Source organism: Mameliella sp. CS4 (assembly GCF_019392335.1).
Classification (GTDB): domain Bacteria; phylum Pseudomonadota; class Alphaproteobacteria; order Rhodobacterales; family Rhodobacteraceae; genus Antarctobacter.
In genome coordinates this window covers 1-55,303 of the sequence record NZ_JAHXRQ010000018.1, presented here as the reverse complement: position 1 = coordinate 55,303, position 55,303 = coordinate 1, and the positions used below count along the sequence as shown (strand labels likewise).

Below are 55,303 nucleotides of genomic sequence, written 5' to 3'. Positions count from 1 at the left end.
GGCCTGCGCGGCGCCCTATTGCGCCGCCGCCTTACCCCCGCACTGACCGCAATCCGGGCCGAGGACCCGGCGCGCCTGACCCCGGTCCAGCGCGCCCTGGTCCAGGGCGGCGCCAGCGCCCGCCCCGCAGAGATCCACCAGGCATTTGCCCTGGCCGATGGCGCCGGTGCCGTGATCGGCGGCCCGGACCTTGCAACCGACGCCCCCTCTGTCATGGCTCTGCACATCGCGGATGCGGATTTCTGTGGTGCCCTGCGGGGGCATTTCGCCGATTGCTGGGCCGCGGCGCTGGACAGTGGCGCCGCCCTCGCCGCACCGGGCAGCGCCCTGGACAACCCGACCCGCCCGCAAAGCCGCGATGACCTGCGCCTGTTGCGAACACAATCACGCCCCCGCACAGGCCTGGCGCCCCGGACGCTTGCCAACGATGTCGAACCGGCGCTGGTCCGTCTGTTCAGCACCGCCCGCCGACGCATCCTGATCCGCACCAGCGCCCTGCGCCACGATGGCCTGACACAGGCACTGGCACAGGCCGCGCAGACCCCGGACCTGCACCTGATCCTGTTGCTGCCGCCCGAGACGCGAGGCACATGGGATGACACCCGCGCCGCCGCGCTGCAGGGCGCCGCACTGGCCCGCCTGCAAGCGGCCTATGGCGACCGGCTGGCGCTGGTCTCCGATCCGCAGTCCGAGGGCATGCTGTGCCTGGTGGACGGGATCACCGTGATCGGCTCCGCCTCGCTGACCCGCCGCGCCTGCCGTTGGAACAGCGAGGCGGCGGCATTGATCCGCGACGAGCGCCTGACCGAAACCCTGCTGGCCCATCTGGGCACCGGCCTCTCCGGCGACCCGGACCGCGCCGCGACCTGGACCGCGCATGGCCCCGCCCTGCCCCTGTCCGGGGACAGGCCCCGCCGCAGCCTGCTACCCGACGACCTGTTCTGAACGGCTACCGGCGCCGGATACGTTCCAGCACCCGCGCCACGCCGCCGGGCGCCAGCAGAACGGTCAGCGCGAATCCGGTGACAAAGCCCACCACGTCGGCAATCCAGTCGCTGCCGCCCCCGAACAACACGCCAAAGACCAGCTGCACCGCCAGAAGCATCCCGATCAGGGTAAAAGCGCGCACCTGCGGCGCCCCCTCGTTGCCCAACCGCACCCAGAGCAGGAAGGTAAAGCCGCCAATCAGCCCGTAGACCCCGGGAAAGGCGCCCACCAACCAGGGATCGTCGCTGAATAGGCCAAAGCCAATCGCCCCGAAAATCCCCGAGACAAAGAACACCGCGACAAAAACCAGCGACCCAACCGATTCCGCCACGATCTTGCCCATCGCCAGCAGGATCACCATGCTGAACAGCCCGTGGCTGAAACTCGGGTGCAAAAACAGGTAGGCCACAAACCGCAGCAGGTGTTCCGGCGGATACTGCCCCGTCTCCAGCATCCAGTCGAAGGCCCGGCCCGAAAAGGCATAGGTCTCGATCGCCGAGGTCCGCCAGCCGACCGCGCCGGGGCCGCCCACGATCCCCTGTCCGCCCAGCCAGATCACCAGCTCGATCCCGGCCAGCACAAGGAACAAGGCCGCCACCACGGGCGGCAGCGGGTTGACCGGGGCCTCGTTATGCGGGTGCGTCATGGGGACCTCTTTCTTGACGGTGTCCGGCGGCATGGGTAAGCCAGCCGCGCAGGAATATCCACAGGGGATCACCAATGTCCGAGTCTCAGCCCAATGCCGCCTTCACGCCGCGCGTCTTTTCGGGCATCCAGCCTTCGGGCAACCTGCACCTGGGCAACTACCTGGGCGCGCTGAAACGCTTTGCGGACAGCCAGACGGCGGGGATCCAGTCTATCTTTTGCATGGTCGACATGCATGCAATCACCGTCTGGCAGGACCCCGAAGCGCTGCGCCGCCAGACACGCGAACTGACCGCAGGCTTCATCGCCTCCGGCGTCGATCCGGAACAATCCATCCTCTTCAACCAGAGCCAGGTCACCGAACATGCCCAACTGGCCTGGATCTTCAACTGTGTCGCCCGAATGGGCTGGATGCAGCGCATGACGCAATGGAAGGACAAGGCCGGCAAGAACCAACAGAACGCCTCGCTGGGACTCCTCGCCTATCCCGCGCTGATGGCGGCGGACATCCTTGTCTACCACGCCACCCATGTGCCGGTGGGCGAGGACCAGAAACAGCACCTGGAACTGACCCGCGACATCGCCATCAAGTTCAACAACGACTTCGGCGTCGATTTCTTCCCGATCACCGAACCGGTGATCGAAGGCACCGCCACCCGCGTCATGAGCCTGCGCGACGGCACCAAGAAGATGTCAAAATCCGATCCCTCGGACATGAGCCGGATCAACCTGACCGATGACGCCGATGCCATCGCGCAGAAGATCCGCAAGGCCAAGACCGACCCCGAGCCGCTGCCTGAAAGCGTCGAGGGGCTGGAAGACCGCCCCGAGGCGCGCAACTTGGTGAACATCTACGCCGCCCTCGCCGATCTCTCGGTCGAACAGGTCATCGCCGAACACGGCGGCCAGCAGTTCGGCACGTTCAAACCCTCGCTGGCGGACCTGGCGGTGGCCAAGCTGGAGCCGATCTCGTCCGAGATGAAGCGCCTGACCGCCGACCCGGCCCAGATCGACACGATCCTGCGGCGCGGCTCGGAGCGCGCCCGCGAGATCGCCGCCCCGATCATGGAGAAGACCTACGAAATCGTGGGCATGGTGCGTTAAGTCTTTCGCCGCGCATCGGTGGGTCCACCCTGCCCGATGCGCAGCGACACCGTCGGGTTAACGCCACCTTACCCGTTTGTACAAAATGCCGGTTTCCACGTACGTTTTGTACAAAATGTACGGATCGTCCGGTGACGCGGGCCGAGTCAGTTCGATCCGGCCCGCGCCGGATCGGCGCTGCGCACCCAGTCCCTCGCGGCCTCAAGGTCTTCCATCCCGAAGGTCCGTATCTTGGTCGAGATCAGCGCCCCCGCGGCCTTCACCACCGGGCTGATCCAGCCCATGTCCGACACCACCGCGACATGGGTGATGTAGCGGATATTGCGAATGTCGAACTTGAGCCCCGGCACCAGGATTGACGGATCGAAGGTCGGGAAATGTTCGACAACTTCGATCATGCGCACCGTGCCGTTGCGGTCTATGAAGTCCTGAAGCTTGTGCACCAGCGGCTCATAAACCTCGCGGCTGATGTGCCCTTTTACATGAAATTCAACGACTTTTGTCGCGTCGTCCTCGTGGTAGTCGATGGTCATCTCTCGACCCTCCCCGGACTCAGGATGATCCCCGAAGAGACGCTCGGCAATGCCTCATGTCAGCATGGGGACAGAGCCGCCGAATCTTGCCGAATGGCGACATCATCGAGGCAGCCGTCGATTTCTCTGACGCGTTGGTCCGTCCCCCTGGGCGCCCCTATTGCTGCCCCTGCCCCGCCGCGATCCGTGCCGCCAGTCGCAGTGCATGGCTGGGATCCGTCGCCGCGACGGGCAGCACCGGGTCATAGGCCGCGCGGATCACCTGGGCCAGGTCGGGCCGCAGGATCACCCGACCGCCCTCGACCTGCGCCAGCGGAGAGCGGTCGGCAAAGGCCCGATCCGACCACAGCAGGATCGTCTGCACCACCTGGCTCAGCGCCAGCGTCTCTGCCGGGACCTTGGTCAATTCGCCATCCATCCGCAGGAAGACAAAACAGGCTTTGATGCCGCCATCGGCATCAAAGCGGAACACGCGATACTGGTTCGCCTCCGCAGCCTGCAGGCGGTCGACCAGCGGGGCCAGTCCTTCGATCAGGCGATCAAGGTCCGGCACCTCCAGCAATTCGGCCCAGTCGCGGAAGAAAAAGACCATGACATTGGCCCCAAGCTCGGGGTCCGTCTCTGCCATCTGGTGCCCGGCCAGGGTGCAGACCGCCTCGAAGGCGCCCTTGACCACCTGCAGCGTATCATCCTCGACTCCAAAGACGATCGGCGCCAGGGGACGCCCCCAGCGCGCGCAGAGATAGCTGCCGTCAGACCGCGTAAAGAGCGAGGCGATCTCTTCGGGGGTCATTTCCTGGGTCATGCCGGCTGTCCTCTTCACGTCCTGGAATAGCACTGCGCCGCGACCTGCCTCAAAACGGCCCGAAAGGCAAACCACCGCTGCAAGGTCGGGTTTACCCGACCCCCGCGCAGCTTGGCCGCCTATGCCCGCGCCCCCATGTCGGAAGGACAGCAGAGGAGAGACCCCATGCACAGTCGACGCACCATGCTCAGCCTGGTAAGCGCCTTCGTCTTTGCCGCCGCCACGCCCGCGCTTGCCGCCTGCAACGGCAACGACGCGGGCCGCATAGCCCTTGCGTCGGGCGACCGGACGGAAACCGTCGCCCTTGCCGATGCCAGCCCCTCTTTCACGCAAAGCGGCCAACCGACAATCAACCTGGCGCTCTGCGCGGACAGCGCGCCCGTCCTGGCCAGCATGACCAAAGAGGCCGTCGGCCAGCAGATCGCACTGACACTGGACGGAGAGCCGGTCTGGAACGCGGTGGTGGCACAACCGATCCTTGGCGGCGCCTTGCAGGTCACTGGCGGCTTTACCGCGGACGAGGTCCAGGACCTGGCCACCCGCCTGCGCGCGGCGGCGGGTCTGGTGGACTGATATCAGCCTTCGAAAAGATCGCTCTGCCCCGGCGGCACCGGGGCTGCGAGGCCCAGGTGTTTCCACGCCTTCTGTGCCAGCATCCGCCCGCGTGGCGTCCGGCTGATGAGCCCTTGTTGCAGAAGATAGGGTTCCACCACTTCCTCCAGCGCGTCCCGGCTTTCCGACAGCGCGGCAGAGAGCGTCTCGATCCCCACCGGGCCGCCGCTATAGTTCTCGGCCATCAGCAGCAGGTAACGCCGGTCCGCCCCGTCCAGGCCCAGGCTGTCGACCCCCAGCCGGGTCAGCGCATTGTCCGCCAAGGCGCGGCTGACCACGCCACCGCCCTCGACCACGGCGAAATCCACCACCCGCCGCAACAGCCGTCCGGCGATCCGGGGTGTGCCGCGTGACCGGCGCGCGATTTCCAGCGCGCCATCGCCCTCCATCCGCACGCCCAGCTTGCGCGCGTTGCCCGTGACGATGGTTTCAAGCTCGGGGATGGTGTAGAAATTCAGCCGCGTCGGGATGCCGAACCGGTCGCGCAGGGGCGTTGTCAACAGGCCCAGCCGCGTCGTCGCGCCGACGAGCGTAAAGGGCTGCAACTCGATCCGCACGGTGCGCGCTGCCGGTCCCTCGCCGATGACGAGGTCCAGCTCGTAGTCTTCCATCGCCGGATAGAGCACCTCTTCGACGGCGGCATTCATCCGGTGGATCTCGTCGATGAACAGCACGTCGTTGCGTTCGAGGTTGGTCAGGATCGCCGCAAGGTCGCCCGCCTTGGCCAGAACCGGGCCGGAGGTCATACGGAACCCGACCCCCAGTTCCCGCGCCATGATCTGTGCCAGTGTCGTCTTGCCGAGGCCCGGAGGACCGTGGAACAGCGTGTGGTCCATCGCCTCGCCACGGCTGCGCGCGCTCTGGATGAAGACGCGCAGGTTGGCGCGCGCCTCGGCCTGGCCGATGAAATCCTCCAGCATCTGAGGACGAAGCGCGCGGTCGCGGTCCTCGGGCAAGGGATCGGGGCGCAGGGTGGGGTCGGGGTCGCTCATGTATTCAACCCAAATTGTCGCGTATGGAGTCGTGCCATCCATGTATGTTCAAGCGCGATGACGTCTTCTGGGGGCATGTCCGGGGAAACCCTCTCAAGAATGGAGAACCGGAAATCGGACGTGTCGCGTCGAGCCAATTCGACGGTGACTCCCACCTCGCTGGCACAATGTTGCTGCCAGCGCCCAAGGATGTTCTCCGCTCCGTATGCGCAGCCGACATACCGCTCACCGTCGCTTTCGTCGACGATCAGATAGACACCGCGCCACTCGCGCAAGCGCGCGGCCCAGTCGCCCGGCAGGAACCGGACGTCCGAGGATGTCAGGCACAGGCTTCGCCAACCCGGAAACGGGGGGGCGTATCGCGAAACGCGCTCAATCGCGATGACTTCTGCATCCAACCTGTCGGCCAACCTCATGTAGGTCCGTCCAGCAGGGGTTTCGATGCGCAACCGCCCGGCCAGATCCGCCAGATCCGGCAAGGGTTGCAGATCGAACCAAGGGTGCGTTTCGTTTTCATCATCCCACCACAGATCCATGCCGAAATCCCGGTGAAGCTCCTGAATGTTCGGATCGGCGCCAATCTCGGCATAGGGGCGCGCACCACGAAACACCGCGTTGTAACACCCCACAAAGACCATCTCTCCGGGTTCCATTTCCGCGAAGGAAAGCAGCCTAGGTCGCCTGTGGAGAGTCGCAGTGGCGGTTCTGTTGTGAAACGATTGATAGGTTTCAAAGAGTTCACGGCGGTTGCTGACCAGATGGGCCAATGCTCGTCGCAACCGGAGTTCTGCGGGTCGGTGCAGAACCACAGACATCTCATTCGCCGAAATGTCGCGCGCCTTTAATATCTCGGCCAAGCGCATCCCCTACCCCTTCGGCGCCAGCAGCTTCAACGCCGCGCGGATCAGGCCGGCGGTCTCCGCCTCCGGCTCGGCTCCGGCGGCCTCGGCCACGGCACCTGCGGCCTCGGAGGGGCCGTAACCCAGGTTGCCCAGCGCCGAAAGCGCCTCGGCCTGTGCGCTGGACCGGCGCGGGGGGGCCTTGCGGGGGGCATCGGGGGCCACAGACGTCTCGATCACCTCGGCAGGGGCTGCATGCGGCTCGGCGCTGGTGGGTTCGCTGACGCCCATCGCCATGATGGCAGGCGCCTTGTCCTTCAGCTCGTTCACGACGCGCTGCGCCGTCTTGGGGCCGATCCCCCTGGCCGCCTTGATCGCCGTCCAGTCGCCCAGCGCCAGCGCACGGCTGACCCCGTCCGGACCAAGCGCGCCCAGGATCGCCAGCGCCGCCTTGGCGCCCACGCCCTGCACCGACAGCAACAGGCGGAACCATTCCTTTTCCACCAGCGTCGGAAAGCCGAACAGCTGTAACAGGTCCTCGCGCACCAGAAGATCGGTATAAAGCGCCGCGGCCTCGCCCGCGCCGGGCAGGCCCGCGCGCACGCGGTCGCTGCAATAGACAACATAACCGACGCCCTGGACGTCGATCAGCACATGATCCTCGCCGTGGTAGACGATCCGTCCCGCGATGCGCCCGATCATGCGCGCACCTTCATGCGCCGGGCGCCCATGTGATGCGCATGGCAGATCGCCACCGCCAAGGCATCCGCCGCGTCCGGTCCCGCCGGATTGGCGCCGGGGAGTTGCAGGTTCACCATGTGCTCCACCTGGTGTTTCTCGGCATGGCCGACACCGACCACCGTCTTCTTGACCGAGTTCGGCGCGTACTCCCCGATCGGCAGGCCGAACTGCGCCGGAACCAACAGGGCGATCGCCCGCGCCTGCCCCAGTTTCAGCGTGCCGGCCCCGTCGCGGTTGACGAAGGTGTGTTCCACAGCCGCCTCGTCGGGCAACATCCGATTGAAAACATCGGTCAGCAATTCGTGCAGGGCGAGCAGGCGTTCGGCCAATTCCTTGCCTCCGGGCTTGCACAACCCGTTCGCGACATGCCTGAGTCGGCTGCCCTCGACCTCGATCACACCCCATCCAAGGGTCCGAAGCCCCGGATCAATGCCCAAAATTCGCATGGATGCCCGCCCGTGTTGTTTTTCAGACACGGCTAGCACGAAAGGCGAACAAAAGCCAAGGTTAATGCGGCGAGGGCCATTTGCGACACCGGCTGTCCCAACCCCGACACGTTGCGTTTGATTGCGGCAGAGAGCTGCCGGAAAACGACCTCGGATAGAGCGGATTTTTGCTTGTTTTTCAGTAGGGTTAACCGCGGCATATGCCATGCAGAAATCGCATGTGACCCATGCAGAAAATGCGCCTTGTTGCAGCAGATTGCCCAAACTATGTGCGGTTTCAGAACGAACACACACCCCCCTTCCCAAGGAGACCAGCGATGGCCGCATTCGACACAAACCGCCCCTTCGCCGCGTCGGGCTCCGCAGCCCAGATCGGCAACATCTTCACTTCGGCATTCGGTGCGACCCGCGCCCAACGTCCGTCGGATTCCGCCGCAGGAATCGGCAGCTTCATCACCGCTGTCTTTAACGCGTTCTCCGCATGGAACGACGCACGCTTGACCCGCAACAGCCTGTCGGCCCTGACCGACCGCGAGCTGGAAGATATCGGTCTGCACCGCGGCGACATCGACAACGTTGCACGCCGTTTCTGAAGACCACGCGCGCTGACGGCCGACCGGGATGATCGGCCTGACGGGCAACGCCACTCACGGCATAGGGGAAACCCGCGCTTCATCGGAAGCGCGGGTTTTTTCTTGTCTCTCGATACCTTGGGTTGTTCAGCCCATGACCGGCGTGAGGAAACCAGACAGCACGCGGGTCACGGGATCGACCTGCAGGATCCACGCCCCGGCCTTTTCATAGAAAACGCCCTGTGACAGCCGTTCGACGTGTCCGGTGTAAATCGGGTCGCCCAGCCAGGCCAGGGCGACCACCTTGAACAGCATCACCGCCACCACCAGGCGCAGGAACAGGTGCAGGCCGAAACCGCTCATCCTGCTCTGGGGGACCTGTTCGATCACGCCGTTGCGGTTCATCCGGGTCATATACCCCTGTGACATCCGGATGTGCTTGCGCCGCAGCGCTTGTTCACGCTTGTGAAAGCTCCTCTGAGCGTCGTCCATGGCAGCCTCATTTCAACCGGCCCCCACCGGATAAGGCAATTTTTAGCCAAACTTTATGGCAAGATTGGGGCAATTGGATTCAATTTAGCCTCGATTGCCCCAGTTAACCCTTTGTTTACTGGTTTTTCCGAAGCGTCAGCGTCACCCACTCACCGATCACATCGCGGCGCAATTGCGGCATCCCGTGGGCAGTGTAGACCTCGACGACCTCGTCGGCCTGCCAGGTCAGAATACCCGAAAGGATAGCATACCCGCCCGGGGCCAGATGCTTTTCCATGTCGGGCGCCAGGTCGATCAGCGGCTGTTTCAGGATGTTCGCAAAGACAAGGTCATAGGGCGCACGGTCGTGCAACTCGCGGCTGTCAAATCCGGCGGCCACGACACAGGTGACCTTGTTGGCCAGATCGTTGGCCCGCACGTTGGCCTCTGCCACTTCCACGGCAACCTCGTCGATGTCCGAGGCGATCACCGGATCGGGCCAGATTCGCGCAGCCCCCATCGCCAGAACGGCGGTACCACAGCCGATATCGGCAACGTTGCGCCCCTGGAATCCTTCTGTCGCCAGCCGGTCCAGCGCCTCGAGACAGCCCTGTGTGGTGCCGTGGTGCCCGGTGCCAAAGGCCATCGCCGCCTCGATCAGCAGCGGCTCTGCACCGTCGGGGATCTTGTCCGCGTCATGGCTGCCATAGACGAAAAAGCGCCCGGCCTCGACCGGCGTCAATTCGCGCCGGACCTTGTCGACCCAGTCGGTGTCCGGCACCTCGGAAATGACAAAGCTATTGGCGTCATAGGCCGCGGCCAGCAGGGCAAGCTCGATCTCGTTCGGGGCCTCGGTGAAATAGCCGCCCACCTCCCAGGTGCCAGTGCCGTCCTCGATCTCGAAGACGCCGATGCCCGTGGGCTCGGGGTCAAGCTCCTCGAGCGCGAGGCCCAGGGCCTCGGCCTTGTCCTTGTCGGCAAGCTTGGTGAAGGCGGTCCAGGTCTTGGGCATGTGGGTGATCCATTGATGGAAAAAAGCGCATTCGCTGTGGCACGAAAGCCCGACCGCCGCAAGCCGCGCCGCGTTTGACGTGCTTCCGTCACGCAGCCGTGCTAGGGGCGGTTGACCCAAGGCCAAAACACCATGCCCGCCGCAATTCTCGTCCTTTTCTACCTTGCCCTGACCTGCGCACCGCTGGCGCTGTCCGCGTTGCAGGGACTTCCCCCGCGCCCCTTGCGGGACGAACTGGCCTCTGGCGTGGCCCTGGCCGGGCTTGCGATCCTGCTGGTGGAATTCGCCCTGTCCGGGCGGTTCCGCGTGATCTCGGGGCGGATCGGCATGGATGTGACCATGCGCCTGCACCAGTTGCTGGCCCGCGCCGCCTCGGCCCTGATCCTGCTGCACCCGTTTCTTTATTCCGGACCGCAAAGCCTGCGGCCCGGCCTGACACCGCCCGGCTCCGCCCCGTTGAACTTCGACTGGCCCGGACTTTGGCCCGGGATCGTCGCCTGGCTGTTGCTGGGCGCCGTGATGGTCATGGCGCTGGGGCGTGACGCGTTATACCGGCACGAGGTCTGGCGCGCATTGCACGGGATCATGGCGCTGGTCATGGCGGGGCTTGGCGTCCTGCATGCCACCCGCGCCGGACGGTACAGCGGTGACCCTGTCCTCTGGGGTTTTTGGTGGGTCCTGTTTGCCATTGCCGTGCTCTCTCTGGCCTGGGTCTACGCGGTCAAGCCGCTGATGAAGGCGCGGCGCCCCTGGCGGGTCAGCAGCGTGACCCGGCTGGCAGACCGGACATGGGAGCTGTGCCTTGACCCCGAGGGCCACAAGGGCCTGCGATATCGCCCCGGGCATTTCGCCTGGATCAGCATCGGCGAGCCCGCCGTCTCGCTGGACGAAAACCCGTTTTCCATCGCTTCCGCCCCGGCCGAAGGCGGCAGGCTGCGCTTTGTCATCAAGGAACTGGGCGACTTCACCAACCGGCTGGGTCAGGTCACACCCGGCACCCGAGCCTGGGTCGATGCCCCCTTTGGCTCACTGACCTTGCAGCGGCATGACAAGGCCGGCGGCGTCGCATTGATTGCCGGCGGTGTGGGCATCGCCCCGATGCTGTCCCACCTGCGTCAGCTGGATGCCGACAAGGACCCGCGCCCGCGCGTGCTGTTCTATGCCAACCGGGCCGAAGACCAGATCGCCTGCCGCGAGGAACTGGACCAGCGCACGCAAACCGGTCCGCTGCGCGTGGTCCACCTGCTGTCCGACCCGCCAAAGGGCTGGACCGGTGAAACCGGATTTCTGACGCCCGACGTGCTGACCCGGCATCTGGATGCGGAGGCCCTGAAAACCTGGGTCTTTGTCCTCTGCGGTCCGCCCCCCATGCTGCATGCGGTCGAGAACGCGCTACTGGCGCTTGGCGTGTCCCCCCGCAACATCCTGCTGGAGCAGTTCAGCTATGACTAGCCGTGGACGCATTGCGCGCGCCTTCTGGGTGCTGACCCTCGTGATCGTGCTGGCGGTCCTGGCCTTCGCCCTGCGCGGCCAGTTCTAGCGGCGGCGCCAGCGGTTCGGGTCACGCAGGGCGCGGCGCTCGCGCAGGTTCACCCGCGGCAAGGGTCCCTCACCGATCCCCGCAACGTAGCGCCAGCCGAGGACCCCCGCCACAACACCCATGAACGCGCCCACCAGCGCCTGCGCATAGATCACGCCCTGCGCGGCGTATATGCCCGACAGCCAGAGCGCCACGGGCCACATCAGAACGGCCTCGCGCAGCCAGCTGAGCACCGAGGCCCAGAGCGGCCGCGCCAGAGTGTTGAACGCCGCGTTCGAGACGAACAGCATTCCGCCGAGCGTGAAGGACAGCGCCCCGAAATGGGTAAAGGCCCATAAGACCTCGGCGGCGTCCCCCTCCAGCCCAAAACCCCGTGCGATAATTCCGGTCAGCGCCATCAGGATCAGCCAGACGCCCGCCGCGTAGGCCAGGCAGAACAGCGCCGCGTCGCGGTAGGTCTGGCGCAGGCGGTCGAACTGCCGTGCACCAAAGTTCTGTCCAAAAATGCCCCCGATGGCGCCGGCCAGCGAAAACAACCCGCCAAAGGCCACCACCGTCAGCCGGTTGATGACAGCCCAGGCCGCCACGGCGGTATCGCCATACACGGCGATGAACCCGGTCAGCAGGAAGTTTCCGAAGGGTGTGGCCATCTGGGTGATGATCGCGGGCAGCGCCACGCGCAGCAGGCCCGGCCCATGCCGGAACATCAGGGCGGGCCGGGGCACAGCCAGCAACCGATGCCGATGCGCCGCGAACCAGAGCGCCAGCCCGGCCATGATGCCGCGAAAGATCCAGACGCTCAGCGCCGCGCCATCCAGCCCCCAGCCAAGGACGTAGATCAGCAGCGGGTCCAGCCCCAGCATGATGATGCCGCCCCCCATCGTGACCATCATCGCCGGCCGCGCCAGCCCATCGGCCCGCAGCACCGCGCTGCCGCAGAGCCCCACGGCCATCACCGCCAGTGAGGGCATGGACAGCGCGACATAGCGCGCCGCCAGCTCCAATGCCTGACCTTCGGCCCCCGCACTGCTCAGCAGATCATGCCGGAACAGAACCACGGCCCCGGCTGTCACGGCCTGCACCAGGAAACACAGCAGCATTCCCGCTGCCCCCTGTTCGCGCGCGATGGCCCGCTCGCCCCGCCCGATGCTGCGGGACACCAGCGCCGTGGTGGCGATCATCAGGCCGACGCCGATGGAGACGGTAAAGAACTGGACGGCAAAGGCATAGCCGATGGCCGCCATCAGGATCGGTTCGCCCAGTTGCGACAACCAAAAGAGGTTGGCCGCGTCGACGACAAAGACAAAGGTGATGCCCGCCGCGCCGGTCAGCGTCATCCGGACGACGTGGCCCAGGGTCGACCCTGTGAGGAAACGTCCCCCGGTCCCGGTTGCCTCTTCGGCCACGCCTATTCCGCCGGGGCCGCGACAACCCCGCTAAAGACGGTCTCATTGCCCGGTTCGGGGTGGCGCGGGATCATCAGTGCCAGCGCCAGGCTGGTCAGTGCCATGCCCGCCGCGAGGCCAAAGACGGACCCCGGCGAGGTATCCCAGAGATAGCCCAGCGTCGCCGGCAGAAAGACCGCCGCGATATGGTTGATGGTAAAGGCCACGGCGGCGGTGGGCGCCATGTCCCCCGGGTCGGCGATTTTCTGGAAATAGGTCTTCAGCGCGAAGGCAAAGCCGAAAAAGATGTGATCGATCACATAGAGCGTCGCGGCCAGAACCACGCCCCAGCCGAACCAGAACAGCCCGCCGTAGGCCAGGAACACCAGCGTCAGCCCGATGTATTCAAAGGTCAGCGCGTTGCGTTCGCCGAACCGCGCCACCACCTGGCCAAAGATCGGCGTCGCCACCATGCTCAGGACCAGCGTCACGAGGTAGAGCGAGGTGATCTCGTGCACATCATAGCCAAAGCGTTCGACCATCATGAAGGCCGCGAAGACGACAAAGATCTGCCGCCGCGCGCCCGACATGAACTGCAGCGCATAGTACAGCCAGTAGCGGCGGCGCAGGACGAATGTCTTGACCTGTGGGTTGGGGCTTTCGAATTGCGGAAAGGCAAAGGCGCACCAGGCGGTGATCCCCAGCGTCAGCACCCCGGCGACGACATAAACAACGCTGTACGGCAGATCATAGGTCCGCCACGTCACGACGATGCAGGCATAGGCGACAAAGGTCGCGGCCGACCCCACGGCCACCAGCCAGCCCAGCATCTGCGGCGCCCGGTCCTTGGGCAGCCACTGTAATTGCAGGCTCTGGTTCACCGTCTCGTAATAGTGAAAGCCGATGGAACTCAGCAAGGTCACGAAAAGCAGCCCGCCGAGGCTGGGAAACATCGCCGTGATCGCCGTTGCCACGCCCAACAGCGCCAGCGACACCAGCGCCAGCACCTGTTCCCGCACCACCAGCAGAACAAGGATCACCCCGATGGCGAGAAAGCCGGGGATCTCGCGCACCGTGTGCAGCCAGCCGATGTGCTTGCCTTCGAAATTAGCCACCTCGATGACGAAATTGTTGAGCAGGGCCGACCAGGTGGCAAAGGACAGCGGCATGGCAATCGCCATGAGCGCCAGCAGGGCAATCGGGCGCCGCCAGACCGGAAGGTGGCGCGCTTCTGAAAGAGGAACCGGGGTCATGGTTTTGCTTTACGCCGCCACTCTTGGCTTGGCGAGTCCCGGTTCGGTGCACAAATGCACATTCCAGCCGCCGCCTCGGGCGCAGGTCCCGAAAGCAGCGGCCGGGGCGCGGGTCTCAGAGCGCCTGCGCCTCTGAAAACCGGTATTCCACCTCCGCGAAACGATCCTTGGCAAAGACATAGAGGAACCGCAGCCCCTCTGCCCCGGCCACGGTGTCATGTTCCGCATCCTCGGGGATATACAGCGCGGTGCCCGGCGTCAGTTCATGCGGCACGCCGTCGATGGTCACGATGCCCGAGCCTTCGAGGCCGAAATAGATCTCGGCGGGGCTGTGGCGATGCGGCAGCAGGGTTCCGGAGGGGCCGAACTCCGCCACACCCATCACCATGCCGGAGGTCGAGGTCTTGTCGGCCGAAAACAGCGTCCGCCAGCGCACCGTGCCAAAGGCCGGATCCTCGCCGCCTTCCAGCGGTGCGTGGTCGGCGTTCGCGATAACCGGCAGCTTGGCCACCGCCATCATCATCTCGTTGGCGAATTCCATGTCGAAGTCCATGACGCCTCTCCTTTTGCGCACGGGGTGTTCCAAAGAGCATGCCCGAATCGCCCCCTGCGCCTCTGTCCCGGCTGCGACTGGGTTTTGTCGCCACGGGGAGGCCGGTTTGCGACAGGGCTGTCGCCTGTGGACAACTTGCCCCATCGGCACCTCCGCTGCGCGACATGCAATCTTCATGATCTGTATCAAGGCAACTCCGGCCCGTTCCGGTGCATCACACGGCCCAGCACGCGCGAGGAGGCACCGACATGGATATCGTTCCCCTGATCGACCGGATCGGAGAAAACCCGACGGCGGCGCTCTTTGGCCTGATCACTGGCGTGATCTTCGGCGTGGCGGCGCAGCGGTCCCGGTTCTGCCTGCGGGCCGCCACGGTCGAATTCGCCCGTGGCATGATGCAGGACAAGGTGGCGGTCTGGCTGCTGACCTTTTCCACCGCCGTGGTCTGGGTACAGGGCGCGCAGATCCTGGGCCTGCTCGACACGTCAGAGGCGCGCATGATGGCGGTGCCGGGCAGCTGGTCCGGCGCGGTCATCGGTGGCCTGCTCTTTGGGGCGGGCATGGTGCTGGCGCGGGGCTGTTCCGGCAGGTTGCTGGTTCTGGCCGCGACGGGCAACCTGCGGTCCGTGGTGTCCGGGCTGATCTTTGCCGTGGTGGCGCAGATGTCCCTGACCGGCTGGCTCGCCCCCCTGCGCGACCGGTTGGCCGCGCTATGGGTCACCTCCGGAGGGCGGAACATGGACCTGCTGGCCGCGTTGCACCTGCCGCGCGAGGCCGGGCTTGTGATCGGGCTTGCCATCGCGCTCTTGGCGCTGGAGCTCAGCCGCCGCAACCGGATCGGCTTTTCCCGACTGGTCTTCGCCTCCGGCGTGGGGTTTGCCGCCGCCGTGGGCTATGGGCTGACTCATGCGTTGAGCCAGGTCGCCTTCGAGCCGGTCCAGATCGAAAGCCTGACCTTCACCGGGCCTTCCGCCAACACGCTGATGTTCTTCCTCGACCACAATTCGGTGCTGGAATTCGACATCGGGCTGGTGCCCGGGGTCGTTCTGGGCTCCTTCCTCGCCGCCCTTGTCAGCAAGGAGCTGAAGTTCCAGGGGTTCGAAGGTCCGTCGCCGATGCGCAACGCGATGATCGGCGCGGTGATGATGGGGTTCGGCGGAATGCTGGCGGGCGGCTGCGCCATCGGCGCGGGCGTCTCGGGCGGGTCGATCTTTGCCGGGACCGCCTGGCTGGCGCTGTTCTGCATGTGGGTCGGCGGGATGAGCATGGACGTCATCCTGGGCGGGCGCGGCCAACCGGCGCATGTGTGAGACCGCACCCGGCGTCCCGGCGTCGTCGGGACGCAATATCGACGACACGCCAACAGCAGGGTTCTGGAGCAGCTGAGTAACGCCGCGCATCGACGATGCGCGCGGCGGCCTTCGGCCTCGTTCAACGCAACCACTTCGCACCAACATGCCTTCCTTCCGAAAGAAGGCTCGTCAGTCACAGCCCGACCGAACGCATCAGGTCGTTTACATCGCCCGAACCGTATCGATCATAAGCTGTACGTTCTCCGGGTCCGCATCCGGCGTGATCCCGTGGCCCAGATTGAAGATATGCGGCCCCTTGCGGAAGGCTTCGACCACGCGCCGCGTCTCATCCACCAGCGCCTGGCCGCCCGTCACCATGTGCGACGAGGCAAGGTTGCCCTGCACGCAGCCCGAAACCTGCACATGCTCCGCCGCCCATTCCGGCGTCACACTGTCATCGATGGCCACGCAGTCCGCGCCTGTCGCCTTATGGAAACCCACGTATTTGTCCCCCGCCTGGCGTGGAAAGGCGATGACGGGCAGCCCCGGGAAACGGCTTTTCAGCTCTTGCGTGATGGTCCGCGCGGGCGCGGTGCAGTAGCGGTCGAAATCCTCTCCCTGCAAAGACCCGGCCCAACTGTCGAAGATCTTGACCACTTCGGCCCCGGCTTTCACCTGCTCCGAGAGGTAGTCGATGGTGGCCTCGGTCAACCGGTCGATGATCTTCTCGAACAGCGCGCGGTTCTCGGCCTTCAGCGCATGGGCTGGTCCCTGGTCCTTGGTGCCCTTCCCGGCGATCATGTAGGTCGCGACGGTCCAGGGCGCGCCCGCGAAACCGATCAGCGTGGTGTCCGAGGGCAGCGCGGTCGAGAGGTTGCGCACCGTCTGGTAGATCGGGTGCAACGTGTCGTGGATCATCTCGCCCCGGCCCAGCGCGTCGAACTCAGGCTCGCTGGTGATGGTCGACAGGCGCGGCCCCTCGCCGGTGACGAACCACAGGTCCATGCCCAGCGCCTGCGGCAACAGCAGGATGTCCGCGAAAAGGATTGCCGCGTCGAACCCGTAGCGCCGGATCGGCTGCAGCGTCACCTCTGTCGCAAGATCGGGATTGTAGCAGAGCGACAGGAAATCCCCGGCCTCGGCCCGCGTCGCCTTGTATTCCGGCAGGTAACGCCCGGCCTGCCGCATCATCCAGATCGGCGGCGTCGGCAGGGTCTCGCCCGCAAGGGCACGCAGGATCGTCTTGGTCATCGCTCTCGCTCCTCCAGGTCCGGGGGCCTTGGTCCGACGCAGGCCCGCCGGTGTCAAGCCGCCTTGACGGACCGGGCGCGCGTGACGCATCCCCGCAGCCGCAAATCCCGTTTCCTTTCTTGCCGCACCGCGCTAACCCTTGACCCATGACCGATCTGCCCACGCCCCAATCCCCGCTGAAACTCGGCACCCGCGGTTCGCCGCTCGCGCTGGCCCAGGCGCATGAGACGCAGCGTCGTCTGGCCGCCGCCTTCGACCTGCCGCAGGACGCCTTTGAAATCGTTGTCATCAAGACCACCGGCGACGACCGCAGCCTGATCGACGCCGACCGCCCGCTGAAAGAGATCGGCAACAAGGGCCTTTTCACCAAGGAAATCGAAGAGGCGATGCTGGCGGGCACCATCGACCTGGCCGTGCATTCGATGAAGGACATGCCCACCGAACAGCCCGAGGGGCTGGTGCTGGACTGTTACCTGCCGCGCGAGGACGTGCGCGACGCCTTCATCTGCCCCGAGTTCGCCTCGATCCACGATCTGCCGGAGGGCGCGGTCGTCGGCACCTCGTCGCTGCGGCGCCGGGCGCAGTTGCTGCACCGCCGCCCCGACCTGGCCGTGGTCGAGTTCCGCGGCAACCTGCAGACACGTCTGAAAAAGCTGCATGACGGTGTGGCCCGGGCCACGTTCCTGGCCTGCGCAGGGCTGAATCGCCTAGGCATGGCCGAGGTGCCCCAGACCGCCGTCGCGCCCGAAGACATGCTGCCCGCGGTGGCGCAGGGCGCCATCGGCATCGAACGGCGCAGCGACGACACCCGCGCGCGCGACATGCTGGCCGCCATCCACGACGCGACAACGGCCCTGCGGCTGAACGCCGAACGCGCCTTCCTGGCCGCGCTCGACGGGTCCTGCGAGACGCCCATCGCCGCGCTGGCGGAACTGGACGGCGATACCCTGCGCCTGCGCGGTGAAATCCTGAAAACCGACGGGTCCGAGTCCCATGCAGGCGAGATCACCGGCCCTATTGCCCAAGGGGCCGAACTTGGCCGCAGCCTGGCGGCGGACCTGCTGTCGCGGGCCGGCGAGGGGTTCTTCGACCACAAGGCCTGAAAGGCGGTCAGAACGTCTCCCTCAGGCGAGTGTAGTCCTCCTGCAAGGCAGAGGAAACCGGCACGTCCAGCGGGTTGAACTCGATTATGGAAATCAACGCCTGAACCGCGGTTCCGGCTTTCGGGTTCAGGTTCCAGCAGTGCAGGTGAAACCTGTCATTGCGAATGTCCGACCCGTCCAACACCATGACATCGCGCATCTCGGCGCAGGCAAGGAACCCGTCCGGCACCTCGGCGGGCGATAAAAAGCCGTAGCGCAGACGATCATGATCGCCGCCGGACTCGGCGGCCTCCGCGCGGCGGGCATCGATCTTCTCGATCTCGGATTCCATGATCAGGCGAAGCGACGTCCGGTCCAGTTCCCGCAAACCGGCAACGACCGATTGTTCCAGCCTGACCTCCTGGTAACTGACCAGAAACCGCCGCGACCTTCCCTCTGCCGTCCGGTAGTCGCAGGACCAGCTTCCCTCGCCGTCTTCATCCAGAACACAGCCCGCCGGGGTCGTCAGGCCAAGCGGCATATCCCCTGCCTCGACAGGCACGCCCAATGACAGACCCAACAGGATACCGAAAGCCAGCTTCCCAAGGCCGTCCAACATGTCACGCCCCTCCCCGATCCGCTCATGTCCGACAACCCTACCCCGGTTTCGGTGCCCGCGTGTTGAGCCGGATCAAACCCCTTTCGGTCTGTTGACCCCGGGCCCCTCTCATCACCGTGATGGGGCTCACCCCAAAACTGTGCTACAATTTGACGCATCAACGCGTTCGACCGGCCTGCCCGTCGCCGCGCGGCGGGGCCTCCGGTTGGCGTGACAATCGCCAAGAGGAGAGGACTCATGCCTCAGACCATCGGAAATCCCGGAACCTGGCTGGCCAGTGCCTTCGGGCTGGCCGGGCGACACGCGGCGGACTCCGCGCAGACCCTCGGCAGCGAAGACAGCACTCCGCCCCGCACCCGGCACCTGACCAATCAGGACCTGCGAGACGCCTTGTCGGTCGGTTGGCGCGATTTCCAGCAATGCCGAACCGATGTGATGTTCCTTGTGCTGCTCTACCCGGTCATCGGCATCGTACTGGCGCTTGCCGCGCTCAACATGGACCTCGTCCCGCTGATCTTTCCCCTGATCGCCGGGTTTGCCCTGCTGGGGCCGGTTACCGCGGTGGGCGTCTATGAAATCAGCCGCCGCCGCGAACAGGGCGAAGAGATCGGCTGGCTCGGCGCACTCAAGGTGGTGGAAAGCCCGCGCTTCGCCTCGATCCTGGTGATGGGGATCTACCTTGCGGTGATCTTCTGCCTCTGGCTGGTGGTGGCCGGACACCTCTACGGCGCGACACTCGGACCGGAGGCACCGGTCTCCATCGGCGCCTTCCTCGGCGACCTCGCCAGCGGTCCGGGGCTGGTGATGATCGTGCTGGGTTGCGCGATCGGCGGGGTCTTTGCCCTGGCCGTCCTGGCCACCAGCGTGGTGTCCTTCCCGCTCCTGTTGGACCGGGCGGTGGGCCTGCCGGTGGCGGTGCTGACCTCGGTGCGTGTCACGCGGGAAAACCCCCGCGTGATCCTGACCTGGGGCGCCATCGTCACGGTGGGCCTGGTTCTGGGCAGCATTCCCGCCCTCATCGGACTGGTCATCGTCCTGCCCGTGCTGGGACACGCGACCTGGCATCTCTATCGCCGCGCCGTCGCCTGAACGCACCGGGGCGCGAACCAGCGCCGCGCCCCAGTTTCTTTGGGCCCAAAATACCTCCGGGGGTGAATTGGCCAGCGGCCAAGAGGGGGCAGCGCCCCCTTACCCGGCCACCTTCAACACGATCTTGCCGATGTGGCCCGAGCTTTCCATGCGCGCATGCGCTTGGGCGGCCTGGTCCATCGGGAACTCGCTGTCCATCACCGGAGCGACCTTGCCCGCGTCCAGCAGCGGCCAGACCTTTTCCCGCAAGCTGTCGGCGATTCGCGCCTTGGCCAGGTCGCTTTGCGGGCGCAGGGTGCTGCCGGTGATCGTCAGGCGCCGCACCATGACCAGCGCAAAGTTCAGCTCGACCTTGGGACCTTGCAGAAAGGCGATCTGCACCAGCCGCCCGTCCTCGGCCAGCGCCTTGACGTCGCGCGGCAGGTAGTCGCCCCCCACCATGTCGAGGATCAGGTTCGCGCCGCCCTCTTCCTTCATCACCGCCACGAAATCCTCGTCGCGGTAGTTGATCGCCCGGTCCGCGCCCAGATCGGTACAGGCCTTGCACTTGGCGTCAGAGCCTGCCGTGGCAAAGACCCGCGCGCCAAAGTGATGGGCCAACTGGATCGCCGTCGTGCCGATGCCGCTGGACCCGCCGTGGACCAGAAAACGCTCACCGGCCTGCAATCCGCCACGTTGAAAGACGTTGGACCAGACGGTGAAGAAGGTTTCCGGCAGGCAGGCCGCTTCTTTCATCCCCATGCCCTGCGGCACCGGCAGACAATGGGCGGCGGGCGTGGCGACATATTCCGCGTAACCGCCCCCGGGCAGCAGCGCGCAAACCTTGTCGCCGAGCGAGACGGAATCAACCCCTGCGCCCAGTGCCACCACCTCGCCAGAGGCTTCCAGCCCCGGCAGGTCCGAGGCGCCGGGAGGCGGCGCGTAGCTGCCCGCACGCTGCAGCGCATCGGGGCGGTTGACCCCGGCATAGGCAACCTTGATGACCACCTGCCCTGCCGCCGGTTGCGGCATCGGGCGTGTCGTCGGTTTCAGCACCTCTGGCCCGCCCGGCTCTGTGATCTCGATCGCGCGCATGGTTTCGGTCATGGTTCAACCTCCCTGTTTGCGGATTTGGTAGCAAGCAGGGCCGGGGCGGCAAAGCGGTTTCCCGGGCCACCCCCTGCGCCGATTGCGCGCGGCAGGCCCTCGGGTCAGCGGGGAACGGTATGCCCCCCCGGCACGTCGGAGCCTTCCCCGGAAGGCGCCTGCACCCGGTCCAGGATCTTTGCCGGGCCAGCCATCAACCCGCTCAGGAACCGGTTGCCGCGCACCTGCGCCTTGGCCTTTTCAAAGCGCATCACGTCCTCGATCCGGCGATCCAGGAAGGCCCATGTCGCCTCGCTGCCCAGCGAATCGTCGCCCAGCCAGTAAAGCACGGTCGAGGAATAGACCCCCGAAAGCGTCGCGCGCTTGGTGTACCAGTTGAAATCGCGCGAGGTGTCCCCCAGCGCCGTCCAGATCGCGTCCGCGGTGCCCCAGATCAGCCGGGCGCCATCGGGCGCATAGATCGGCAAGGCGAACAGGGTCGTTCCGCGCCGCACCGCCTCGCGGTCCTCGGCGGCCTCGATCCGGGCGCGCACGGCAAAGGCGACCCGGTCGCGAAAGCGCATCTCGTCCAGGTCGGCCTCTTCGATCCGGCGCAGCATTTCGGCATCGCCGCACTTGTGATAAGCGACGGCCAGGTCCACCGCGCCGCGCGGAAACAGGCCGCGGCCCACCACCGGGTCCACCCCGGCGTCGGAAACCGCCGCGCGAAAGCTCGTTTCGGACCAGCCGTCGAAGGGCACGTGCATCAAGGCGGCGTCCAGAATCTTGTCTGCTGTGTCGGGCATGGAACGGGTTCCTCTCGTTGCGGCATCACTCTAGACAACTAGGCCAGTGGTTGCTATACGGCCACCTCCTGCAATTCTCCTTGCAACTCAAATCTAGAAAGGTGGTGACAACCACATGCAGGTCAGTGTTCGCGACAACAATGTCGATCAGGCGCTCCGCGCCCTGAAGAAAAAGCTGCAGCGCGAAGGCGTTTTCCGCGAAATGAAGCTTCGGCAGCATTTCGAGAAACCCTCCGAGAAGAAAGCCCGTGAAAAGGCCGAGGCGATTCGCCGCGCCCGCAAGCTGGCGCGCAAAAAGGCCCAGCGCGAAGGGCTGCTGTAAGCGACCGAACGCAATTTGAGACACGAACCCCTGCGGCCCGCTCGCGGGGGTTTTTCTTTTTGGCGCGGTGTCATGCTTGCCTTGGACAAGCGCGGGTATTCCCCACCTTGTTCACGCCCCCCAAGCCATCATAATCATCGCAAGATGGACTCTCTATGCCCGTGAGGGGACGATGACACAGCTTACCCGTTTCGTATTCCTGGCTTTTCTTGCAAGCCTGACAGCCGTCCCGGCGCCGGGCCGGGCGCAGGACATCAGCCGGGTGATCGCACTGGACGCGCTGGCCGGAACCGATCCGTTCCAGGCCCTGCAACAGGTCGATATCGCGCTGAGAGATCCGCTTGTCCTGGGCACGCCGCCCAAGATGCGTATCCTGGTCGACCTGATGCAGCTTCGGGCCGACCTGCTGGACGGGCTGGGCTATGTTCAGGCCGCCGATGCCTGGGCCGATCTGGCCCGCACCCGTGCCTTTGCCCGGACCGAACTGGGCGAGGACCCGGTGCCCGCCTTCCTCAAGGCCGCCGACATTTATGAGTCGCAGGGCGCCATCGGCTCGGCCCGCACAATGATCGAAGCCGCGATTACCGCCGAGGAAGAAACCGGCCGCGGCGATGCGGTGCTGCGCGACCTTTATGCCGAACTCATCCGCCTGGCCGAACTGATGGGAGATGACGCCGCCGCCGACCGGGCCCGCGCCGCATTCGAAGCGCTGGCCTCGCCGTCGCTCGAGACATCTTTTGCCGGCGACGACGACGGGTTCCACGCGGTCGATGTCTACTATGCCACCGACCGCGCCCGCAGCGGCGATTCGCATCCCGCCCGCTTTTACGGTGGTGAACGCGGCGACCGACTGGAACTTGGCATCGCCACGGTCACGATCCCCAGTATCCACGTCGCCGGACAGGTCGAGAAACCCTCGATCTGGCGGCTGGAATTCCGCGCAAACCCGTCCAAGCACATCCTGCTGAAATCGGTCGAGCCAGTCGATCCCGACAGCTTTTACGGACGTCTGCAGGACGAATTTCAGGAAGACGGCCAGCGCGACCTTCTGGTCTTTATCCACGGCTACAACACCAGTTTCGAATATGCCGCCCAGCGCACCGCCCAGATGGTGCATGACATGGGCGACGGCACCGTTCCGGTGCTCTTCTCCTGGCCGTCGCGCGACACGACCATCGGCTACAACGCCGATGCCGCCGTTGTGCGCCTGTCGGGTCGACGCCTGGCGCGGTTCCTCGAGGACCTCGTGCTGCGCTCCGGCGCTCGCTCGATCAACGTGGTCGCGCATTCGATGGGCAACCGCGCCCTGACCGATGCGCTGGAGATCATGGCCCTGCGCCGCGATGCGCGTCCCGGTGATCAGCCGATCCTCGACCAGGTGATGTTTGCCGCGCCCGACGTGGATGCCGAACTGTTCGGCGCGATGGCGGGCACCTTTGCGCCGCTGGCGCAGCGCATGACGCTTTATGCCTCGTCCACGGACTGGGCGCTGGTGTCCTCGGGCAAGCTGCACGGCTCCGCCCCGCGCGCGGGGCTGGGCGGGGACGTGATCCTCGCGCATCCGGCCTTTGACAGCATCGACATGACCTCGCTGGGCGACGACATGCTGGCGCACAACTATTTTTCGAACGACAGCTCGGCACTGGTCGACATCATGACTCTGTTCTGGCGCGACGTGCCGCCGGAACGCCGCTGCGGGCTGCAGGCGCGCCCCGCGCGCGATGGCACCGTCTGGGAGTACAGAGAAGGGGTCTGTCCCTCGAACGACCTGATCGGCGTGATCTCTTACGCCCAGTCGCGGCACCTGCGCACCAGCAACGAGCTGCGCACCCTCGTCGCCGATCTCCTGTCCGAGGAAAGCCGCGTTGAACGGGTGATGAGCGTGCTTGACCAGATCCTCGACGCGGTTCGCTGATCCGGCAGACATGACAAAAGAAAGGCGGCTGCACCTTCCGGTACAGCCGCCTTTCTTTTTCCGGTTCGGGTGACGCCCCGGAGGCTCAGCTTGGTCCCACCATAAAGCAGGTCATCTGCCGCGCCTGAAGCCTGCGGCAGGCCAGTTCGGCCCCGTCCCGCGTCATCCCCATGAACATCGCGTCGAAGCCGGTCTTGCCACGCACCACCTTGCGCAGCGCATCGTCCAGCGTTGCGGTTTCCGTGAGCCCGGTCTTCAACAGCATCTTCTGCGCCAGGTATTCGTTCGGGAAACGACCTACGTTGATGCCCCAGTGCCGCCCGCCGGAGGTCGACAGGCGGGTGACGACCTCGGCCTTGCGCGCCGGTGTCGGCGTGTCCTTGAAGCTCAGCGTGGCGGCGGCCGCCGCAACCGACTTGGGCCGCTGCACCGGTTTCTTCGATTCCGCCGGGGCCGAGACATCGGCGACATCGGCCACGACAACCACACCCGGATCGTCAGGCGCGGGATCCGGCGCGGTGTCAGAGGCCAGCACGATCTCCTGCAATTCGCGTTCGATATCCTTGCCGACCGAGGCCACCAGTGGCGCCACCAGGTTTGGGTCCACCGTGCTGCCGGGCCGTGCCTTTGGCCGAAGGCTACGAGTGACGGCGGCAGAAGCGACGCGGATCGACTTGGCCCGTGTCCCCGGCGCGGGATCGGACGTGTTTGCGACCACGATACCGCCCGCTCCGGCCCCTTTGCCCAGGTAGGGCGGACGGTCCGGCTTGTGCAATTTTGCCCAGGTCGGGGATTTCTTGAACCCAAGGTCCAGCAGCTCGGCCACCCGCGCATTGCGCGAGGCGGTCGACCGGCCACCAAAGACGGTGGCGATCACCCGTTCGCTGCCGCGTTCCGCCGAAGCCACGAGGTTAAATCCAGCGGCCCGGGTGTACCCCGTCTTGATCCCGTCTGCGCCCCGATAGGAACTCAGCAGCCGCGAGTTGGTGTGGCGGACCTTGCGCACGCCGGCATCTGCGGTCTTGCGCGAGAACAGGTTATAATACTGCGGGTAATCGTAGATCACATGCTGGCCCAGGATCGTCATGTCACGCGCCGTCGACAGGTGCCCGCTTTCGGTCAGGCCGTGCGCGTTCTTGAACGTGGTGCGTGTCATGCCCATCGCCTTGGCCGTGCGGTTCATACGGCGGGCAAAGGCGGCCTCCGATCCCTCGATCGCCTCGGCGATGGCGGTGGCGGCGTCATTGGCGGATTTCACCGCCGCTGCGCGCACCAGATACCGCAGCTTGATCTGCTGACCGGGCCGCAGGCCCAGCTTCGACGGCTCTTCGGCGGCGGCCTTGCGCGACACGGTGATCAGCGTGTCCATCGTCAGTTCGCCGTTCTGCACCGCCTCGAAGGCGATATAGAGCGTCATCATCTTGGTCAGAGAGGCGGGATGCAGGCGGGTATCGGCGTTCTGCGCATGCAAAACCTTGCCGTTGCGTGCGTCTATCACCAAGGCTGCATAGGGTGCAGCCGCTACGCTGAGCGGCAACAGAATTATGAGCCACACGAACATGAAGAAATACAGGCCCCAATGGCCTGACTGCCTGCGACGTCCCGTCACGATACACTGCCTTTCTGCCTCGTCCCCCCGATTTTTCGGTTGGGGTTTTTTGCTTTTGCCCCGACCGCATTTTGCGCGGCCGTGGTTAATACAATGCTAACACGAAACGCACTTCAAGAGAAGCGGGCAATGCCCTGATATTCATAGGTTTTTATCATTGTGAAGACGCTAGATGTAGCGGGTCAATACGCATTCAGCCCCTAGACCGTCCATTGGGGCGGGATTGTGGCGAAATATGGCCGAATTGTGGCGACTCGGCGCGCCGCGCTTTCAGCCGATCTCTTCGACAAGGTCGGGCAGGTCGCCCAGATCGGTCAGGGTGCGGAATCGCGGCGCCTCGGGCGGCTCGGCATGTTCCAGCGCCCAGGCCAGGTCATGCGGCACATGCACGCCCCAGGCCCCGGCCTCGATGGCGGGGACGACGTCCGATTTCATCGAGTTGCCCACCATCATGGCCGCCCCGGTACCGCCCGGCAGCGCACCGAAGATGCGCGCATAAGTGTCGGGCTGCTTGTCCGACACGATCTCGACCCCGTCAAAGAGGTCTCCCAGCCCCGACTGTGCCAGCTTGCGTTCCTGGTGCAGCAGATCGCCCTTGGTGATCAGAACCACGCGATGCGTATCGGCCACCGCTTCGACCGCGTCCTGCGCGTGGGGCAAGAGCTCGATCGGGTGGGCCAGCATGTCACGCCCCGCCGCCATCAGGTCCGAGATGACAGAGGCCGGCACCCGCCCCTCCGTCACCTCGATGGCGGTTTCGATCATCGAGAGGACAAAGCCCTTCACCCCGAATCCGTAGTGCCCGATGTTGCGCCGCTCTGCCGCGACCAGACGTTCGGCCAGGTGATCCTTTTCTGCGTAGTCGCGCAGCAGGTCGGCGAATCGTTCCTGAGTCAGCACGAAAAAGCGTTCGTTGTGCCACAGGGTATCGTCCGCATCGAAACCGATTGTTTGCAGTTTTTTCGGCATCCTGTATGCAGCCGCGAACGGCCCCCTTTTCGCCAACGTCCCCTACCCTATATACAGGGGCCGTAGACGGAAACCCAAAGCGCGATTGCCCTGATGACAGACGCCCACTTCACACGGACGTTCATGATGACCGGCACCCCGCCCGATGACGGCGAGGGTGACGCCGATATCGCCGTGAAGACCAAGCCCAGGACCAAGCGCCCTCCTCTCTACAAGGTGCTGCTCCTGAATGATGACTACACGCCGATGGAATTCGTCGTGCATGTGCTGGAGCGGTTCTTCGGCATGACGCATGCGCAGGCTTTCGAGGTCATGTTGACCGTCCACAAGAAAGGTGTCGCCGTGGTCGGCGTCTTCAGCCACGAGATCGCGGAAACCAAGGTGGGACAGGTGATGGACTTTGCCCGTCGCCACCAGCATCCCCTGCAGTGCACCATGGAGAAGGAATAGGCGCCCGCGCCCGTCCGTCCCATGTCCACCGATCGCCTCTCCTTCGCCCTCGCCTCCGGCGGCCTTTCCCTGCCTGACGACGGGCGCATCGCCCTTGTCGGTGCACCGGGCGATACCGCACTCGACGGGCTGGACCCGGCCCGCGTCGAGGTCATCCAGACCTTCTTTCCCGATCACGCCGCCTGGCAGCAGCGGGGCATCACCGTCCGGACCACGGCTGACGGCCCTTATGCCGCAGTCGTTGTCACCCTGCCCCGCGCCCGCGACCTGGCCGAGGACCGGATCGCCCGGGCCAGCGCGCTGGCGCCCGGCGGGCTGGTGGTGGTGAACGGCGCCAAGACCGACGGGATCGAGGCTGTGGCCAAGGCCCTGCGCGGCCGCGTGACGCTGCAAGGCCAGGTGTCCAAGGCGCATGGCAAATGCCTCTGGCTCGAGGGCGGCGCCGATCTTTCTGACTGGCGGCACGACCCGGCCCGCCTGCCCTCGGGCGACCTGACCGCGCCGGGCGTCTTTTCCGCCGATGGTCCCGATCCCGCCAGCGAGGCATTGGCAAAGGCCCTGCCCGCGACGCTCAAGGGACGCTTTGCCGATCTTGGCGCCGGCTGGGGCTGGCTCTCGCGCCAGATCCTGACCCATGAAGCCATCACGGAGCTGCATCTGGTCGAGGCCGAGAAGACCGCCCTCGACTGCGCGCGCGAAAACGTCACCGATCCGCGTGCGCAATTCCACTGGGCCGATGCAACGGACTGGACGCCCCCCAGCGCGCTGGACGGCGTCATCATGAACCCGCCCTTTCACCAGGGCCGCAAGGCGGACCCGGACATCGGCCGCGCCTTCATCACCTCCGCCGCACGCATCCTTGCCCCGCACGGACGGCTCTGGCTGGTGGCCAACCGCCACCTACCCTACGAGGCCACATTGGCCGAGACCTTCCGTGAGACCACGGAAATTGGCGGCGACAATCGGTTCAAGATCCTTCAGGCCGCCCGCCCCTCTCGTCATCGGCGCTGAACCCGGCTAGCTTGACCGGACAATCCTCACGAGGCCCCCATGAGTTTCTCCATCGAAGGCAAGACCGCGATCGTGACCGGCGCCGCCAATGGCGTGGGCCTGGCCATCGCACGGCATTTTGCCAACAAGGGCGCCAACGTCATGCTCGCCGACATGGACGAGCCGCAGCTGGCCAAGGAATGCAAGGGATCCGACGACGACAGCGCGATCCGCTATTTCGCGGGCGACCTGCGCGAGCGCCTGACGATGGCGAATCTGCTCTCTGCCACGCTGGACGCCTTTGACCGGGTGGATATCCTGATCAACGGCTCACGCCAGTTGCTGACCTCCGATCCGCTGGACCTGGAGGATGACACGATGGAAACGCTGCTGTCGCAGAACCTGACCACGGCCTACCGCATGACCCAGCTGGTCGCCCGGCGCATGATAAAGCAGGCGGCGGGACAGGAAGAAGGACAGGTGGGCGCTATCGTCAACCTCTCGTCCATCGCCGCGCGCCGCACCCATCCCGAACTGTTGGGCTATTCCGTGTCCTGCGCCGCGCTGGACCAGATGACCCGGTCCATGGCGGTGGCGCTGGCACCGCACCGTATCCGCGTGAATGCCGTGGCCTTTGGCTCTGTCATGTCCTCCAGCCTCAAGGACACCCTGCGCGAGCACAAGAGCTATCGCTCTGACATCGAGGACCACACGCCGCTTGGCCGCATCGCCGCCCCGCGAGAGCTGGCGGAGTCGGTCCAGTTCCTGTCCTGCGAGGGCGCGGGCTTTGTCACCGGCCAGATCATGACGGTCGACGGCGGACGCACCCTGCTGGACCCGGTGGCTGCCCCCGCGCACTGACGCTTGTCGCACGCGCGCCTCTGACCTAGACATCCCTGAAAAGGGAGAGCACCGCATGATGGACACCGAAAAGGACCGCGCCAGCAGCTGGTTCCGCCAGTTGCGCGACAAGATCGTTGCCGCTTTCGAAGGGCTGGAGGACAGCCATGCCACAGGCCCTTTCTCCGACGCCCTCCCGGGACGGTTCGAGGTGACAGAAACAAAGCGCGCTTCCGACGACGGCTCTGACGCGGGCGGCGGGCTGATGAGCGTCATGCGCGGCGGTCGTGTCTTTGAAAAGGTCGGCGTGAACGTTTCGACCGTCTACGGCACCCTTGGCGAGGCCGCGCAAAAGGCGATGGCGGCGCGCGGCGTGCCGGGCATGGACACGGACCCGCGTTTCTGGGCTTCGGGCATCTCCCTTGTCGCCCACATGCAGAACCCGCATTGTCCCGCGGTTCACATGAATACCCGGATGTTCTGGACGCCGGGCGCCTGGTGGTTCGGCGGTGGATCGGACCTGAACCCCTGTATCGAATACGACGAGGATACAGCCCATTTCCACGCCACGCAGAAGGCGCATCTGGATCCGCATGGCGATACGCTCTACCCCGAGCTGAAGGCCTGGGCGGACGAGTATTTCTACATCCCCCACCGCCACCGCGCGCGGGGTGTCGGCGGCATCTTCATGGACGACCGCAACACCGGCGATTGGGAGGCGGATTTCGCCCTGACGCAGGACATCGGCCGCGCCTTCCTGCCCGCCTACCTGCCGCTGGTCGAAAAGCGGCGCGTGCAGGATTGCACCGAGGATGACAAGGACACCCAGTTGATCCATCGCGGTCTCTATGCCGAATACAACCTGGTCTACGACCGGGGCACCAAATTCGGACTGGCCACCGGCCATGATGCCAACGCGGTGCTGATGAGTCTGCCACCACTGGCAAAGTGGGTCTGAGCGCGGGACGGCGGTGAGCGGTTTCGACCTCGATCTTTACTTGGACCGGTTGGGGATCGACCCCGTGCCGGTCACTGCGCAGGGTCTGGCCCGCCTGCAATCGGCTCAGATCCGGCGCATCCCCTTCGAGGACATCGATCCCTTCCTGGGGATCGCCCCCAGCGTGGGGTCAGAGCAGGTCACCGACAAGATCCTGCATCGGGGACGCGGCGGGTATTGCTTTGAACAGAACCGGCTGTTTCAGGATGCCTTGCAGGCGCTGGGTTTCGACGTGACACGGCGCCTGGCTCGGGTTCGCAAGGGCGCGGCACGGGGTGGCGCGCGGACACATCTGCTGCTGATCTGCCGGATCGAGGGCACAGACTACCTCGCCGACGCCGGGTTTGGCGGGCCGACACCGCTGGAGCCCCTGCCTCTGCGCATGGATACTCCGCAGGAGGCTACAAACGGCCATTACATCCTGCGTGACGATCCCGAAACTGGCGAGCGGGTACTTTTGCTGCGCAACCCCGGGGAAGAGTTTGCGCTGTATGGATTCGATGACGCCCATGTCAGTGACAGCGACATCGAAGCCGGGAACTTTCTCTGCACGCACTGGCCGCAGGCGCCCTTTCCGCATCACCTCATGGTCAAGGGCTACGATGGGGATACCCCCTTGGGCCTGATGGATCGACAGGTGAACGAGGCGGGCGAGAAACGCCTGCTGACCAGCGCAGAGGCTCTGCACCATGCCCTGTGCGTCAGACTTGGCCTCGTGCTGCCGGATGCCACGGTGCAGGCCGTCTGGGACCGCATCACGACGCTGGAAAACGCGCCGTAGGGCGGGGTTCACCCCGCCACTCCCTTATTGTCCTGCCACCACACTGGGGCTTGTCCGCGCAAGGTCAGCTCTCACGCCTCGCGCCAACCTCCCGGCGCGATTCCTTCCAGCGTCCAGTCCCCGACCGACCAGCGCACCAATCGAAGGCAGGGCAGACCGACATGTGCGCTCATGCGCCGCACCTGCCGATTGCGCCCCTCGGTAATGGTCAGGCGCAGCCAGGCATCCGGCACCGTCTTGCGGAACCGCACCGGCGGGTCGCGCGGCCAGAGGTCCGGCGCCTCGATCTGATCGCAGCGCGCAGGCCGCGTCGGTCCGTCCTTCAGCGTCACGCCCTTGCGCAGGGCCTCAAGCTGTTCCGGGGAAGGATCCCCCTCGACCTGCACGAGGTAGGTCTTGGGCCGCTTGAACTTCGGGCTGGCGATCTGCGCCTGCAGCCGCCCGTCATCGGTCAGCACCATCAGCCCCTCGCTGTCCCTGTCCAGTCGACCCGCCGGATAGACCCCCGGCACGTCGATGAAATTCGAAAGTGTTGCGCGCGGCGTGTCCGCGTTGCCCTTGTCGGTGAACTGCGAGAGCACACCGAAGGGTTTGTTGAACAGGATCACCCTGGTCATGCCGTCACCTCCGCGCCGCAAAGAATTCCCGCAGCAACTCCGCTGCCGCGTCCCCGCCGATGCCGTCATATATCTCGGGCACATGATGGCACTGCGGATGGGCAAACACCCGCGGTCCCTGCGCCACGCCACCGGATTTCGGATCTGACGCGCCGTAGTACAGCCGCCGGATGCGGGCGAACCCGATGGCCGCGGCGCACATCGGGCACGGCTCCAGCGTGACGTAAAGATCATGTTCCGGAAGCCGCTCGGACCCCAGCATCGAACAGCCCGCGCGGATCGCCAGCACCTCGGCATGGGCGGTGGGATCGTTGAGCTCGCGGGTGCGGTTGCCAGCCTGTGCGATGACCTCGCCCGAAGGCGCGACCAGCACGGCGCCCACCGGCACCTCGCCGCGCCCTGCGGCGGCCCGGGCCTCTTCCAGGGCAAGATCCATATGGCTGCGAAAGATCATGTCACCTGTTAGCCCGACCGGAGGATGGGGGAAAGGCGCTTGCAAGCGCCTTTCAAGGGCCTTCGAAGGCCCTTTCGCCCGGCCCCGCTGCCGCGCTAAAGGACGTGGATGGAAAACAAGACCCCACCCGGAGAGCGAATCGCCAAGGTCATCGCCCGCGCAGGCCGCGCCAGCCGGCGCGAGGCCGAACGCATGATCGTCGAGGGCCGCGTCACCGTGAACGGCGAAGTAATCGACCGCGCGGCACTGAACGTCACCGATGCAGACAAGGTCACCGTCGACGGCACGCCGCTGGAGGCCCCCGAGGCCGCCCGGCTCTGGCTCTATCACAAGCCGACCGGGCTGGTGACGACAACGCGTGACGAGCAGGGGCGGCCCACGATCTACGACGACCTGCCCGACGACCTGCCCCGCGTCATGAGCGTCGGGCGGCTCGACCTCAACTCCGAGGGGTTGCTGCTGCTGACCAATGACGGGGGGATCAAGCGCAAGCTGGAACTGCCTTCGACTGGCTGGCTGCGCAAGTATCGCGTCCGCGTCAACGGCCGCCCGACGGACGAGGTGCTGAAACCCCTGCGCGAGGGCATCGAGGTCGAGGGACAGAAGTTCCAGCCGATGCAGGTCAGCCTCGACCGCCAGCAAGGCGCCAACGCCTGGCTGACCGTGGGCCTGCGCGAGGGCAAGAACCGCGAGGTCCGCCGCGCCATGACGGACATCGGCCTGACCGTGAACCGCTTGATCCGGGTGTCTTACGGACCGTTCCAGCTGGGCCAGATGAAACCCGGCGAGGTGCAGGAGGTCCGCCGCAAGATCCTGCGCGATCAATTGGGGCTGGAGCCCGAGCCGGTGGGCACCGCCAAACCCGCAAAACCGGGAAAGCCCGGCAAACCTGGGCACCCCGGCAAACGGCAGGTCCAGCGCCGCCGCAAGGATCCGAAAAAGGGTTAACGACGGCGCCCGCTGCGGCCCTTGCTTCATCCTTCGTTAACTTTTCTTTATTTTTCCCGGCGCTTGCCCCGATTTCGCCCCGTTTCGCACGAATGTTGTCCTCATGGTGACAACATTCATAGCCCTTTCGATTCTGCTGGCCTCCGCCCTTCTGGTGGTGGGGAACCTGCGCATGGTCGCGGTGGACACCTTCGACGCGGTGGCCACCTATACCCGTCGCGCACGAAAGAACGGGCAGTTGATCCGACATATCGCCTATTTCGCACTCTGGCTGATGATCTTCATCATGAGCTACACCTGAGGAGGCACCGAGGCGGATGGACCATATCCACGACACCGCGGAGATCGCGCCGGACACGGCCCCCGATGGACTGGCTGTTGCCCGTACTCAGATCGAGTCCGGGCTGAACTTCCTCTTCCTCGCCGCCTTTCCCCTGCTCTTGTGGGTGTTTCAGGACTCCTTTGCCGGGATCGCGACAGCGATTGCCCTTCTCTGGGTCTATTCACTGGCCCTGCGCCTGATCGCCGCCGGACAACAGATTCACCATGATTACGACCATGCCGACGTTGCGCGCGCCCCGAGGGTCCCGCGCAAGGTGATTGGTGCCATCCTGATCGGCCTCGTTGTCCTGGTTCTTGCCGGGCACAAGTACGACAACCTATGGATTCCGGGACTGACCGGGGTGTTGGCCACGGGCCTCGCCCTCGCGGCCTTCGGCGCGGACCCCATGCGCGACAAGGGGTCGGAACGGGCCCGTCGCCAGGCGACCCTGGACAGTGTAGAGACATCCCTGGCCTCACTGACCGATCGCGTTGCCGCGCTGGACGACGCCACCCTGACACTCAAGATCGAGGCCGCCCGGCGGCTGGTACTCGGCCCGATGCGGCGGGTTTCCGGAAACCCGGGAACCGTCGAGCGGTTGGACCGGCCCGCCCGCAGGGTCGTCGAGATCATGGAACATGAAATCGATCGGCTTGAGGCCGCTTGGAACGCGCAGGGCCATGTCTTTGCCCGGCGGCGGTTTCTTGCCAAGCTCGATGTCATGACCGACAGCTTTGAAACCTTTGCCATGCAGAACGGCATTCGGGGCTCTCGCGATGCATTTGAACGGCAAGCCGACAAGCTGATCGACAGGATGCCCCGCGAATCCGCCGCCTGAGCCGACAGGGCAGGACTTCCCCCTAGCAAGCGCAGCATTTTGCCCTTAAGTTCCGCCTTGGAAAGGCGCGATAAATGCGCCGACACCCGGGGAGTGCGATGTCTGAAAACGCCTTGCAGAAGGTGAGCTATGTCCTGCTGATCGTGCTGCTTTTCGGAGTGGCAACCGGCTGGCTGGGAGGGCTGTGACCGCATGGCCCGCAAGTTCGGCGGAAAATTCAGCCCCGACGGATCGTCCGACGGCCCTGACGACCGGCCGCACGAGGACCGCCCCGCCTACCACGGCGCCCGGGTCTCGCCCGCGGGCGCGCGGTCGAATGTCCTGTTCATTCCCGGCGTGGTTCTGGCAATCCTGGCGATCAATGATGGCGCCATCGGCATGGCCGCGGGCCTTGCGGGCGCGGCGGCACTGCTGCTGGGTGCCTGGCTCCTGCGCGACGGGCTCATCGCCGAATCCGCTTACCACGAACGCAAGATCGCGCGCCGCCCGGCCATCCCGCGCAAGATTTTCGCCGCCGTCCTTTGTGGCATCGGCGCAGGTATCGCCGCTTGGCGGTCGGAACCCGGTTTGATCGCGCCACTGATCTTCGGCGGTGCCGCTGGCGTGCTGCACATCGGCGCCTTTGGCATCGACCCGCTCAAGGACAAGGGGATGGAGGGGATCGACACCTTCACCCAGGACCGGGTCGCCAAGGTGGTGGACGAGGCTGAAAACTACCTGAACGCCATGACCGACGCGGTGAAACGCGCCGGAGACCGCCAGGTCGAGGCGCGGGTGGACCGCTTTACCGTCAAGGCGCGCGAGATGATCCGAACGGTCGAGGAAGACCCCCGCGACCTGATCGGTGCCCGCAAGTTCCTGGGCGTCTACCTGATGGGCGCGCGCGATGCGACGGTGAAATTCGCGGACATCTATTCCCGCCAGCAGGACCGCGATGCCCGCAGCGATTACATGATGCTGCTGACCGATCTCGAAGAAAGTTTCGACAAGAAGATCGACAAGCTGCTGGCGGACAACAACGAAGACTTGAACGTGGAAATCGAGGTGCTGCGCGACCGCCTGCAACGCGAAGGCGTCCACCTCGAACCAAGATGAATTTATTGAACGGGGGATCCCATGTCTGAAAACACACGTCAGGAAGCCGAAAAGACCGTCGCTTTGGTCGACGAGGTCAACGCCGTCGTTCTGCCCGAACCGGTCGAGGCGAATGCCGTTGTACCGCTCAAGGATGCACCCGCAGAGGTCAGCGGTGAGATCCGTTCGCGGATGGACGAACTGGACATGGCGGATACCAATTCCATCGTCTCCTTCGGCTCCGCCGCCCAGGCCGAGCTGCAGGAAATCAGCCAGGCCATGCTGACCGACGTGCGCAACAAGGACGTGGGCCCGGCAGGCGACAGCTTGCGCAACATCGTCACGACGATCCGCGGTTTCAGCGTGTCCGAGCTGGACGTGCGCCGCGAGCGCAGCTGGTGGGAGAAACTCCTTGGTCGCGCCGCGCCTTTCGCCAAGTTCACCGCCCGTTTCGAGACCGTGCAGGGCCAGATCGACAGGGTCACCGACGACCTGCTGAAGCACGAGCATGTCCTGCTCAAGGATATCAAGTCGCTCGACCTGCTGTATGAAAAGACACTCCAGTTCTACGACGAACTTGCGCTCTACATTTCCGCTGGCGAGGCCAAGATCGAAGAGCTCGACACCCAGACCATCCCCGCCAAGGAGGCCGAGGTAAACGCCGCCGCCGAGAATGACGCGGTGATGATCGCCCAGGAACTGCGCGACCTGCGCGCTGCACGGGACGACCTGGAACGGCGGGTGCATGACCTCAAGCTGACCCGCCAGGTTACGATGCAGTCGCTGCCCTCGATCCGCCTGGTTCAGGAAAACGACAAGTCTCTGGTCACCAAGATCAATTCGACCCTCGTCAACACCGTGCCGCTCTGGGAAACCCAGCTGGCGCAGGCGCTGACGATCCAGCGGTCGAAACAGGCCGCCGCCGCCGTGCGCGACGCCAACGACCTGACCAACGAGCTGCTGACCTCGAACGCCGCCAACCTGCGCGACAGCAACAAGATGATCCGCGAAGAGATGGAACGCGGCGTCTTCGACATCGAAGCGGTCAAGCAGGCCAACGCCGACCTGATCGCCACCATCGAGGACAGCCTGCAGATCGCCGACGAAGGCAAGGCTCGCCGGGCCAAGGCCGAGGAAGAACTGCAGAAGATGGAACACGAACTGCGCGACACGCTCGCCTCCGCCACGTCCCGGCGCGAGGCCGGCGGATCGGTTCCGAGCTGAGGAAGACGATGCAGGGCGGCCTGAAAACAGCACTGGCACTATCGGCTGCCCTGATCTTGTCGGGGTGCGTCGGCTCTGAACTTGCGCCACGCAAGACGGGGGTGAAACCGGCTGCGCGGCCCGCGACGCTGGCCCCCGCCGACAAACCGGCTGCGGACCCCTCGCGCGCCAGCCGTGCCCTGACGCAATACTATGGCCGCGTGCAGAATGACCTGCTGGCGCGCGGCCTCTTGCGCACCGATGGCGGCGGGCCGGACACGGCCTATACCGACACCATGCTGGTACGCAATTTCGCGGCCATCGCGCTCGAAGAGGAATACGAACGCGGCGCCGGCCTGCGGCCCTCTTCCGGCGCGCCCAGTGCGATCAAGAAATGGACGATCCCGGTCCGCATGGCGACGGAATTCGGCCCCGGCGTCCCCAGGGACCAGATCGCCGACTCGCGCGCGCAGGTCGCCTCTTACGCGGCACGCCTGTCGCGGATCACCGGGCATCCGATCTCGATGGTCGACCGCAACCCGAATTACCACGTCCTGTTCATGTCCGAAGACGACGCCGATCTGATCGGGCCGCGCATCCGCGAGATCGTGCCGGACGTGAACCCGACCGCGCTGCGCATCTTCGACAACTTGCCGCGCGGCATCCATTGCGTCGTGGTCGCCTTCTCGCGCAGTCCCGGCGGCTATGACTATGGCACTGCGATTGCCGTCATCCGGTCGGAACACCCGCCGCTCCTGCGCCGGTCCTGCATTCACGAGGAACTGGCCCAGGGCATGGGACTGGGCAATGACAGCCCGCGCGCGCGACCGTCGATCTTCAACGACGACGATGAATTCGCGCTGCTGACGACCCATGACGAAATGCTGCTGAAGATCCTCTACGACCCGCGCCTGAAACCGGGCATGACGGCGGAACAGGCGCTGCCCATCGTCGAGCAAAAGGCAGCACAATTGATGGGCACAAGCGGCCCCAGCTGATTTAGGGAGTGTAACATGGGCATCTGGGATTTCCTGTCGGGACAATTCATCGACGTCATCCACTGGACCGATGACAGCCGCGACACGATGGTCTGGCGGTTCGAACGCGAGGGCCACGAGATCAAGTACGGCGCCAAGCTGACCGTGCGCGAAGGCCAGGCGGCCGTCTTTGTCCACGAGGGCCAGCTGGCGGATGTCTTCACCCCCGGTCTCTACATGCTAGAGACCAACAACATGCCGATCATGACCTCGCTGCAGCACTGGGACCACGCGTTCCAGTCGCCGTTCAAGTCCGAGGTCTATTTCGTCAACACCAACCGTTTCACCAACCTGAAATGGGGCACCAAGAACCCGATCATGCTGCGGGACCCGGAATTCGGGCCGACCCGCATCCGCGCCTTCGGCACCTATTCGATCAAGGTGGCCGATCCCGCGCTCTTCATGACGGAAATCGTCGGCACCGACGGCGAATTCACGATGGACGAGATCAGTTTCCAGATCCGCAACATCATCGTGCAGGAGTTTTCCAAGGACATCGCCGCCAGCGGGATCCCGGTGCTGGACATGGCTGCCAACACGGGCGAAGTCAGTGAGCTGATCCGCAAGGCCATCGACCCGGTGATCCACCAGTACGGGCTGGAACTGGCCGAGCTTTATATCGAGAATATCTCGCTGCCGGAGGCAGTGGAAAAGGCGCTGGACGCGCGCACGTCGCGCGGGATCGCAGGCAATCTCGATGATCACATGAAATGGAAGGCCGCCGAGGCGATGGGACAGGGCGGCGCGATGGACCAGTCGATGGGCATGGGCTTTGGCGCCGGTATGGGGATGCAGATGGCCAACGCGATGGGCCAGCAAGGCCCCTGGGGCGCCGCGCCCCAGCAGCAAGGCCGCCCGCAGCCCGCCGCCGCGCCGATGGCCCCGCCGCCGCCGCCGGTTGAACACGTCTGGCACCTGGCCAAGAACGGGCAGACCTCCGGCCCCTACTCCAAGGCGGACCTGGGCAAGATGGTCGCCAGCGGCGAACTGACCCGCGAAACCCACGCCTGGACGCCAGGCCAGGACGGTTGGAAACGCGCCGGAGAGGTGCCGGAACTGGCGCAGCTCTTTACCGTGATGCCGCCGCCGCCCCCGCCGATGTAAACGCCCGAGGCTCACGCATAACGCAGTCCCGGGCTTGACCCGGGACCTCTTGCGCCCCCGCCTTGCCCCGCGCATCGCGCAGACCAGAGACGAGACCGCCCATGCAGATCGCCATGACCGATTTCGCGCGCCGCAACTGGCAACCGCGCGCCAGCGGCACACTGATCGAGGGTGTCTCACCCGAGGACTTGACCAGGCGCTGCAACGCCGCCTTGGCCGGGGGTGCCGCGCTGGTCGATGGCTATGCGCCCTTCTGCAAGCACCTGTTCCTTGAGAACGACACCGCCACACGTTGCGGATTTGCCCCCATCACTGCGGATAACGCCCACCTGCTGCGCAGCGGATACGCCGCCCGGCGCGAGGGCGAGATGGCGGTCTTGGAACGCTGGTTCGAGGGTGAGGCCCCCGTCGCCCTCTGGCTTGACGTGATCCTCTACAGCCACGCGCAACTGGTGGCCGAGGCCGCCGACTATCCCGAGGAACAGGGCGTTCCCGAGTGTGAATGGGGCGTGGTTTCGATCATCGGCACGCTGGAGCCGGTCGAACCGACGATGCCGCCGATCACCCAATGGCGCAACGCGCTGGGGCGCGCGGCGGGCGGATCGGGCCAGACGCTCGACCCGGTGGCCTATGACACCGCCGTGGCCTTCTGGGACCGCCACGCCGCCGTCAGGCCGCCAAAGAGCACCTGACCGCACCGGCGGCACGATCCTACCGCGTCAGCAGGCTCAGCATCGGCGGAGCAGTACAGGCATCGGCGGGAAAGTCGAAGTCTTCCACGCGGATCGCCGGAAACGGCTCTGCCGGCGCCATCTGGCTCTCAACGATCAGCTTGTTGTCGATGCAGATATCCTGCGCTGCGTTGCCGATGTTGAAGCCGAACCCGCCCTTGCCGCAGTCATTCCCCTCGCCGTTCATGTTCCAGGCCTGCGGCATCCAGATGCCCTGCCCGTCCACCAGGAAAGCCCCGGACACTGGATCGAAATGCAGCCGCCAGCTTGTTTCCTCGTTCAGCATGGTCAGCGCCCAGCGTCCCACCGGTGCGCCCTCCTGGCTGCCCTCGACCACGAAACAGCTCAGATCCTGCGCCAGGACAAAAGGCCCGCTGATGGCCGCGCTGTCGTATTGCAGCGCCCCCTTGACCGCGTACCCGCCGCCGCCCGTCCATTCAAAGGCATAGGTCACGGGCTCTGCCACGGCGACCCCCGCCATCCATACCAGCCCCAGGACCGGGACCAGACGTAGCTTCATTCGATCGCTCCCTTGCCACATGCCGTCACGCTAGCCTTCGCGCGGCGCTGCGCCAAGAGCGGGCAACCGGGATTTTCCCTTTCCCCGGGACACAATCCGCGCAAGGATGCAGGCAAACGCAACAGATTGATACCTTTTCGACATGAGTGATCTGCCTCCACCACCCCCCTCCGGTGCCCCGCCGCCACCGGCCCCGTCCAGGGGCCCCACGGACGAGCACCGCTTTCCCTGTGACCAGTGCGGCGCCGATTTCCGGTTCGACCCGGACCGGGGCATGCTGGTTTGCGAACACTGCGGCAACACCTCCGAGGTCGATGTCGCGACCGGTCCCTGGGAGGGTGGGATCCGCGAACTGGATTTCCGGGCCGCGATGGACAACCTCCTGCCCCTGCAGGAGATGGAGGAAATCCGCGTTTCCACCTGCCCGAACTGCGCCGCACAGGTCGAATTCGATCCCGACGTCCATTCCGCCGAATGCCCGTTCTGCGCCACGCCCGTCGTCACCGACACAGGCACACACCGCCACATCAAGCCGCGCGGACTGTTGCCCTTCGCACTGGACGAACGCGCCGCGCATGACGCGATGAACGAATGGCTGGGCAAGCTCTGGTTCGCGCCAAGCGGGTTGCAGGAATACGCCCGCAAGGGACGAAAGCTGACCGGCATTTACGTCCCCTACTGGACCTTCGACGCCGACACGAGCTCGGACTACCGCGGCGAACGCGGCACCGTCTACTACGAGACCCGGCAGGTCATGCGCGACGGCAAGATGGAAACCGAGCGCGTGCAAAAGATCCGCTGGACCCGTGTGTCTGGCCGGGTCAAACGGTTCTTCGACGACGTGCTGGTGCTTGCCTCCAAGGCCCTGCCCAAACGCTACACCGACGCGCTGGAACCCTGGGATCTCTCGGCGATGGAACCTTACCGGCCGGAATTCCTGGCCGGGTTCCGGGCCGAAGGCTATCAGGTCGACCTCGACGAGGGGTTCGCCGAGGCCAAGGTCAAGATGGATCAGCAGATTCACCGTGACGTGAAATTCGACATCGGTGGCGACCGTCAGCGTGTGCACGACATCGACACCGAAATGCGCGACATCACCTTCAAGCACGTCCTGCTGCCGGTCTGGATGGCCGCCTACAAATATCGCGGCAAAAGCTTTCGCTTCGTGGTCAACGGCCGGTCGGGCCGGGTGCGCGGCGAACGCCCCTGGTCGGCCTGGAAGATCGCCTTTGCCGTGGTACTGGGCCTGATCGTGGCCGGCGGCATAGGCTACCTGATCGCCATCAACCAATGACCGGGGACGGACGGGTTTTTCATCCGGGGCATGGACCTGCGCCTCAGGTAGCCCATGCCCCGGAACCCCGTCCAGTCAGCGTTTTTTTACCTCGATCTTTTTGCCGCCACCGCTGTCAGGGGCCCGGCGCGGCACGGTGATTTCCAGAACGCCATTCAACACATGGGCTTCGGCCTTGTCCGCATCTGCGTCTCCGGGCAGGCGGAACGACCGGCGAAAGCTGCCGAACTCGCGCTCCGAGAAATACCAGGTGTCGCCCTTGTCCTCGCGGGTCTCGGACTTTTCCCCAGAGACGGTCAGCACCCCCTGATCGACGGTCAGATCGATGACGTCTTCGGCCACACCCGGCAATTCGATCCGGATACGATAGGCTGCGTCATCCGAGGACGCGTCTGAGGCGGGGGTAAGCCAATCCGCCAGCTTGTTCTGGATATGGCGAAAGGGGGCGTAAAGATTGGGCATCAGCCCCGTCTGGTTCGATTCCACCATGACCAACATCTCCTCTTGTCATTGACGGTCATAACGGTCCGAGTCTGCCCCCGTCCGCGCGGTGCGTCCTTGATCCCAAGCAAATTCTGGTGTTGCGTCTGGTACGCGCGGGCTTTGACGCTGAGCGTGTCGCGGTATAGTTAGCGCAAACAACAAACAGGGAGAGCGCCCATGATCCTCTGCTGCGGCGAAGCACTGATCGACATGTTGCCCCGCGAGACGGGCGCCGGGGAACAGGCCTTTGCCCCCTATGCGGGCGGGGCCGTTTTCAACACGGCCATCGCACTGGGGCGGCTGGGCGCGCCGTCCGGCTATCTTGGCGGGCTGTCGCAGGACCTCTTCGGGCAGATGCTGGCCGAGGCTCTGGCGGCCTCACAGGTCGACTACGGCCTCTGCCCGCGCTCGGCCCGACCGACCACCCTGGCCTTCGTCACCCTGACGAACGGGCAGGCGCAATACGCCTTCTACGATGAGAACACCGCCGGGCGGATGCTGTCGGAGGCTGACCTTCCGGAGCTCGGCGATGGGATAGACGCGCTGTTCTTCGGCGGGATCAGCCTGGTTTCGGAGCCGCAGGCCGAAAGCTATGCCACGCTCTGTGCCCGCGCCGGCGACCGCGTGGTGATGATCGACCCGAATATCCGCCCCGGCTTCATCACCGATGAAGCCGCCTATCGCGCGCGCCTGTCGCGGATGCTGTCCCGCGCGGATATCGTCAAGCTGTCGGACGAGGACATGGACTGGCTGGGCACCGAACCGGCCGCCCTGCTGCGCGAGGGCGCGGCAGTGGTTCTGGTCACACGCGGCGCCGAGGGGGTCGATGTCATCACCCGCGAAGGCAAGGCACGTGTCCCGGCCCGGAAAGTCGAGGTGGTCGATACCGTGGGCGCGGGCGACACGTTCAATGCTGGCTTTCTTGCGGGCCTGCACAGGGCCGGCCTGCTGTCTCGCCCCGCGCTTGCCGCAGCATGGGGCACGGATCTCGCCAAGGCGGCGGATCTCGGTGTCCGCGCCGCCGCCGTCACCGTCAGCCGCGCCGGCGCCAATCCTCCCCGGGAGGCCGACCTGTGAGAGCGCTGATCCAGCGCGTCACCTCTGCCAAGGTCGATGTTGGCGGCGCCACGATAGGCGAGATCGGGCCCGGCATGCTTGTCCTGATCTGCGCCATGCAGGGCGACGGCGAGGCGGAGGCTGACAAGCTCTCCGCCAAAATCGCCAAGATGCGGATCTTCCGGGATGAAGAGGGGCGAATGAACCGTTCGCTCCTCGACATCCGCGGCGCAGCGCTGGTGGTCAGCCAGTTCACTCTCGCTGCCGACACGTCACGCGGGAACCGCCCCGGCTTTTCCACCGCAGCACCGCCCGCCGAAGGTGAAAGGCTCTACGAGTACTTTGCCAGCGCCCTGCAGGCGCAGGGCCTGCCCGTCGCCACCGGCCGGTTCGGCGCCGACATGGCGGTGAGCCTCGTCAACGATGGGCCGGTGACCATCTGGATGGATACCGACGGATAGGGCGCAAATGCGGGGGCCAGCCCCCGCACCCCCGAGAGTATTTTCGGAGAGAAGAAGACCAAGGCGCGGCCGTCTGTTTCTTCTCTCGACAAATACTCAAAAAGACTCCGAGCCCAGAGCCGAAGGCGGCGGGCGAGATACAAGGCGCCGCCGCAGGCGGCTCAATCGGGTCACGGTTCGCGGAAGGCCTCGCGCGACTTGTAGAGCGGCTTCAGCAGGTATTGCAGCACGGTTTTCTGGCCCGTGTGCAACTCGGCCTGCGCCTGCATGCCGGGGCGGATTTCCATTGCCTCCTGGCGGTCAGTCAGCGCCGACATGTCCACCCGTACCGTGACCTTGTAGTGCGGCTCTGACTCCGGGCGTCGCTCATCCTTGAAGGTATCGGCAGAGATCACCGAGACGCGGCCCTTCAACGTACCGTAGATCGTGTAGTCATAGGCGGTCAGCTTGATCGTTGCCTCCTGCCCCGGCCGGATACCCGCGATGTCCTGCGGGCGGACCTTGGCCTCGACAAACAGCTCCTCGTCGACCGGGATGATCTGCATGATCTCCTCGCCCGGGCGCACGACGCCACCGATGGTCGTGATCGACAGCTTGTTCACCACGCCATGCATGGGCGAGGTCAGGACCGTCCGGTTCAACTGGTCCTGCGAAGACTTGAGGTTCTGCTGCAAGGTCGCCAGTTCCTTGAGCGTTTCCGAATACTCCTCGGCCCGGACCAGTTCGGTCTGGGTAACGATCTCGTCAAAGGCCTTCTGCGCGTCGGCATGGGCCTTGCGGGCGCGGGTCACCTCGATCAGAGCGACCACCTTCTTGTCCAGGAGGTCTTCCATCAGCTTCCGTTCCGAGGCGGCCTGTTCCAGCACCCTCTCCGCACCTTGCCGGCGCTTGAAGTAATCCGACTGCCGCGCCGCCAGCAGCGCCTGTTCCGAGGCCACCATCTGCGGCGACCGTTGTGCGAGGTCGCGCGGCACCTCGACCACCGAGGCGCCTTGCAGTTCCGCTTCCAGCCTCAGGCGGCGGATTTCCAGCGCGGTGATCTGGTCCTTCAGATCATCCACCGAGGATCGGAACTGTGTCCCGTACAGCCGCGCCAGCACGTCCCCGCGCAGCACCTCGTCGCCCTCCTTGACCATGAGTTCGGACAGGATGCCACCTTCGAGGTTCTGGATGATCTGGGGGCGCGAGGACGAGATGATCTCTCCATCGCCGCGCACGATTTCGTCCAGCCATGCGAAATTGGCCCAGATAATGAAGGCCCAGACCGACCCGGCACAAAGCCATATCGTCAGCGACGGTCCCTTGATGTCCTTCGACAGCTGCGCAGAAAGATTGGTTGCCGTGGTTGCCATTTACGCGGTCCCCGTCTGTGCGGTGCGCAGGTGATCCAGCACCTGGTCGCGCGGCCCGTCGATCGCCATGCGGCCGTTCGACAGGATCAGTGTGCGCGAGGCGAGGCTGAGAATGGGCACGCGGTGGGTCGCAATGACCGCCGTGCGCCCCTCCAGCCAGCTTTCCAGCCGCGAGATCAGCGTCTTTTCCAGCGTCTGGTCCAGCGCCGCGGTGGGTTCGTCCAGAAGGCAGACATCCGGGTCCTGCAGCCAGAGCCGCGCCCAGCCGATCGACTGGCTCTGTCCCACGGACAGACCTTCGCCGCCGTCACGGATGTCGAGGTCCAGCCCCTTGGGGTGCGATTTCACGAATTGCCCCAGTCCGGCGAAATCCAGCGCCTCTAGCAGGCGGTCATCGTCGCGTTCCAGCAGGCTGAGGTTGAGGTTGTCGCGCAAGGTGCCGTGGAACAGCCGCACCTCCTGCCCCAGATACCCGATGGCGCGGCGCAGGTCGCGCGGTTCGATCTGGGCCATTTCCGTGCCGTCGATCAAGATCTTGCCGCTGACAGGAGCGTAGAGCCCGGACAGCAGCTTGAGCAGCGTCGACTTGCCCGAGCCATTGGCCCCAAGGACGGCGATGGTCTGCCCCGGCTGGATCGTCAGCTTGTCCAGGTCCAGCACGGCGGCGCCTTCGGGATCATAGCGATAGCTGGCCTCGCGCAGCTCGTACTGGCCCTGCAGGCGTTCACGACGCAGGTAGTGGCGTGCCTCGGACCTGTCCTGCGGCACGTTGGCGATCCCGTCCAGCCCATCGAGCGCCGCCTTGACGTTGCCCCAGCGGGCCAGGATGCCCGCAAGCTGTGTCAGCGGTGCCAGCGTCCGCGACGACAGGATGCCGACCGCGATGATCGAGCCGACGGTGAACTCTCCGGCGAAGACGAGGTAGGTGCCGGTGATGACCGCCCCCACATAGGTGGCCTGCTGCAATCCCTGGCTCCAGAAGGTCAGGGTGGCAGCCAGGCGGCGTTGATCAGAGGATTTCAGCGCCTGAACGGCACTCAGTTCCTCCCAGACGCGGGCAAAGCGGTCTTCGGCGCGCTGGGTCTTGATCGTGTCCAGCTCGACCACGGCCTCTTGCAGCAGGCGCGATTGACGGGCGCTGGCCCCCTGCATCTCCTGCGTCAGGCGGATCATGCGTTTCTGCAGGAAGAAGCCGGGAATGACCATCAACAGTCCCCCCGCGATCAGGACCCAGACGACGCTGCCCGCGATGGACCAGACCAGCAGCAGAAAGACGAAGATAAAGGGAATGTCCGCCAGCGCCCCCACGGTGGAGGCGGTAAAGAACTCTCGCACCGAGCCGAATTCGCGCACCGCCGCGAACAGCTGCGAGGGAGAGCGCCCGGGCAGGTCCGACCGCATCCCCAGAAGGCGGTTCATCAACAGGCCTTGCACCCCCATCTCGATCTGCCGTCCCGCCCCGTCCAGGAGCTGCGAGCGCGAGACCTTGAGAAGCGCTTCCAGGAGCAGCGCGATCACTGCCCCGGCGGCCAGCACCCAGAGCGTCGCCTCGGACTGGTGCGGGATCACCCGGTCGTAGACCTGCAGCGAGAACAGCGCGACCGAAACGGCCAGGATATTCGCAACGAAGGACCCCAGAGCGACCTCGGCGAAATGCTTGCGAAAGCGCGAGAACTGACCCCAGAACCAATGCGCCTGCCGGTCGGTCGCGGCGTGTACCTCGGACAGGGTCTGCACCGGCGCCTCGGCTTGCAGGATCTGCCCGGCAAAGACCGAGCCGAATTCACCCAGGGAAACCTCGGACCGGCGCGAGGCGGCGGTTTCGTCGTAGATGGTGAGGCCGTGCCCCTCTTGCGAGAGCACCAGCACCGCCTGGCCATTGGCCATCAGCGCCAGCGCGGGCCATAGCCCGGGCACAAGGCTGTCGGGCGTTTCGGCATGGGCCATCAGCCCGGCGGCCTGCAGGCCCGCCGTCAGCGCCCCGGCATCATAGCTGTCCCCCTCGCCGGCGCGGGGCGAGAGGGCTTCGAGAATGTCCGAGAGTTTCGCCTCGATCCCAAGCCGCCCGGCCAGAACGCGGATCAGCGTGGCGCGGGCGCGGGCGCGGTCGGTATGGCGCGGGGCACGGCGGGCGGCGTTGGCGGCGGCCCCGGCGGGCACGGCGCGCAACATGGCCTTGCCGGCCTTTCCTGCCATATCGAACATGCCCGTGCTCACATCTGCGCCCCTTCGGCGAGGGCACCGCGCAGGCGGGCCAGTTCCAGTTCGGCGCGCGCGGCCTTGTATTTCAACGAGATGGCGGTCTCCAGCGCGGCAGCATAGGTTTCATAGACCCCGACCACGTCCATGACCTGCCTCTGGCCGCCGTCATACTGACGCTGGAACAGGTCGAGGTTCTGCTTGGCCTGCCGGGTCAGCAACTCGGCCTCCTTGGCCTGGCGCGTGTAGGCGGCCAATTGGCTGGACTGGCTGCGGATGGCGCGGTCCGCCGTTTCGCGCGCCTTGGCGATCCGGCGTTCGGCGGCTTCCTTGCTGGCCTCGATGGCCCGCAAGTCGGACACCGTGCCCAGCGAAAACAGCGAGTCCGACCCGATGTCGAGACTGCCCAGGGTTCCGCTGTCGCCGACCGACCCGTTGGCCACGAGGCCGGGCAAATGGCTGGCGCGGGCGATCTTGGCCTCGGCCACGGCGATGTCACGTTCGACCTGCGCCCGCAGCACACCCAGCGCGGCCCCGCCCGAGGCATCGCGCAGCCCGCCAAGGCCGCGCACCTCGGCCAGCGGGCGACCCGCCATCGCGTCGAGTTCCTCGAGCGCGGTGCGCGCGGTTTCCAGCGCTTCACCCCGGCGGGCGCGGATGCTGGCCAGTTTCTGGCGCAGCACGTTGAGGTCGGACATGTCCGAGACTCCGCCCCGCACCCTTTCGTTCATGATCCATTCGAAATGGGTCATGTCCTTGAACGCCAACTCCAGATGCGCGGCCAGTTCGCGATTTTCCTCGGCCCGGATATAGAGCTTTAGCGCGTCGTCCACGCGGTCGTTGCCATCCTCGACCAGCTTGACGGCGGCCAGTTCCACATGTGCCTTGGCAAGGTCACGTTCGGCCTTTTTGCGGCCATTGTCGAAAAGCACCTGATTGATGACCAGGTCGGCCACGAAATCGCCCAGCGAGTTCAGCGAGATGCGCGGTCCGATGGCGGGCAGCCAATTGTATTTCGCCGCCTCGGCCCGCAGTTGCGCGACCTGCAGTTCCGCCGCCGCCACCCGGTTGTCCGAGGCGATGACCGCATTGGCGACGCTGGAATAGGGCGTGCCCGGTTCGACGACCGTATCGCGCAGCGCCAAGGCATGGATGACAGGGGCGACCTGCGCGGTATCGGGACGCGGCGCGGAGGCCGCGCGCGCGACGGTCTCTTCCGCCGGCGGTTTTGTCCCGCCGGAGAATCGAGAGACTACTCCCATATCCTTCATGCAGCCCGAGAGCGCGACCGCCACCACGATCATGCTCAGGCCGTGCCTGCCTATCCTCATGTGTGCCCCCGTCTCGGCGCGATTATGGTTATGAAGCGGGATCCGCGGCCCGGTTCTGCGCCGGGCCTGCGGACGGTACTGATACGGTCAGGTGACGCCGTGAACCTGGGTGATGTCGTCCTCGATCAACAGGGTCGCGTCGCCCAGGCTGAAGACGTTGAACCCGTTGCCGTCGTTGCCCTCGGCGATGGCGCCGGTGATCGTCACGCTGTCGTCGGATCCGCCACGGATGGTGACCGTGTCACTGTTTTCCGACAGCGCCTTGATCTGCGCCTCGGTGATGGTGAGGTTGCTGTCCTCTGCGAAATGCAGGTCGATGGTGTCGATCTGGAAATCCGACAGAGCCTCGGCGATGTCGTCGGACATCAGCACCGTGTTTGTCAGCGGATCGTCGGTGACGAGATAAGACCCCGAGGTATTGCCCGCCGCGTCGGTGGACGCCAAAATCAGGTGCGTGCCATCGGCAACAGAGCCGTCAAGGTCAATATAGGTCTGGCCGATCGCCTCGATATCCGTGCTGGCATCGATGGAAACCGCCGTCACATCCGGAGTTCCCGACGGATCGCTCAGCTGGCCAAGGAAAACATTGTCCTCGGTGATCTCTGTCCGGATCAGGTCCACGCCGGCCCCGTCACGGCCATAGCCGGTCCAGTTCAGCGTATCGGGCGCATCGGTGTCCACGCTCAGCGTCTCGGTGATGGCGCGGGTGTTGCCCGCGGCGTCCACCGCCTCGATCAGGACCGGGGCCGACAGCGTGCCCGTGGGAATGGCCGCAGGCGGGATGTCCACCGACCAGTTCCCCGAGGCATCGACCGTGGCCACATGCACCATGCCGCCAACCGTCACGGAGACCGTCGATCCCTGCTCCACCACGCCGGTCAGGCTGACGCCCTGGCTGGCTTCTGCCGCGTTGATGACGCCATCCGGTGTAACCGGATCCGAGGACATGGCCAGCAGGTTGACCTCTGTATCAATGTCGAAATCCACAGAGGTCGTGGCGGTATTGCCTGCCGCATCCGTGGTTTCGATGACCGCGGTCGTGGCCTTTTCTCCCGCCGGGATGTCCCCTGCCGCAAACCCGACGCTCCAGTTGCCGGAGGCATCGACCGTGGCATCGCGGGTCACGCCCTCGAAGGTCACGGAGACGGTGCCGCCCGGCTCTGTCGTGCCGGTCAGGACAAAGCCGTCGCTGGCCTCGTCGGCGTTGATGACATTGTCACCCTCGACCGGCGTGCCGGAGGCGGCAAAGTTCAGCACCTCGGTATCGACCTTTACGCTGTCCGTCCGCGTCAGGCTGTTGCCCGCGCTGTCGGTGATCGTAGCGGAAATATCGGCGGTATAGGTGCCCGGCGCAATCTCTCCCGGGGCGAAGTCCAGCGACCAGTTGCCCGAAGGATCGGTCTGCACCGCATGGGTCACACCGTTCAGCGTGACGTTCACCACCTGGCCCGGGTCCGACGTGCCCTTGATCGTCACCCCGTCCGAGGCTTCGACAAGGTTCACGACATCGTCGCCCTCGACCGGGTCGGGGCTGATGGTCAGCGTGCCCGCCTCGGTGTCGATGGTGACGGGCTTGGTGATGGTTTCCGAGTTGCCCGCAGGGTCGGTCGAAACCGCCGTCAGGGTGACGGTCTGTTCGCCGCTTGGCAGGTGGGCGGGGTCAAAGCTGGCGGTCCAGTTGCCGCCCGCGTCCACCGTCGCCTGTACGGTATGGCCATTCAGCGTCAGGCTCACGCTGCCGCCCGGTTCTGTCGTTCCGGTCAGGACAAGGCCCTGTGCTGCCTCTTCGGCGTTGATGACCGCATCCGCCCCGCCGGGGGTGGAGGTAATGGCAAAGTTGCGCACCAGCGTGTCGATGTCGATGCTGCCGTTCGCGGTGGCGGTATTGCCCGCCGGATCGGTCGAGGTTGCGGTGACGTTCAGCGCGCGCTCGCCAGCCGGGATCTCGGCCGGCGCGAAATCGGCGGTCCAGGTCCCGTCGGCGGCGACGGTTGCCTGATGTGTCACCGTGCCCAGAGTCACCATGACGGTGCTGCCCGGTTCGGCGGTGCCGGTCAGGGTCACGCCGTCGCTGCGTTCGGCGGCGTTGACCACGCCGTCGCCCTCGACACCACCGGTCATGACGGCGACATTGGTTGTCGTGTCGATGGCGATCGTGCCGGTGGCCGTGACCACATTGCCCGCGCCGTCGATGGAGGTTGCCAGCACGTCGAGCGAGGTTTCGCCCTCGGGGATCTCTGCGGCGGGCAGGACCACGGACCAAGTCCCGTCGAACTTGATCGTCGCGTCGTAGGCGGTGCCGTTGACCGTGACAGTCACCGACGACCCGGCGTCCGTCGCCTCGGTATAGCCGGTCAGCAACACACCGTCGGCACGTTCCGCGGCGTTCACCACGCCGTCGCCCTCGATGGAAGCGGTGTAGACCTCGACATGGTTGGTCACGTCGATTTCGAACCCGCCCGAGGCAAAGGCCATGTTGCCCGCCGGATCCGTCGAGGTGACGGTGGCCAGCACCGCGATGCTGTCCGCCTGCCCCGCGTTGGTCGGCAGGACACTGGCCGGGAAGGGCATGGACCACGTGCCATCGGCACCGACTACAGCGGTGGCCGTCTCGCCATACAGGTCCAGCGTCACGGTCGCGCCCGGTTCACCGGTGCCGGTAAAGGCGATCATCCCCGCGTGTTCGGTGCTGTTGACGATACCGTCCACCGCAATGGACGAGGCATCGAGTGTCAGCGCCAGTTCGGTGTCGATATCGACGCTGCCGGTGGCGGTCATGGTATTGCCGGCCAGGTCAGTGGCCGTTGCGTTGATCTCAAGCGCCATCGTGCCGCGCGGCAGGTCGACAGAGGGAATGTCGACGGACCAGCCGCCCGTCGCGGTGGCCGTCGTCGTATAGCTGTGACCGTTGGTCGAGACGACAACCGTGGCGCCCGGTTCCGCCGTGCCCGTCACGGCGACACCTGCATCGGCCTCGCCTGCGTTGATCACGCCTTCGCCGCCGACGATCCCCGTGTTCACGGTCACACCGGTCTCTGTGTCGACGTCGAAGGCATGGCTCATCGTGACGATATTGCCCGCCGGATCGGTCGAGACGATCTGCGCCGTGGTGGAATAGGTGCCGGTGGCCAGATCGCCCTGGGCGAAGGTCACGCTCCAGATACCACCGGCATCGGCGGTCGCGCTGTGTGTCACGCCATCGATGGTCACGGTGACGGTCGACCCGGCATCGGTCGTCCCGGTCAAGGTCACGCCTGCGGCGGCCTCTCCGTCGGAGATCACGTTGTCGCCGGTCAGCGGCATGTTGGTCAGTTTGATGGTGTTCTCGGTGTCCACCTGCACCACGTCATAGACCGTGGTGCTGTTGCCAAAGGCGTCGGTGGCGACAAGGGTGATGTCCTTGCCGTAGGTGCCCGGCGGGAAAAGCGCCGAAGAGAAGTCGAAGAACCAGTTGCCGTTCTCGTCGACGACCGTGGTCTGCGTGCTGTCGTCCACGGTGATCGTCACGGTCGAGCCGGGCTCACCCTCGCCGGTCACGGTGACCCCGTCCTGGTGGTCATCGTCGTTGACAAGATCGCCGGTAGAGACTGTGCCATCGGTCACGTCGACCGGCGGCGGGGTGGTGTCGATCACGAAAGAGGGACCGTCAAGATGGGTCACGGTCCCGTTCGGGTCCGTCACCTTTACCGGGACGTCCGTGTAGCTGCCATCGGGCGGGAAATTCTCACCATCGAATACGATCTTCCAGATGCCATCCTCATCGGCTTCACCGGTCAGGGTGATGCCGCCGATGGTGATCTCGATGATCGACCCGGGGGTGGCCGTGCCGGAGATCGTAAGGCCCGGCGTGTCGCCGCCGTCGATGGCGTAATCCGCGTCGGGGTCGTCTACTGTGGGCGGGGTCCAGACAAGACCGCCGCCTCCGCCGCCTCCACCGCCTCCGCTGTCACCGTCGCCGCCAGTCAGCAGCGCGGCACCGCCCAGCGCGGCCGCGCCGAGCCCCGCGGCACCAAGGCCGCCCATGCCGATCAGGCCGGCGGCCAGCATGCTGACCTCGTTGCCTTCGTCCACGGGCACCGGCGCCTCTGCGACCACGGTCGGTTCGTTGATGAAGATGAGCGCGTCGGTCGGGCTCCACTTGCCCCATTCCTCGGTCGGGCCGTACTGGGCGAAAAGCGCCCCGCCATCGGCCTCGACGAATGTGACCTCGTTCAGTATGCCATATGCGCTGAGATACAGCGTGCCACCCGCATCACCGCCGTCGAAGTAATTTTCGAGCACAACCACACGGCCATCGGCCAGGGTTATCAGCAGGTCATTCGCGGCACGGTCGTAGCCGCGCACATCCGTCTGACTGATGTTCAGGGAGATTTCCTGGCCGCCGGAGGCGTCGATCAGGTAACCCTTACCCTCGCCGTTGACTTCGCCACGTTCTAAAATGCCCGCACGAGTACGGGTCACGAATCTAATCGCGTTCATAATCACACCGCTCTACCTCAGTGTCCGCCTGATTTTTATGTGGCGGACTTGTTATTTCTCATTGCGAATTAACCGATTTTTGACGCTCTCGCTACAGAGAATTTCCCGATTCGGGCGATATGAGGGCGAAACCGGGGCGCCATGCGCCAAATATGGCACGAGTTGTGGCAAAAATGTGGCGCCTGCCAACGGGACGCGTTTGCCCTTGTCCACCCTGCCTTTCCGTCCGGAAACGGGGTGGACCGGGACGCGCGCATCTAGGATGGTGCCCGCGGCCAGCCAGGAAAGGATGTCGGGTTCTCCGCCCAAGGCCAAGGCGGACCCGGCTGCGATATGAGCCAGATGACGCAAGACTTCGATCCCGCACAGACTGATGGCCGCGCCTTCCGCGATGCCCTGGGCCGTTTCGGCACCGGGGTGACCGTGATCACCTGCGCCACGACGACCGGGCCGCTTGGCATCACCGCCAACAGCTTTTCCTCGGTCTCCCTCGATCCGCCGCTGGTGCTCTGGGCCCCGGCGAAATCCTCGTCGCGCTATCCGTTCTTCATGGCGGCTGATCGGTTCGCGATCCATGTCATGGGCGCGGACCAGTTCGATCTCTGCCGGGCCTTCGCCCGCGACGGCGATGCCTTTGATGCCTTCGACTGGCGTCCGAGCGCGACCGGTGTGCCGCTGATCGAGGGCTGCCTTGCGCGTTTCGAATGCCGCCAGGCGGCGGCGCATGATGGCGGCGATCACTCGATCCTGCTGGGCCATGTCGAACGGGTCAGCGCCCGTGAGGGCGCACCGCTTTTGTTTCAGGGCGGGCGCTACGGCGGTTTTGCCGCTGACTGACTGCCCTGATCGCCGCAAGAAGCCGCATTGGCAGGCAATTTCAGCGATGCGCCCGGACCGGGAGCGATTTCCGTTACAGAAAGCCCTTGTATCCCTTGGTGAAAGAAGGTTCGGGAAATTCCCGTCTTTTCCAAAGCTTGCCAAGCGGCCCCGGATTGCTCACAGTTTTGTTATCCGCTGACACACTCGGCATTTGAAAAACAGGTTCGGCATGATCCTCAGATTTTATCGCTCTTTCCCGCGCCTTTCGGCCCCTGCCCTTCTGATCGCCCTGGCCACCTTGATGCCCACGCCCACGCGGTCGGATACAATCCTTGCGCAGGACTTTCTCGACTTCGACACCCAGCAGGCAGAGCTTGGCCGCCTGCTGTTCTATGACAAGATCCTGTCCGGAAACCAGAACATCAGCTGCGCAACCTGCCACCACCACAGCCTGCACGGGGCCGACGGCATCAGCCTGGGCATCGGCGAAGGCGGCGCCGGGCTGGGCCCTGACCGGACCCCGGGCGAGGGCCTCCACAGGATCGCCGAACGGGTGCCCCGCAACGCGCCCGCCCTGTGGAACCTCGGGCACAGCGAGGTGCGCGAGATGTTCCACGACGGTCGGGTCGAGCGGATCGGCGCGGGCTATGTCGCCTTCAAGACACCGGCCAAGGAATACACGCCCGCCGGGCTGAACTCTCTGCTTGCGGCGCAGGCCCTGTTCCCGATCAGCTCTCCGACGGAAATGGCCGGGCACCCGGACGAAAACCCGGTCAGCGCCGCCTTTGCCGAACGCATCGACCTGGGTTGGGCCATGCTGGCCGACCGTGTGCGCGACGTGCCGGAATACCAGCGCCTGTTCGAGGTGAGCTATCCCGATGTGCATGACCCCGACGACATCACCATCGTCGAAATCGTCAATGCCATCGCCGCTTTCATCGGCACCGAATGGCAAAGCTATGACAGCCCCTACGACAAATGGCTGACAGAGGGCACGCCGCTCTCGCCCGAGGCCGAACGCGGCCGTCAGCTCTTTTTCGGGGATGCGGGCTGTTCCGGCTGCCACAACGGACCCCGCTTTACCGACCAGAACTTCTACGCCGTGGGGGTTCCCCAGTTCGGGCCGGGCCGGCCCTTTGGCGAGGATACCATGCCGCATGACCTGGGACGGATGGAAACCACCCGCAATCCCGAGGATGCCTACAAGTTCCGCACGCCCTCGCTGCGCAACGTGGCCCTGACCGCGCCCTATGGCCACAACGGGGCCTACCCCACGCTGCGCGCCATGATCCGGCACATGTGCGACCCGCTTACCGCCCGCAGCGAATGGGCCCCGGGCATGGCGCGCCTGCCCGACGTGTCCTGGCTGAACGAACGCGACTTTACCCTTGTCGGTGACGTGCTGGAGACCGCGCAGCAGGTCGCCTACCTGGACATTTCCCCGGTCGAGATGGTCGAGACGGATATCGACGCGCTTGAGGCCTTCCTGAACGCGCTGACTGGCGAAACCGCCGAGAAGCGCCCGATGGGACGCCCCGACACGGTGCCCAGCGGCCTGCCGGTGGACTGACGCGCCGGGGGCCGGGACAGAGCGCGGGCACCCGCGGTCCGTCCGCCGCGTTCAATTCATGCGGTCGATCAGCTTGCGGATGGCCGGTTCCTTGTGCGGCTTCTTCTGAAGGCGCAGCAGCAACTCGGACAGCTCGCCCTCGTCGACGCGCTGAGCCGCCGCCTTGGGGGTGAACCACTTGCGCTTGCGCTCCTTGCGTTCTTTCCAGTCGCGCAGCAGCTTGTCCACGAACATCGGGTAAACCTCGACCGTGCAAGGCACGACGCTGCCATCGTCCATGACCTTGCCGTATCTGTAGGTGCCGATCATCTCGGTCCCGACATGGCCCTTCGCGCCTGCCTCTTCCAATGCCTCGATCTCTGCCGCGCGCCAGGGCTTCTTGCCATCCATCTGCCAGCCTTTGGGCATGACCCAGCGCCCGGTATCGCGCGATGTCACCATCAGGACCCTGACCTGGTTCCTGGCGTCCCTGCGCATCGGCAGAGCGGCTATCTGCTCGCCTTGTCCCGGCACGAAAACCTCCCACCTCAAATGCCCGGCGGCGCGGCGTCTCCCCTCGCCGTCCCCCCCGTCTGAAAAGCCCTTCGTCTTCAGGCATCGCATCTCGGCGGGCCGGGAGCCACCCCTAAAGAAGTGTGAACATCTCCCCGGTCAGGCTGTCCACGTCGCGATCCATGAGGATTATCCGCACGCCGGTGTCGTAAAAGACCGCGTCATCGCCCTCCTGGGTAACACGGCTCAGTGCTTCGGCGGCACCGTCCGTGGCCCTGTTGCATAAACCGGGTGAGGGATTCATGTCGTGAATCCAGCGTGGTAGCTGGACGACATGATCAGACCCAGACCC

Annotated in this window: 56 protein-coding genes (1 of these 56 cut by a window edge); 28 read left to right on the top strand and 28 right to left on the bottom strand. The window is 65.4% G+C overall.

Annotated elements, in window-relative coordinates; genetic code table 11:
• Positions 1 to 945, top strand: the 3' portion of a protein-coding gene (locus KZZ07_RS19085) for a phospholipase D-like domain-containing protein (RefSeq protein WP_219516474.1). It extends 339 nt beyond the left edge of the window; only the last 945 of its 1,284 coding nucleotides appear in the window; its start codon lies beyond the left edge, outside the window; it ends in the stop codon at positions 943 to 945.
• Between the two features lie 4 nt (positions 946 to 949).
• Here the strand turns inward: KZZ07_RS19085 and KZZ07_RS19080 are convergent, their stop codons facing one another.
• Positions 950 to 1,633, bottom strand: coding sequence for a rhomboid family intramembrane serine protease (locus KZZ07_RS19080; RefSeq protein WP_219516472.1), 684 nt, complete (start codon positions 1,631 to 1,633; stop codon positions 950 to 952).
• Positions 1,634 to 1,707: 74 nt separating this feature from the next.
• Between KZZ07_RS19080 and trpS the strand changes: the two genes are divergently transcribed.
• Positions 1,708 to 2,736, top strand: coding sequence for a tryptophan--tRNA ligase (gene trpS, locus KZZ07_RS19075; protein WP_219516470.1), 1,029 nt, complete (start codon positions 1,708 to 1,710; stop codon positions 2,734 to 2,736).
• Positions 2,737 to 2,882: 146 nt separating this feature from the next.
• Here trpS and KZZ07_RS19070 read toward each other — a convergent pair whose 3' ends face one another.
• Entirely contained in the window at positions 2,883 to 3,269 is a 387-nt protein-coding gene (locus KZZ07_RS19070) for a SpoIIAA family protein (RefSeq protein WP_219516469.1), read from the bottom strand.
• 157 nt (positions 3,270 to 3,426) lie between these two features.
• Complete coding sequence (locus tag KZZ07_RS19065) at positions 3,427 to 4,062, bottom strand: hypothetical protein (protein ID WP_219516543.1); 636 nt, start codon at positions 4,060 to 4,062, stop codon at positions 3,427 to 3,429.
• Positions 4,063 to 4,239: 177 nt separating this feature from the next.
• Here KZZ07_RS19065 and KZZ07_RS19060 point away from each other — a divergent pair, with 177 nt between their 5' ends.
• Complete coding sequence (locus KZZ07_RS19060; RefSeq protein ID WP_219516468.1) at positions 4,240 to 4,647, top strand: SecDF P1 head subdomain-containing protein; 408 nt, start codon at positions 4,240 to 4,242, stop codon at positions 4,645 to 4,647.
• A 2-nt stretch (positions 4,648 to 4,649) separates the two neighbouring features.
• Here the strand turns inward: KZZ07_RS19060 and ruvB are convergent, their stop codons facing one another.
• From ruvB to ruvC, 4 genes are read right to left on the bottom strand one after another with little or no spacing between them, the layout of a single operon-like run.
• Entirely contained in the window at positions 4,650 to 5,678 is a 1,029-nt protein-coding gene (gene ruvB, locus KZZ07_RS19055) for a Holliday junction branch migration DNA helicase RuvB (RefSeq protein WP_219516467.1), read from the bottom strand.
• Positions 5,675 to 6,535, bottom strand: a complete 861-nt coding sequence (locus tag KZZ07_RS19050) for a GIY-YIG nuclease family protein (protein WP_219516466.1) — start codon at positions 6,533 to 6,535, stop codon at positions 5,675 to 5,677. The genes ruvB and KZZ07_RS19050 overlap by 4 nt, the downstream gene beginning before the upstream one ends.
• A 9-nt stretch (positions 6,536 to 6,544) precedes the next feature.
• The gene (gene ruvA, locus KZZ07_RS19045; protein ID WP_219516465.1) at positions 6,545 to 7,219 is read right to left on the bottom strand and encodes a Holliday junction branch migration protein RuvA; all 675 of its coding nucleotides are present in this window, start codon (positions 7,217 to 7,219) and stop codon (positions 6,545 to 6,547) included.
• Positions 7,216 to 7,704 carry a crossover junction endodeoxyribonuclease RuvC gene (gene ruvC / locus KZZ07_RS19040; RefSeq protein ID WP_219516464.1) on the bottom strand — a complete coding sequence of 163 codons (489 nt, stop codon included), beginning with the start codon at positions 7,702 to 7,704 and terminating at the stop codon, positions 7,216 to 7,218. The genes ruvA and ruvC overlap by 4 nt, the downstream gene beginning before the upstream one ends.
• A 317-nt stretch (positions 7,705 to 8,021) precedes the next feature.
• Here ruvC and KZZ07_RS19035 point away from each other — a divergent pair, with 317 nt between their 5' ends.
• Complete coding sequence (locus KZZ07_RS19035; RefSeq protein ID WP_219516463.1) at positions 8,022 to 8,297, top strand: DUF1127 domain-containing protein; 276 nt, start codon at positions 8,022 to 8,024, stop codon at positions 8,295 to 8,297.
• A gap of 126 nt (positions 8,298 to 8,423) precedes the next feature.
• Here the strand turns inward: KZZ07_RS19035 and KZZ07_RS19030 are convergent, their stop codons facing one another.
• The gene (locus tag KZZ07_RS19030; protein WP_219516461.1) at positions 8,424 to 8,768 is read right to left on the bottom strand and encodes a hypothetical protein; all 345 of its coding nucleotides are present in this window, start codon (positions 8,766 to 8,768) and stop codon (positions 8,424 to 8,426) included.
• 115 nt (positions 8,769 to 8,883) lie between these two features.
• A complete protein-coding gene (locus KZZ07_RS19025; RefSeq protein WP_219516460.1) occupies positions 8,884 to 9,759 on the bottom strand; it encodes a 50S ribosomal protein L11 methyltransferase in 876 nt (291 codons plus the stop codon).
• 132 nt (positions 9,760 to 9,891) lie between these two features.
• Here KZZ07_RS19025 and KZZ07_RS19020 point away from each other — a divergent pair, with 132 nt between their 5' ends.
• A complete protein-coding gene (locus KZZ07_RS19020) occupies positions 9,892 to 11,211 on the top strand; it encodes a ferredoxin reductase family protein (RefSeq protein WP_219516459.1) in 1,320 nt (439 codons plus the stop codon).
• Positions 11,212 to 11,295: 84 nt separating this feature from the next.
• Here the strand turns inward: KZZ07_RS19020 and KZZ07_RS19015 are convergent, their stop codons facing one another.
• From KZZ07_RS19015 to KZZ07_RS19005, 3 genes are all read right to left on the bottom strand, one after another.
• The gene (locus KZZ07_RS19015) at positions 11,296 to 12,705 is read right to left on the bottom strand and encodes an MATE family efflux transporter (protein WP_370631205.1); all 1,410 of its coding nucleotides are present in this window, start codon (positions 12,703 to 12,705) and stop codon (positions 11,296 to 11,298) included.
• Positions 12,706 to 12,707: 2 nt separating this feature from the next.
• A complete protein-coding gene (locus KZZ07_RS19010) occupies positions 12,708 to 13,937 on the bottom strand; it encodes an MFS transporter (protein WP_219516458.1) in 1,230 nt (409 codons plus the stop codon).
• A gap of 115 nt (positions 13,938 to 14,052) precedes the next feature.
• Positions 14,053 to 14,490: a cupin domain-containing protein gene (locus tag KZZ07_RS19005; RefSeq protein ID WP_219516457.1), complete on the bottom strand. Its 438-nt coding sequence runs from the start codon at positions 14,488 to 14,490 to the stop codon at positions 14,053 to 14,055.
• 248 nt (positions 14,491 to 14,738) lie between these two features.
• Here KZZ07_RS19005 and KZZ07_RS19000 point away from each other — a divergent pair, with 248 nt between their 5' ends.
• Entirely contained in the window at positions 14,739 to 15,800 is a 1,062-nt protein-coding gene (locus KZZ07_RS19000) for a YeeE/YedE family protein (RefSeq protein ID WP_219516456.1), read from the top strand.
• Positions 15,801 to 16,004: 204 nt separating this feature from the next.
• Here KZZ07_RS19000 and hemE read toward each other — a convergent pair whose 3' ends face one another.
• Entirely contained in the window at positions 16,005 to 17,033 is a 1,029-nt protein-coding gene (hemE, locus tag KZZ07_RS18995; protein ID WP_219516455.1) for a uroporphyrinogen decarboxylase, read from the bottom strand.
• A gap of 146 nt (positions 17,034 to 17,179) precedes the next feature.
• On the opposite strand from hemE, the gene hemC reads away from it, so the two are divergent.
• Positions 17,180 to 18,136 carry a hydroxymethylbilane synthase gene (gene hemC / locus KZZ07_RS18990; RefSeq protein WP_219516454.1) on the top strand — a complete coding sequence of 319 codons (957 nt, stop codon included), beginning with the start codon at positions 17,180 to 17,182 and terminating at the stop codon, positions 18,134 to 18,136.
• Positions 18,137 to 18,143: 7 nt separating this feature from the next.
• On the opposite strand, the gene KZZ07_RS18985 is transcribed toward hemC, so the two are convergent.
• Complete coding sequence (locus KZZ07_RS18985) at positions 18,144 to 18,734, bottom strand: hypothetical protein (RefSeq protein ID WP_219516453.1); 591 nt, start codon at positions 18,732 to 18,734, stop codon at positions 18,144 to 18,146.
• Between the two features lie 237 nt (positions 18,735 to 18,971).
• On the opposite strand from KZZ07_RS18985, the gene KZZ07_RS18980 reads away from it, so the two are divergent.
• The gene (locus tag KZZ07_RS18980) at positions 18,972 to 19,823 is read left to right on the top strand and encodes a DUF2189 domain-containing protein (RefSeq protein WP_219516451.1); all 852 of its coding nucleotides are present in this window, start codon (positions 18,972 to 18,974) and stop codon (positions 19,821 to 19,823) included.
• A 99-nt stretch (positions 19,824 to 19,922) separates the two neighbouring features.
• Here the strand turns inward: KZZ07_RS18980 and KZZ07_RS18975 are convergent, their stop codons facing one another.
• Entirely contained in the window at positions 19,923 to 20,909 is a 987-nt protein-coding gene (locus KZZ07_RS18975) for an NAD(P)H-quinone oxidoreductase (RefSeq protein ID WP_219516449.1), read from the bottom strand.
• 104 nt (positions 20,910 to 21,013) lie between these two features.
• Positions 21,014 to 21,694: a COQ9 family protein gene (locus tag KZZ07_RS18970; RefSeq protein ID WP_219516447.1), complete on the bottom strand. Its 681-nt coding sequence runs from the start codon at positions 21,692 to 21,694 to the stop codon at positions 21,014 to 21,016.
• Between the two features lie 115 nt (positions 21,695 to 21,809).
• Between KZZ07_RS18970 and rpsU the strand changes: the two genes are divergently transcribed.
• Together rpsU and KZZ07_RS18960 are read left to right on the top strand one after the other, a co-directional pair.
• Entirely contained in the window at positions 21,810 to 22,016 is a 207-nt protein-coding gene (rpsU, locus tag KZZ07_RS18965) for a 30S ribosomal protein S21 (protein WP_007818122.1), read from the top strand.
• A 172-nt stretch (positions 22,017 to 22,188) separates the two neighbouring features.
• Positions 22,189 to 23,931, top strand: a complete 1,743-nt coding sequence (locus tag KZZ07_RS18960; RefSeq protein ID WP_219516446.1) for an alpha/beta hydrolase — start codon at positions 22,189 to 22,191, stop codon at positions 23,929 to 23,931.
• Positions 23,932 to 24,016: 85 nt separating this feature from the next.
• On the opposite strand, the gene KZZ07_RS18955 is transcribed toward KZZ07_RS18960, so the two are convergent.
• Together KZZ07_RS18955 and KZZ07_RS18950 are read right to left on the bottom strand one after the other, a co-directional pair.
• Positions 24,017 to 25,492, bottom strand: coding sequence for a D-alanyl-D-alanine carboxypeptidase family protein (locus KZZ07_RS18955; RefSeq protein WP_219516445.1), 1,476 nt, complete (start codon positions 25,490 to 25,492; stop codon positions 24,017 to 24,019).
• A gap of 318 nt (positions 25,493 to 25,810) precedes the next feature.
• On the bottom strand, positions 25,811 to 26,509 hold the full coding sequence (locus KZZ07_RS18950; RefSeq protein ID WP_219516444.1) for an HAD family hydrolase: 699 nt from the start codon (positions 26,507 to 26,509) through the stop codon (positions 25,811 to 25,813).
• Between the two features lie 126 nt (positions 26,510 to 26,635).
• Between KZZ07_RS18950 and clpS the strand changes: the two genes are divergently transcribed.
• From clpS to KZZ07_RS18925, 5 genes are read left to right on the top strand one after another with little or no spacing between them, the layout of a single operon-like run.
• Positions 26,636 to 26,959 carry an ATP-dependent Clp protease adapter ClpS gene (clpS, locus tag KZZ07_RS18945; protein WP_219516540.1) on the top strand — a complete coding sequence of 108 codons (324 nt, stop codon included), beginning with the start codon at positions 26,636 to 26,638 and terminating at the stop codon, positions 26,957 to 26,959.
• 21 nt (positions 26,960 to 26,980) lie between these two features.
• The gene (locus KZZ07_RS18940) at positions 26,981 to 27,970 is read left to right on the top strand and encodes a class I SAM-dependent methyltransferase (RefSeq protein ID WP_219516443.1); all 990 of its coding nucleotides are present in this window, start codon (positions 26,981 to 26,983) and stop codon (positions 27,968 to 27,970) included.
• 39 nt (positions 27,971 to 28,009) lie between these two features.
• Positions 28,010 to 28,810: an SDR family NAD(P)-dependent oxidoreductase gene (locus KZZ07_RS18935; protein ID WP_219516442.1), complete on the top strand. Its 801-nt coding sequence runs from the start codon at positions 28,010 to 28,012 to the stop codon at positions 28,808 to 28,810.
• 55 nt (positions 28,811 to 28,865) lie between these two features.
• Positions 28,866 to 29,747, top strand: coding sequence for an oxygen-dependent coproporphyrinogen oxidase (gene hemF / locus KZZ07_RS18930; protein WP_219516441.1), 882 nt, complete (start codon positions 28,866 to 28,868; stop codon positions 29,745 to 29,747).
• A gap of 13 nt (positions 29,748 to 29,760) precedes the next feature.
• Positions 29,761 to 30,567 (top strand): arylamine N-acetyltransferase family protein, encoded by an 807-nt coding sequence (locus KZZ07_RS18925; RefSeq protein WP_219516440.1) that lies wholly within the window; start codon positions 29,761 to 29,763, stop codon positions 30,565 to 30,567.
• 71 nt (positions 30,568 to 30,638) lie between these two features.
• Here KZZ07_RS18925 and KZZ07_RS18920 read toward each other — a convergent pair whose 3' ends face one another.
• Complete coding sequence (locus KZZ07_RS18920; RefSeq protein ID WP_219516438.1) at positions 30,639 to 31,184, bottom strand: pseudouridine synthase; 546 nt, start codon at positions 31,182 to 31,184, stop codon at positions 30,639 to 30,641.
• A gap of 4 nt (positions 31,185 to 31,188) precedes the next feature.
• Positions 31,189 to 31,638 carry a nucleoside deaminase gene (locus KZZ07_RS18915; RefSeq protein ID WP_219516436.1) on the bottom strand — a complete coding sequence of 150 codons (450 nt, stop codon included), beginning with the start codon at positions 31,636 to 31,638 and terminating at the stop codon, positions 31,189 to 31,191.
• A gap of 108 nt (positions 31,639 to 31,746) precedes the next feature.
• Between KZZ07_RS18915 and KZZ07_RS18910 the strand changes: the two genes are divergently transcribed.
• The 8 genes from KZZ07_RS18910 (at position 31,747) to KZZ07_RS18875 (ending at position 38,856) form a co-directional block, all read left to right on the top strand.
• The gene (locus KZZ07_RS18910) at positions 31,747 to 32,586 is read left to right on the top strand and encodes a pseudouridine synthase (protein ID WP_219516434.1); all 840 of its coding nucleotides are present in this window, start codon (positions 31,747 to 31,749) and stop codon (positions 32,584 to 32,586) included.
• 103 nt (positions 32,587 to 32,689) lie between these two features.
• Complete coding sequence (locus KZZ07_RS18905; protein ID WP_043141026.1) at positions 32,690 to 32,887, top strand: hypothetical protein; 198 nt, start codon at positions 32,690 to 32,692, stop codon at positions 32,885 to 32,887.
• Between the two features lie 16 nt (positions 32,888 to 32,903).
• Positions 32,904 to 33,746: a hypothetical protein gene (locus tag KZZ07_RS18900; protein WP_219516433.1), complete on the top strand. Its 843-nt coding sequence runs from the start codon at positions 32,904 to 32,906 to the stop codon at positions 33,744 to 33,746.
• A gap of 192 nt (positions 33,747 to 33,938) precedes the next feature.
• Positions 33,939 to 34,841 carry a 5-bromo-4-chloroindolyl phosphate hydrolysis family protein gene (locus KZZ07_RS18895; protein WP_219516432.1) on the top strand — a complete coding sequence of 301 codons (903 nt, stop codon included), beginning with the start codon at positions 33,939 to 33,941 and terminating at the stop codon, positions 34,839 to 34,841.
• Between the two features lie 21 nt (positions 34,842 to 34,862).
• Positions 34,863 to 36,044: a toxic anion resistance protein gene (locus KZZ07_RS18890; RefSeq protein ID WP_219516431.1), complete on the top strand. Its 1,182-nt coding sequence runs from the start codon at positions 34,863 to 34,865 to the stop codon at positions 36,042 to 36,044.
• An 8-nt stretch (positions 36,045 to 36,052) separates the two neighbouring features.
• Positions 36,053 to 37,021, top strand: a complete 969-nt coding sequence (locus tag KZZ07_RS18885) for a DUF2927 domain-containing protein (RefSeq protein WP_219516430.1) — start codon at positions 36,053 to 36,055, stop codon at positions 37,019 to 37,021.
• 15 nt (positions 37,022 to 37,036) lie between these two features.
• The gene (locus tag KZZ07_RS18880) at positions 37,037 to 38,164 is read left to right on the top strand and encodes an SPFH domain-containing protein (RefSeq protein WP_219516429.1); all 1,128 of its coding nucleotides are present in this window, start codon (positions 37,037 to 37,039) and stop codon (positions 38,162 to 38,164) included.
• Positions 38,165 to 38,265: 101 nt separating this feature from the next.
• Complete coding sequence (locus KZZ07_RS18875; RefSeq protein ID WP_219516428.1) at positions 38,266 to 38,856, top strand: DUF3228 family protein; 591 nt, start codon at positions 38,266 to 38,268, stop codon at positions 38,854 to 38,856.
• Positions 38,857 to 38,875: 19 nt separating this feature from the next.
• Here KZZ07_RS18875 and KZZ07_RS18870 read toward each other — a convergent pair whose 3' ends face one another.
• Positions 38,876 to 39,415: a hypothetical protein gene (locus KZZ07_RS18870; protein ID WP_219516426.1), complete on the bottom strand. Its 540-nt coding sequence runs from the start codon at positions 39,413 to 39,415 to the stop codon at positions 38,876 to 38,878.
• Between the two features lie 142 nt (positions 39,416 to 39,557).
• Here KZZ07_RS18870 and KZZ07_RS18865 point away from each other — a divergent pair, with 142 nt between their 5' ends.
• On the top strand, positions 39,558 to 40,709 hold the full coding sequence (locus KZZ07_RS18865; RefSeq protein ID WP_219516425.1) for a TFIIB-type zinc finger domain-containing protein: 1,152 nt from the start codon (positions 39,558 to 39,560) through the stop codon (positions 40,707 to 40,709).
• A gap of 75 nt (positions 40,710 to 40,784) precedes the next feature.
• Here the strand turns inward: KZZ07_RS18865 and KZZ07_RS18860 are convergent, their stop codons facing one another.
• Positions 40,785 to 41,198, bottom strand: coding sequence for an Hsp20/alpha crystallin family protein (locus KZZ07_RS18860; protein WP_219516424.1), 414 nt, complete (start codon positions 41,196 to 41,198; stop codon positions 40,785 to 40,787).
• A 171-nt stretch (positions 41,199 to 41,369) separates the two neighbouring features.
• On the opposite strand from KZZ07_RS18860, the gene KZZ07_RS18855 reads away from it, so the two are divergent.
• A complete protein-coding gene (locus KZZ07_RS18855; protein WP_219516423.1) occupies positions 41,370 to 42,269 on the top strand; it encodes a carbohydrate kinase family protein in 900 nt (299 codons plus the stop codon).
• Positions 42,266 to 42,709, top strand: a complete 444-nt coding sequence (gene dtd, locus KZZ07_RS18850; RefSeq protein ID WP_219516422.1) for a D-aminoacyl-tRNA deacylase — start codon at positions 42,266 to 42,268, stop codon at positions 42,707 to 42,709. The genes KZZ07_RS18855 and dtd overlap by 4 nt, the downstream gene beginning before the upstream one ends.
• 170 nt (positions 42,710 to 42,879) lie before the next feature.
• Here dtd and KZZ07_RS18845 read toward each other — a convergent pair whose 3' ends face one another.
• The 4 genes from KZZ07_RS18845 to KZZ07_RS18830 form a co-directional block, all read right to left on the bottom strand.
• Positions 42,880 to 44,061 (bottom strand): HlyD family type I secretion periplasmic adaptor subunit, encoded by a 1,182-nt coding sequence (locus KZZ07_RS18845; RefSeq protein ID WP_219516421.1) that lies wholly within the window; start codon positions 44,059 to 44,061, stop codon positions 42,880 to 42,882.
• Positions 44,062 to 46,257 (bottom strand): ATP-binding cassette domain-containing protein, encoded by a 2,196-nt coding sequence (locus KZZ07_RS18840; protein WP_219516539.1) that lies wholly within the window; start codon positions 46,255 to 46,257, stop codon positions 44,062 to 44,064.
• Positions 46,258 to 46,274: 17 nt separating this feature from the next.
• Positions 46,275 to 47,591 (bottom strand): TolC family protein, encoded by a 1,317-nt coding sequence (locus KZZ07_RS18835; protein ID WP_255564450.1) that lies wholly within the window; start codon positions 47,589 to 47,591, stop codon positions 46,275 to 46,277.
• Between the two features lie 87 nt (positions 47,592 to 47,678).
• Complete coding sequence (locus KZZ07_RS18830; RefSeq protein ID WP_219516420.1) at positions 47,679 to 52,070, bottom strand: Ig-like domain-containing protein; 4,392 nt, start codon at positions 52,068 to 52,070, stop codon at positions 47,679 to 47,681.
• 342 nt (positions 52,071 to 52,412) lie between these two features.
• Here KZZ07_RS18830 and KZZ07_RS18825 point away from each other — a divergent pair, with 342 nt between their 5' ends.
• Entirely contained in the window at positions 52,413 to 52,907 is a 495-nt protein-coding gene (locus tag KZZ07_RS18825) for a flavin reductase family protein (RefSeq protein ID WP_219516537.1), read from the top strand.
• Between the two features lie 211 nt (positions 52,908 to 53,118).
• Positions 53,119 to 54,459 carry a cytochrome-c peroxidase gene (locus KZZ07_RS18820; protein WP_255564449.1) on the top strand — a complete coding sequence of 447 codons (1,341 nt, stop codon included), beginning with the start codon at positions 53,119 to 53,121 and terminating at the stop codon, positions 54,457 to 54,459.
• A 51-nt stretch (positions 54,460 to 54,510) separates the two neighbouring features.
• Here the strand turns inward: KZZ07_RS18820 and KZZ07_RS18815 are convergent, their stop codons facing one another.
• Together KZZ07_RS18815 and KZZ07_RS18810 are read right to left on the bottom strand one after the other, a co-directional pair.
• Entirely contained in the window at positions 54,511 to 54,972 is a 462-nt protein-coding gene (locus tag KZZ07_RS18815; protein WP_219516419.1) for an NUDIX hydrolase, read from the bottom strand.
• Positions 54,973 to 55,084: 112 nt separating this feature from the next.
• Positions 55,085 to 55,303 (bottom strand): hypothetical protein (locus tag KZZ07_RS18810; RefSeq protein WP_219516417.1); only part of this gene is annotated, 219 nt, incomplete at its 5' end.

Excerpts from the sequence above, each read along its gene's own strand:
- KZZ07_RS19080 (WP_219516472.1), bottom strand. The coding sequence starts at position 1,633 with ATGACGCACCCGCATAACGAGGCCCCGGTCAACCCGCTGCCGCCCGTG.
- trpS (WP_219516470.1), top strand. The coding sequence starts at position 1,708 with ATGTCCGAGTCTCAGCCCAATGCCGCCTTCACGCCGCGCGTCTTTTCG.
- KZZ07_RS19070 (WP_219516469.1), bottom strand. The coding sequence starts at position 3,269 with ATGACCATCGACTACCACGAGGACGACGCGACAAAAGTCGTTGAATTT.
- KZZ07_RS19065 (WP_219516543.1), bottom strand. The coding sequence starts at position 4,062 with ATGACCCCCGAAGAGATCGCCTCGCTCTTTACGCGGTCTGACGGCAGC.
- KZZ07_RS19060 (WP_219516468.1), top strand. The coding sequence starts at position 4,240 with ATGCACAGTCGACGCACCATGCTCAGCCTGGTAAGCGCCTTCGTCTTT.
- ruvB (WP_219516467.1), bottom strand. The coding sequence starts at position 5,678 with ATGAGCGACCCCGACCCCACCCTGCGCCCCGATCCCTTGCCCGAGGAC.
- ruvA (WP_219516465.1), bottom strand. The coding sequence starts at position 7,219 with ATGATCGGGCGCATCGCGGGACGGATCGTCTACCACGGCGAGGATCAT.
- ruvC (WP_219516464.1), bottom strand. The coding sequence starts at position 7,704 with ATGCGAATTTTGGGCATTGATCCGGGGCTTCGGACCCTTGGATGGGGT.
- KZZ07_RS19035 (WP_219516463.1), top strand. The coding sequence starts at position 8,022 with ATGGCCGCATTCGACACAAACCGCCCCTTCGCCGCGTCGGGCTCCGCA.
- KZZ07_RS19030 (WP_219516461.1), bottom strand. The coding sequence starts at position 8,768 with ATGGACGACGCTCAGAGGAGCTTTCACAAGCGTGAACAAGCGCTGCGG.
- KZZ07_RS19025 (WP_219516460.1), bottom strand. The coding sequence starts at position 9,759 with ATGCCCAAGACCTGGACCGCCTTCACCAAGCTTGCCGACAAGGACAAG.
- KZZ07_RS19020 (WP_219516459.1), top strand. The coding sequence starts at position 9,892 with ATGCCCGCCGCAATTCTCGTCCTTTTCTACCTTGCCCTGACCTGCGCA.
- KZZ07_RS19010 (WP_219516458.1), bottom strand. The coding sequence starts at position 13,937 with ATGACCCCGGTTCCTCTTTCAGAAGCGCGCCACCTTCCGGTCTGGCGG.
- KZZ07_RS19005 (WP_219516457.1), bottom strand. The coding sequence starts at position 14,490 with ATGGACTTCGACATGGAATTCGCCAACGAGATGATGATGGCGGTGGCC.
- KZZ07_RS19000 (WP_219516456.1), top strand. The coding sequence starts at position 14,739 with ATGGATATCGTTCCCCTGATCGACCGGATCGGAGAAAACCCGACGGCG.
- hemE (WP_219516455.1), bottom strand. The coding sequence starts at position 17,033 with ATGACCAAGACGATCCTGCGTGCCCTTGCGGGCGAGACCCTGCCGACG.
- hemC (WP_219516454.1), top strand. The coding sequence starts at position 17,180 with ATGACCGATCTGCCCACGCCCCAATCCCCGCTGAAACTCGGCACCCGC.
- KZZ07_RS18985 (WP_219516453.1), bottom strand. The coding sequence starts at position 18,734 with ATGTTGGACGGCCTTGGGAAGCTGGCTTTCGGTATCCTGTTGGGTCTG.
- KZZ07_RS18980 (WP_219516451.1), top strand. The coding sequence starts at position 18,972 with ATGCCTCAGACCATCGGAAATCCCGGAACCTGGCTGGCCAGTGCCTTC.
- KZZ07_RS18975 (WP_219516449.1), bottom strand. The coding sequence starts at position 20,909 with ATGACCGAAACCATGCGCGCGATCGAGATCACAGAGCCGGGCGGGCCA.
- KZZ07_RS18970 (WP_219516447.1), bottom strand. The coding sequence starts at position 21,694 with ATGCCCGACACAGCAGACAAGATTCTGGACGCCGCCTTGATGCACGTG.
- rpsU (WP_007818122.1), top strand. The coding sequence starts at position 21,810 with ATGCAGGTCAGTGTTCGCGACAACAATGTCGATCAGGCGCTCCGCGCC.
- KZZ07_RS18960 (WP_219516446.1), top strand. The coding sequence starts at position 22,189 with ATGACACAGCTTACCCGTTTCGTATTCCTGGCTTTTCTTGCAAGCCTG.
- KZZ07_RS18955 (WP_219516445.1), bottom strand. The coding sequence starts at position 25,492 with ATGTTCGTGTGGCTCATAATTCTGTTGCCGCTCAGCGTAGCGGCTGCA.
- KZZ07_RS18950 (WP_219516444.1), bottom strand. The coding sequence starts at position 26,509 with ATGCCGAAAAAACTGCAAACAATCGGTTTCGATGCGGACGATACCCTG.
- clpS (WP_219516540.1), top strand. The coding sequence starts at position 26,636 with ATGACCGGCACCCCGCCCGATGACGGCGAGGGTGACGCCGATATCGCC.
- KZZ07_RS18940 (WP_219516443.1), top strand. The coding sequence starts at position 26,981 with ATGTCCACCGATCGCCTCTCCTTCGCCCTCGCCTCCGGCGGCCTTTCC.
- KZZ07_RS18935 (WP_219516442.1), top strand. The coding sequence starts at position 28,010 with ATGAGTTTCTCCATCGAAGGCAAGACCGCGATCGTGACCGGCGCCGCC.
- hemF (WP_219516441.1), top strand. The coding sequence starts at position 28,866 with ATGATGGACACCGAAAAGGACCGCGCCAGCAGCTGGTTCCGCCAGTTG.
- KZZ07_RS18920 (WP_219516438.1), bottom strand. The coding sequence starts at position 31,184 with ATGACCAGGGTGATCCTGTTCAACAAACCCTTCGGTGTGCTCTCGCAG.
- KZZ07_RS18915 (WP_219516436.1), bottom strand. The coding sequence starts at position 31,638 with ATGATCTTTCGCAGCCATATGGATCTTGCCCTGGAAGAGGCCCGGGCC.
- KZZ07_RS18910 (WP_219516434.1), top strand. The coding sequence starts at position 31,747 with ATGGAAAACAAGACCCCACCCGGAGAGCGAATCGCCAAGGTCATCGCC.
- KZZ07_RS18905 (WP_043141026.1), top strand. The coding sequence starts at position 32,690 with ATGGTGACAACATTCATAGCCCTTTCGATTCTGCTGGCCTCCGCCCTT.
- KZZ07_RS18900 (WP_219516433.1), top strand. The coding sequence starts at position 32,904 with ATGGACCATATCCACGACACCGCGGAGATCGCGCCGGACACGGCCCCC.
- KZZ07_RS18895 (WP_219516432.1), top strand. The coding sequence starts at position 33,939 with ATGGCCCGCAAGTTCGGCGGAAAATTCAGCCCCGACGGATCGTCCGAC.
- KZZ07_RS18890 (WP_219516431.1), top strand. The coding sequence starts at position 34,863 with ATGTCTGAAAACACACGTCAGGAAGCCGAAAAGACCGTCGCTTTGGTC.
- KZZ07_RS18885 (WP_219516430.1), top strand. The coding sequence starts at position 36,053 with ATGCAGGGCGGCCTGAAAACAGCACTGGCACTATCGGCTGCCCTGATC.
- KZZ07_RS18880 (WP_219516429.1), top strand. The coding sequence starts at position 37,037 with ATGGGCATCTGGGATTTCCTGTCGGGACAATTCATCGACGTCATCCAC.
- KZZ07_RS18875 (WP_219516428.1), top strand. The coding sequence starts at position 38,266 with ATGCAGATCGCCATGACCGATTTCGCGCGCCGCAACTGGCAACCGCGC.
- KZZ07_RS18870 (WP_219516426.1), bottom strand. The coding sequence starts at position 39,415 with ATGAAGCTACGTCTGGTCCCGGTCCTGGGGCTGGTATGGATGGCGGGG.
- KZZ07_RS18865 (WP_219516425.1), top strand. The coding sequence starts at position 39,558 with ATGAGTGATCTGCCTCCACCACCCCCCTCCGGTGCCCCGCCGCCACCG.
- KZZ07_RS18860 (WP_219516424.1), bottom strand. The coding sequence starts at position 41,198 with ATGGTGGAATCGAACCAGACGGGGCTGATGCCCAATCTTTACGCCCCC.
- KZZ07_RS18855 (WP_219516423.1), top strand. The coding sequence starts at position 41,370 with ATGATCCTCTGCTGCGGCGAAGCACTGATCGACATGTTGCCCCGCGAG.
- KZZ07_RS18845 (WP_219516421.1), bottom strand. The coding sequence starts at position 44,061 with ATGGCAACCACGGCAACCAATCTTTCTGCGCAGCTGTCGAAGGACATC.
- KZZ07_RS18840 (WP_219516539.1), bottom strand. The coding sequence starts at position 46,257 with ATGGCAGGAAAGGCCGGCAAGGCCATGTTGCGCGCCGTGCCCGCCGGG.
- KZZ07_RS18835 (WP_255564450.1), bottom strand. The coding sequence starts at position 47,591 with ATGAGGATAGGCAGGCACGGCCTGAGCATGATCGTGGTGGCGGTCGCG.
- KZZ07_RS18830 (WP_219516420.1), bottom strand. The coding sequence starts at position 52,070 with ATGAACGCGATTAGATTCGTGACCCGTACTCGTGCGGGCATTTTAGAA.
- KZZ07_RS18825 (WP_219516537.1), top strand. The coding sequence starts at position 52,413 with ATGACGCAAGACTTCGATCCCGCACAGACTGATGGCCGCGCCTTCCGC.
- KZZ07_RS18820 (WP_255564449.1), top strand. The coding sequence starts at position 53,119 with ATGATCCTCAGATTTTATCGCTCTTTCCCGCGCCTTTCGGCCCCTGCC.